At 70.6% G+C, this 55921-nt stretch carries 49 protein-coding genes and 2 pseudogenes (1 of these 51 cut by a window edge); 17 read left to right on the forward strand and 34 right to left on the reverse strand.

Annotation, left to right across the window (positions count from 1 at the left end; all coding sequences use genetic code 11):
* The 7 genes from I8J32_RS03835 to oleC form a co-directional block, all read right to left on the reverse strand.
* Nucleotides 1-206, reverse strand: the 5' end (the start) of a protein-coding gene (locus I8J32_RS03835; RefSeq protein WP_200615018.1) for a pseudouridine synthase. Its footprint begins 499 nt before the window's first position; the window shows 206 of its 705 coding nt (coding positions 1-206); the start codon lies at nt 204-206; its stop codon lies beyond the left edge, outside the window.
* A 91-nt stretch (nt 207-297) separates the two neighbouring features.
* Nucleotides 298-531: a hypothetical protein gene (locus tag I8J32_RS03840; RefSeq protein WP_207526763.1), complete on the reverse strand. Its 234-nt coding sequence runs from the start codon at nt 529-531 to the stop codon at nt 298-300.
* A gap of 12 nt (nt 532-543) precedes the next feature.
* Nucleotides 544-2211: a ubiquinone biosynthesis regulatory protein kinase UbiB gene (gene ubiB / locus I8J32_RS03845; RefSeq protein WP_200615016.1), complete on the reverse strand. Its 1668-nt coding sequence runs from the start codon at nt 2209-2211 to the stop codon at nt 544-546.
* Nucleotides 2208-2852, reverse strand: coding sequence for a ubiquinone biosynthesis accessory factor UbiJ (locus tag I8J32_RS03850; RefSeq protein WP_200615015.1), 645 nt, complete (start codon nt 2850-2852; stop codon nt 2208-2210). Before I8J32_RS03850 ends, ubiB begins: the two co-directional genes overlap by 4 nt.
* 93 nt (nt 2853-2945) lie before the next feature.
* Nucleotides 2946-3101, reverse strand: coding sequence for a DUF1328 domain-containing protein (locus I8J32_RS03855; protein WP_200615014.1), 156 nt, complete (start codon nt 3099-3101; stop codon nt 2946-2948).
* Nucleotides 3102-3305: 204 nt separating this feature from the next.
* On the reverse strand, nt 3306-4295 hold the full coding sequence (gene oleD, locus I8J32_RS03860; protein ID WP_200615013.1) for a 2-alkyl-3-oxoalkanoate reductase: 990 nt from the start codon (nt 4293-4295) through the stop codon (nt 3306-3308).
* Between the two features lie 47 nt (nt 4296-4342).
* Nucleotides 4343-6034, reverse strand: coding sequence for an olefin beta-lactone synthetase (gene oleC, locus I8J32_RS03865; protein WP_207526764.1), 1692 nt, complete (start codon nt 6032-6034; stop codon nt 4343-4345).
* A 138-nt stretch (nt 6035-6172) separates the two neighbouring features.
* On the opposite strand from oleC, the gene I8J32_RS03870 reads away from it, so the two are divergent.
* Nucleotides 6173-6523: a YkgJ family cysteine cluster protein gene (locus I8J32_RS03870; protein ID WP_200615011.1), complete on the forward strand. Its 351-nt coding sequence runs from the start codon at nt 6173-6175 to the stop codon at nt 6521-6523.
* Between the two features lie 70 nt (nt 6524-6593).
* Here the strand turns inward: I8J32_RS03870 and I8J32_RS03875 are convergent, their stop codons facing one another.
* A complete protein-coding gene (locus I8J32_RS03875) occupies nt 6594-7511 on the reverse strand; it encodes an alpha/beta fold hydrolase (protein ID WP_200615009.1) in 918 nt (305 codons plus the stop codon).
* A gap of 268 nt (nt 7512-7779) precedes the next feature.
* On the opposite strand from I8J32_RS03875, the gene I8J32_RS03880 reads away from it, so the two are divergent.
* Nucleotides 7780-8565 (forward strand): DUF3050 domain-containing protein, encoded by a 786-nt coding sequence (locus tag I8J32_RS03880; protein WP_200615008.1) that lies wholly within the window; start codon nt 7780-7782, stop codon nt 8563-8565.
* Nucleotides 8566-8711: 146 nt separating this feature from the next.
* Here I8J32_RS03880 and I8J32_RS03885 read toward each other — a convergent pair whose 3' ends face one another.
* From I8J32_RS03885 to I8J32_RS03895, 3 genes and pseudogenes are all read right to left on the reverse strand, one after another.
* Nucleotides 8712-9734 carry a 3-oxoacyl-ACP synthase III gene (locus I8J32_RS03885; RefSeq protein WP_200615006.1) on the reverse strand — a complete coding sequence of 341 codons (1023 nt, stop codon included), beginning with the start codon at nt 9732-9734 and terminating at the stop codon, nt 8712-8714.
* 154 nt (nt 9735-9888) lie between these two features.
* Nucleotides 9889-10209 carry a DUF4156 domain-containing protein gene (locus I8J32_RS03890; protein WP_200615005.1) on the reverse strand — a complete coding sequence of 107 codons (321 nt, stop codon included), beginning with the start codon at nt 10207-10209 and terminating at the stop codon, nt 9889-9891.
* A gap of 274 nt (nt 10210-10483) precedes the next feature.
* A pseudogene (locus tag I8J32_RS03895) lies at nt 10484-13353 on the reverse strand (M16 family metallopeptidase).
* A gap of 255 nt (nt 13354-13608) precedes the next feature.
* Between I8J32_RS03895 and I8J32_RS03900 the strand changes: the two are divergent.
* A complete protein-coding gene (locus I8J32_RS03900; protein ID WP_200615002.1) occupies nt 13609-14304 on the forward strand; it encodes an SDR family oxidoreductase in 696 nt (231 codons plus the stop codon).
* Nucleotides 14305-14379: 75 nt separating this feature from the next.
* On the opposite strand, the gene I8J32_RS03905 is transcribed toward I8J32_RS03900, so the two are convergent.
* Entirely contained in the window at nt 14380-14883 is a 504-nt protein-coding gene (locus tag I8J32_RS03905) for a tRNA (cytidine(34)-2'-O)-methyltransferase (protein ID WP_407060986.1), read from the reverse strand.
* Nucleotides 14884-15003: 120 nt separating this feature from the next.
* Here I8J32_RS03905 and I8J32_RS03910 point away from each other — a divergent pair, with 120 nt between their 5' ends.
* Nucleotides 15004-15852: a helix-turn-helix domain-containing protein gene (locus I8J32_RS03910; protein ID WP_207526765.1), complete on the forward strand. Its 849-nt coding sequence runs from the start codon at nt 15004-15006 to the stop codon at nt 15850-15852.
* A 138-nt stretch (nt 15853-15990) separates the two neighbouring features.
* On the forward strand, nt 15991-16350 hold the full coding sequence (locus I8J32_RS03915; RefSeq protein WP_200614996.1) for a VOC family protein: 360 nt from the start codon (nt 15991-15993) through the stop codon (nt 16348-16350).
* Between the two features lie 150 nt (nt 16351-16500).
* Here the strand turns inward: I8J32_RS03915 and I8J32_RS03920 are convergent, their stop codons facing one another.
* From I8J32_RS03920 to I8J32_RS03930, 3 genes are all read right to left on the reverse strand, one after another.
* Nucleotides 16501-17064 (reverse strand): SRPBCC family protein, encoded by a 564-nt coding sequence (locus I8J32_RS03920; protein ID WP_207526766.1) that lies wholly within the window; start codon nt 17062-17064, stop codon nt 16501-16503.
* Nucleotides 17061-17411: an ArsR/SmtB family transcription factor gene (locus I8J32_RS03925; RefSeq protein WP_200614992.1), complete on the reverse strand. Its 351-nt coding sequence runs from the start codon at nt 17409-17411 to the stop codon at nt 17061-17063. Before I8J32_RS03925 ends, I8J32_RS03920 begins: the two co-directional genes overlap by 4 nt.
* 223 nt (nt 17412-17634) lie before the next feature.
* Nucleotides 17635-18273: a DUF4142 domain-containing protein gene (locus I8J32_RS03930; protein WP_200614990.1), complete on the reverse strand. Its 639-nt coding sequence runs from the start codon at nt 18271-18273 to the stop codon at nt 17635-17637.
* A 163-nt stretch (nt 18274-18436) separates the two neighbouring features.
* Between I8J32_RS03930 and I8J32_RS03935 the strand changes: the two genes are divergently transcribed.
* From I8J32_RS03935 to I8J32_RS03955, 5 genes are all read left to right on the forward strand, one after another.
* Entirely contained in the window at nt 18437-20593 is a 2157-nt protein-coding gene (locus tag I8J32_RS03935; protein ID WP_200614988.1) for a TonB-dependent receptor family protein, read from the forward strand.
* Nucleotides 20594-20716: 123 nt separating this feature from the next.
* Complete coding sequence (locus I8J32_RS03940; protein ID WP_200614987.1) at nt 20717-22042, forward strand: PQQ-dependent sugar dehydrogenase; 1326 nt, start codon at nt 20717-20719, stop codon at nt 22040-22042.
* 84 nt (nt 22043-22126) lie between these two features.
* Entirely contained in the window at nt 22127-23761 is a 1635-nt protein-coding gene (gene pruA / locus I8J32_RS03945; RefSeq protein WP_200614985.1) for an L-glutamate gamma-semialdehyde dehydrogenase, read from the forward strand.
* 257 nt (nt 23762-24018) lie between these two features.
* A complete protein-coding gene (locus I8J32_RS03950) occupies nt 24019-24606 on the forward strand; it encodes an outer membrane beta-barrel protein (RefSeq protein ID WP_200614983.1) in 588 nt (195 codons plus the stop codon).
* A 218-nt stretch (nt 24607-24824) separates the two neighbouring features.
* Nucleotides 24825-25691, forward strand: a complete 867-nt coding sequence (locus I8J32_RS03955; RefSeq protein WP_200614981.1) for a right-handed parallel beta-helix repeat-containing protein — start codon at nt 24825-24827, stop codon at nt 25689-25691.
* Between the two features lie 261 nt (nt 25692-25952).
* Here the strand turns inward: I8J32_RS03955 and I8J32_RS03960 are convergent, their stop codons facing one another.
* The 5 genes from I8J32_RS03960 to I8J32_RS03980 all read right to left on the reverse strand — a co-directional run bounded on the left by I8J32_RS03960 (nt 25953) and on the right by I8J32_RS03980 (nt 29209).
* Nucleotides 25953-26978, reverse strand: coding sequence for an NAD(P)H-dependent glycerol-3-phosphate dehydrogenase (locus I8J32_RS03960; protein ID WP_200615131.1), 1026 nt, complete (start codon nt 26976-26978; stop codon nt 25953-25955).
* A gap of 30 nt (nt 26979-27008) precedes the next feature.
* The gene (secB, locus tag I8J32_RS03965) at nt 27009-27527 is read right to left on the reverse strand and encodes a protein-export chaperone SecB (RefSeq protein WP_200614979.1); all 519 of its coding nucleotides are present in this window, start codon (nt 27525-27527) and stop codon (nt 27009-27011) included.
* A 158-nt stretch (nt 27528-27685) separates the two neighbouring features.
* Nucleotides 27686-28081 carry a rhodanese-like domain-containing protein gene (locus I8J32_RS03970; protein WP_407061007.1) on the reverse strand — a complete coding sequence of 132 codons (396 nt, stop codon included), beginning with the start codon at nt 28079-28081 and terminating at the stop codon, nt 27686-27688.
* 128 nt (nt 28082-28209) lie between these two features.
* Nucleotides 28210-28626, reverse strand: coding sequence for a hypothetical protein (locus tag I8J32_RS03975; protein WP_200614977.1), 417 nt, complete (start codon nt 28624-28626; stop codon nt 28210-28212).
* A gap of 124 nt (nt 28627-28750) precedes the next feature.
* Nucleotides 28751-29209 (reverse strand): YiiD C-terminal domain-containing protein, encoded by a 459-nt coding sequence (locus tag I8J32_RS03980; RefSeq protein ID WP_200614975.1) that lies wholly within the window; start codon nt 29207-29209, stop codon nt 28751-28753.
* A 33-nt stretch (nt 29210-29242) separates the two neighbouring features.
* Between I8J32_RS03980 and I8J32_RS18030 the strand changes: the two are divergent.
* The 3 genes and pseudogenes from I8J32_RS18030 (at nt 29243) to I8J32_RS03995 (ending at nt 32585) form a co-directional block, all read left to right on the forward strand.
* Nucleotides 29243-30039, forward strand: a pseudogene (locus tag I8J32_RS18030) (uroporphyrinogen-III synthase).
* A 219-nt stretch (nt 30040-30258) separates the two neighbouring features.
* The gene (locus I8J32_RS03990; protein ID WP_245156406.1) at nt 30259-31242 is read left to right on the forward strand and encodes a uroporphyrinogen-III C-methyltransferase; all 984 of its coding nucleotides are present in this window, start codon (nt 30259-30261) and stop codon (nt 31240-31242) included.
* Nucleotides 31243-31334: 92 nt separating this feature from the next.
* Nucleotides 31335-32585 (forward strand): heme biosynthesis HemY N-terminal domain-containing protein, encoded by a 1251-nt coding sequence (locus I8J32_RS03995; RefSeq protein WP_200614971.1) that lies wholly within the window; start codon nt 31335-31337, stop codon nt 32583-32585.
* A 69-nt stretch (nt 32586-32654) separates the two neighbouring features.
* On the opposite strand, the gene I8J32_RS04000 is transcribed toward I8J32_RS03995, so the two are convergent.
* Nucleotides 32655-33701: a DUF4349 domain-containing protein gene (locus I8J32_RS04000; protein WP_200614969.1), complete on the reverse strand. Its 1047-nt coding sequence runs from the start codon at nt 33699-33701 to the stop codon at nt 32655-32657.
* Between the two features lie 419 nt (nt 33702-34120).
* Entirely contained in the window at nt 34121-35398 is a 1278-nt protein-coding gene (locus I8J32_RS04005; RefSeq protein ID WP_200614968.1) for an acetyl-CoA C-acetyltransferase, read from the reverse strand.
* Nucleotides 35399-35540: 142 nt separating this feature from the next.
* Between I8J32_RS04005 and I8J32_RS04010 the strand changes: the two genes are divergently transcribed.
* A complete protein-coding gene (locus tag I8J32_RS04010) occupies nt 35541-36485 on the forward strand; it encodes a hypothetical protein (RefSeq protein WP_200614966.1) in 945 nt (314 codons plus the stop codon).
* Between the two features lie 26 nt (nt 36486-36511).
* Here I8J32_RS04010 and I8J32_RS04015 read toward each other — a convergent pair whose 3' ends face one another.
* The 3 genes from I8J32_RS04015 to I8J32_RS04025 form a co-directional block, all read right to left on the reverse strand.
* Nucleotides 36512-37039 carry a superoxide dismutase family protein gene (locus I8J32_RS04015; RefSeq protein WP_207526874.1) on the reverse strand — a complete coding sequence of 176 codons (528 nt, stop codon included), beginning with the start codon at nt 37037-37039 and terminating at the stop codon, nt 36512-36514.
* A 227-nt stretch (nt 37040-37266) separates the two neighbouring features.
* The gene (gene ntrC, locus I8J32_RS04020) at nt 37267-38703 is read right to left on the reverse strand and encodes a nitrogen regulation protein NR(I) (protein WP_207526767.1); all 1437 of its coding nucleotides are present in this window, start codon (nt 38701-38703) and stop codon (nt 37267-37269) included.
* On the reverse strand, nt 38693-39757 hold the full coding sequence (locus I8J32_RS04025) for a two-component system sensor histidine kinase NtrB (protein WP_200614963.1): 1065 nt from the start codon (nt 39755-39757) through the stop codon (nt 38693-38695). Before I8J32_RS04025 ends, ntrC begins: the two co-directional genes overlap by 11 nt.
* A gap of 278 nt (nt 39758-40035) precedes the next feature.
* On the opposite strand from I8J32_RS04025, the gene I8J32_RS04030 reads away from it, so the two are divergent.
* Nucleotides 40036-41718, forward strand: a complete 1683-nt coding sequence (locus tag I8J32_RS04030) for a serine hydrolase domain-containing protein (RefSeq protein ID WP_200614962.1) — start codon at nt 40036-40038, stop codon at nt 41716-41718.
* Between the two features lie 99 nt (nt 41719-41817).
* On the opposite strand, the gene I8J32_RS04035 is transcribed toward I8J32_RS04030, so the two are convergent.
* From I8J32_RS04035 to I8J32_RS04060, 6 genes are all read right to left on the reverse strand, one after another.
* Nucleotides 41818-42774 carry a right-handed parallel beta-helix repeat-containing protein gene (locus I8J32_RS04035; RefSeq protein ID WP_207526768.1) on the reverse strand — a complete coding sequence of 319 codons (957 nt, stop codon included), beginning with the start codon at nt 42772-42774 and terminating at the stop codon, nt 41818-41820.
* Nucleotides 42762-43676 (reverse strand): right-handed parallel beta-helix repeat-containing protein, encoded by a 915-nt coding sequence (locus tag I8J32_RS04040; RefSeq protein ID WP_207526769.1) that lies wholly within the window; start codon nt 43674-43676, stop codon nt 42762-42764. The genes I8J32_RS04035 and I8J32_RS04040 overlap by 13 nt, the downstream gene beginning before the upstream one ends.
* Nucleotides 43673-44530 carry a right-handed parallel beta-helix repeat-containing protein gene (locus I8J32_RS04045; protein ID WP_207526770.1) on the reverse strand — a complete coding sequence of 286 codons (858 nt, stop codon included), beginning with the start codon at nt 44528-44530 and terminating at the stop codon, nt 43673-43675. The genes I8J32_RS04040 and I8J32_RS04045 overlap by 4 nt, the downstream gene beginning before the upstream one ends.
* Before the next feature lie 73 nt (nt 44531-44603).
* On the reverse strand, nt 44604-45452 hold the full coding sequence (locus tag I8J32_RS04050) for a right-handed parallel beta-helix repeat-containing protein (RefSeq protein ID WP_200614957.1): 849 nt from the start codon (nt 45450-45452) through the stop codon (nt 44604-44606).
* Nucleotides 45453-45736: 284 nt separating this feature from the next.
* Entirely contained in the window at nt 45737-46486 is a 750-nt protein-coding gene (locus tag I8J32_RS04055; RefSeq protein ID WP_200614956.1) for an FKBP-type peptidyl-prolyl cis-trans isomerase, read from the reverse strand.
* A gap of 38 nt (nt 46487-46524) precedes the next feature.
* Nucleotides 46525-48207 carry a multicopper oxidase family protein gene (locus I8J32_RS04060; RefSeq protein WP_200614955.1) on the reverse strand — a complete coding sequence of 561 codons (1683 nt, stop codon included), beginning with the start codon at nt 48205-48207 and terminating at the stop codon, nt 46525-46527.
* A 213-nt stretch (nt 48208-48420) separates the two neighbouring features.
* Between I8J32_RS04060 and I8J32_RS17925 the strand changes: the two genes are divergently transcribed.
* Both I8J32_RS17925 and I8J32_RS04070 read left to right on the forward strand, forming a co-directional pair.
* The gene (locus tag I8J32_RS17925; protein WP_200614954.1) at nt 48421-50841 is read left to right on the forward strand and encodes a PKD domain-containing protein; all 2421 of its coding nucleotides are present in this window, start codon (nt 48421-48423) and stop codon (nt 50839-50841) included.
* Between the two features lie 247 nt (nt 50842-51088).
* A complete protein-coding gene (locus I8J32_RS04070; protein WP_200614953.1) occupies nt 51089-52681 on the forward strand; it encodes a proprotein convertase P-domain-containing protein in 1593 nt (530 codons plus the stop codon).
* 73 nt (nt 52682-52754) lie between these two features.
* Here I8J32_RS04070 and I8J32_RS04075 read toward each other — a convergent pair whose 3' ends face one another.
* The 3 genes from I8J32_RS04075 to I8J32_RS04085 all read right to left on the reverse strand — a co-directional run bounded on the left by I8J32_RS04075 (nt 52755) and on the right by I8J32_RS04085 (nt 55572).
* The gene (locus I8J32_RS04075; RefSeq protein WP_407060987.1) at nt 52755-54302 is read right to left on the reverse strand and encodes an ammonium transporter; all 1548 of its coding nucleotides are present in this window, start codon (nt 54300-54302) and stop codon (nt 52755-52757) included.
* A 124-nt stretch (nt 54303-54426) separates the two neighbouring features.
* Nucleotides 54427-54765, reverse strand: coding sequence for a P-II family nitrogen regulator (locus I8J32_RS04080; RefSeq protein WP_200614952.1), 339 nt, complete (start codon nt 54763-54765; stop codon nt 54427-54429).
* 15 nt (nt 54766-54780) lie between these two features.
* On the reverse strand, nt 54781-55572 hold the full coding sequence (locus tag I8J32_RS04085) for a TorF family putative porin (RefSeq protein WP_200614951.1): 792 nt from the start codon (nt 55570-55572) through the stop codon (nt 54781-54783).
* Nucleotides 55573-55921: the final 349 nt, after the last annotated feature.

The raw sequence follows: 55921 nt of genomic DNA on the forward strand, positions 1-55921 counted from the left end.
AGCAGCAGGCAGCCACTGGTGGCGCGATCGAGCCGGTGCACGAGGAAGATCGGCCGGCCCAGCTGCGCGCGCAGGCGGTCGGCGAGGAAGTCGGTCTCGCCACGCGCCAGCTTGCTGTCGTGCGCCATGAGGCCCGCGGGCTTGTTGACCACCGCGAGCGTGTCGTCGGCGAACAGCAGCGGCAATGGTGCGGAGTCGTCGTGCATCGGCAATCGTGCATCTGCAATCGCGTGCGGCGGCACGGGTCGAGGCACGGATTATCGCATCGCACCGCGCGCCGGATGCCCGATGCGAACGCTAGAAGTCGAGCAGATCGCCGTACGTCGCGGCCTGGTGCCAGCCGCCGTCGTCCTCGCTCACCACCACGGCCGTGGCGATGCGCTCGCGCGCCCACAGGCCCTGCGCGCCTTCCTGTGCCGCGGCCAGCGCACGGGCGCGGTCCTCGTGGCGCTGCGGCTCGATCCCGCGCTGCGAGCAGGCCACCTCCCAGTGGTCGCCGACCTGCATGGCATAGAAGGTCACCCGGCGCATTCTTCCTCCGTGTCAGCGGCGCGGCCACGCCGCGCGTAAAGCCCACAGTCCCCCCAGCGCGGCGATCCAGGCCGACGCGGGCACACCCAGCCAGCGCGGTCCGCCGGCTTCCATCGCGAACAAAACGGCCGCCACCACCAGCAGACCGGTGCCCAGGATCGCGGCGATCGTGCCGCGCTGCGCGCTGCGGATGGCCGCGGTGATTTCTCGCACGTCCGGCGAATGCATCTGCAGCGACTGCTTGCCCTCCACCTGCTGCTGCAGCCAGGCGTGCAGCAACCGCGGCATCTGCGGGGCGTGCGTCACCAGCTCCGGCAGCCGCTTGCGGAACTCGCCAGCCAGGCGCTTGGGGCTGTAGCGCTCGACCAGGATGGTCGACAGCACCGGCTGCGCCACGGCCCAGATATCCAGGCGGGGATCGAGCAGGCGTCCCACGCCCTCGATGTTGAGCAGCGTCTTCTGCAGCAGGATCAGTTGCGGCTGCAGCGTCAGCTCGTAGCGCTGGGCGGTGCGGAACAGCTTGACCAGCACCTCCGCCAGCGAGATTTCCGACAGCGGGCGGGTGAAATACGGCTCGCACACCGCGCGCGCGGCTGCTTCGAGTTCATCGATGCGCGTGTGCCCGGGCATCCAGCCGGCCTGCACGTGCAGTTCGGCGATGCGGCGGTAGTCGCGGTTGAAGATCGCCATGAAGTTCTCGGCGAGGTAGTACTGATCCTCGTCCGACAGCTGGCCCATGATGCCGAAGTCCAGCGCGATGAACCGCGGGTTGGTCTTGCGGTCGGCATCCACCCAGATGTTGCCGGCGTGCGCGTCGGCATGGAAGAAATTGTCGCGGAACACCTGCGTGTAGAACACGCGCACGCCCTTGGCGGCCAGCGCGTGGCGATCGATGCCGGCCGCGTCCAGCGCGGCGACATCGTCGGACGGAATGCCCCGCACCCGCTCCAGGGTCAGCACGCGCTGGGCGGTGTGCGACCAGATCACCTCGGGCACGTACAGGTCGTCGCTACCCAGCCAGAAACGGCGCAGGACGCTGGCGTTGCCGCCCTCGCGCTGCAGGTCGAGTTCGGCGGCCAGGGTGTTCTGGATCTCGGCGACGATCTCGCGCGGGCGGATCTTGTCGGCGGCCGGGTGGGTCCGCTCGACCACGCTGGCCATGGCATTGAGCAGTGCGATGTCGGCGTCGATCTGCTGCTCGATGCGCGGCCGCAGCACCTTGACCACCACCTCGCGCGGCGTGGCGCCGCCCACGGAAGGCAGCGTGGCCGCATGCACCTGCGCGATCGAGGCCGATGCCAGCGGCGTGGTGTCGAACGAGGCGAACGCTTCGGCCACGGGGCGGCCCAGCGCGAGTTCCACGATCGCGCGCGCGTCCTGTCCATCGAAGGGCGCCACGCGGTCCTGCAGCTGGGACAGTTCCTCGGCCACGTCGGCCGGCACCAGGTCGCGGCGCGTGGAGAGGATCTGGCCGAACTTGACGAAGATCGGGCCCAGCTCCTGCAACGCCAGGCGCAGGCGCGCGCCGCGCGACAGCGAGGCCACGTGCGCCGAAGCGCGCGGCACGAACGGGCGCGCCAGCTTGAGCCACCGCTGCGCAGGCGTGTCGTCGAGCAGGTCGTCCAGGCGGTAGCGCAACAGCACCCGGCCGATGCGCCAGGCGCGGAAGACCGGCGTCATGCAGCGCCCCCGATCCGGCTGCGCAGGCGGCCCACGCGCACGGCCGCGCGTTCGACGTCATCGCGCAGCGTGTCCACATCGTCGAGGAACGCGTCCAGCTCGTCGCGACCGACGACGTCGCGCGACTCCTCGGTCAGGTACTCGGCCGCGTTGCCGGCGAACTGGCCGGCCGCACCGCGCGCGTGACGCAGCGCCGAGGCGACGCCGTTGGCGATCTGCACGCCCAGCACGTCGCCGAATACCGCGGCGAACGGCTGTTCCCAGTCGGGATCGAAACGTTCGGCCAGGCGCTGCAGCCGACGGGCGAGGTCGGCGTCGCCCTCGATGCGCAGTTTGCCCACGGGCGGCGCGTCGTCATTGCGGAAGAAGGGCAGCTGTGCGATCAGGCCGCCCAGTGTGCTGCGCACCGACAGGTCCGCCGCCGGGTCCTGCACCGGACCCACCTGCAGGCGGTCGCCGGCCACTGCAATCTGCAGGGCAAGCGGAGGCGCGGCCAGGTGAAGCGCGACCCGCCGGCCATCCAGTGCCTTGAGGCCATCGCGTGTGTCCGGGTCCAGTGCCAGCGCGCGATTGAGCGCGGCTTCCAGCGCGCGGCCGGCCAGCGGCTTGAGCGAATCCAGGGGCGAGGCTCGTTCGGTCATGCGGGCATTGTAGCCCCGTGCGACGCGGCCTCCGCGCCGTACGGGCGATGCACGCCGGTCGTGGGGTCATGCCCGCCGAGCCATGCCCCCGCGTCACGCCTTCTTGCGAAGCAGCGAGATCACCGCCAGGACAAGGAACACGACAAACAGGATCCAGGCGATGTTGCTGGCTGCGCCTGCGATGCCACTGAAGCCCAGCACGGCCGCGATGATGGCGATGATGAAGAAGATGACGGCGTAGTTGAGCATCTGAGAGCTCCGGCACACGCCCGGATTGGACGCGTCTCGATGCTGACCGGGCGCGGGTCGCGGCGCGGTGACGGCCGCTTGTGCGGGATGGGCAGCCTTCAGCGGCGTGAGTCTTTCGTCAATGGAGCCGCGCCGCGCCACTGAAATGTCGGCCTGCCTGCCGCGCCGCCGCGCGCGAGGGCGCCAGGCGACCGTGCTTCCAGATTAGCCCCGGGACGCAGCCAACCGTGCCAGTCCCTCGTCGATGCTGACCCGCGGCACATAGCCGAAGTCGCTTCGCGCGGGGCCCATGTCGTACCAGTGCGTCGTGCTCAGCTGCTCGGCCAGGAAGCGCGTCATCGGTGGCTCGCCCCGGAGCGGCAACAGATGCCAGAGGCCTTCGCAGACCGTGCCCAGTGCGTAGGCCACCGGGAAGGGCACGCTACCCGAGACCTGCGGGGCCCCCACGGCCTGCAGCAGCGCGTTGACGATTTCGCGCACGCTGCGAGGTTCACCGTTGCTGATGAAATACGCGCGGCCGGCGCAGGTCGCGCCCACGTCGAGGTGGTCCAGCGCGTCCAGGTGTGCCTGCGCCGCGTTGTCGATGTAGGTGGTGTCGATCCGGTTGAGCCCGTCTCCGACGAAACGCAGGCGGCCCGCGCGCGCGCGCTCGGCCAGGCGCGGCACCAGCTGGTTGTCGCCGACGCCCCAGATCAGGCGCGGGCGCAGGGCGACGGTGGCCAGCCCGGCGTCATTGGCGCCGAGTACCGCCTTTTCGGCGATGAGCTTGGTCGCGGCGTACGGGGCCTTGAGGTGTTCGCCGTAGGGCACCGTGTCCGCCGTGCCGCCTTCCACGGGGTGCGTGGCGCGATGGGTGACGCTGGGCGTGGAGGTGTACACCAGGCGCCTCACGCCCTGCGCGCGGCAGGCCTCGACGACGTGCTGCGTACCCATCACGTTGGCCTGGTGATAGCTCTCGTAGCTGCCCCAGGCCCCGGCCTTGGCGGCGTTGTGCAGCACGGCGTCGCAGCCGTGGGCGGCGGCGATCACGGCATCGCGCTGCGCCAGGTCGCCCTGCATCTGGGTCACCCCGATCGCATCGAGCGCCGGATAGTGGCCGCGGTTGAAGCTCACGACCTCGTGCCCGCGCGCGCGCAAGCCGCGGCACAGGGCCTGCCCGAGAAAGCCGCCGCCACCGGTGACCAGGATCTTCATGGAGTTCGCAACCTGCTTGGATGGAAGGACATGATCGCCATGGCGTGCTATCGCCGCTGGCGCGCCGCCCACACCGCGAGCTTCTCGCGCCCGATCTTGGCGTTGTGGCGGATGTCGACGGGAAAGGACGGATGCTGCAGGAAGCAGTCGATGGCCGCCGTGTGTACGTGACCCTGGCCCTGCGCGCGAAGCGCTTCGCGGATGCGCGGCCAGTCGCGCGCCGGCACGCCCTCGCGCAGCTCCACGCACAGCACCGGCGTCTGCGCGCCGGCCTCGCCGATGCCTACCAGCGCCGTGCGGCGCACCTCGGGATGGGTGTTGAACACGGGCTCGACCTGTTCGGTGTACAGCGGGCCGGACGCCGTCTGCACGCGGTGCGACTTGCGGCCGCAGAACCACAGCCGGCCCTGCGCGTCGAAGTAACCGACGTCGCCCATGCGGTGCACGATGCGCACCTCGCCGTCGGCCAGCGTCTCGCGGATCTTGGCCAGGCGCGTCTGCGCTTCGCGGTTGAAATACGTGTCGGTGGCGGTGGGCCCGGCGACCGTGATCTCGCCGACCTCGCCCCCGCCCAGTTCGCGCACGTGTCGCCAGTCCTCGATCGGCGCATCCGTGATCGCGATGATGCGCACCTGGTTGGGCGGTACGGCGCGGCCCACGCACGTGCCTGCGCCGTCCTGGGTGGCCGGGCGCGTGTCCTGCAACTCGCGCCCTTCGATCACCGCCACCGGCAGGCATTCGGTGGCCCCGTACGGCGTCCAGAACTGCGCGTCCGGCGGCAGCAGTTCGCGCATCCTGGTAACCACGTCCGCCGGCACCGGCGCGCCAGCGGAGGTGACCCGGCGCAGCGTGGGCAGGGGCTGGCCGAAGCGCGCCAGCACGCCCATCAGCGCGGGCGAGCCGAACAGCTGGTCGACACCGAAGCGGGCGATGGCGTCATGCAGGCGGCGCGGATCGGCGCTGGCGGGCCGCGTCGGGTCCATGTCGGGGATGATCGAGCTCAGGCCCAGCGCGGGATCGAACAACGCGAAGGGCGGAAAGGTCGGCAGGTCCACGCCGCCGGGCGACACGCCGAACGCAGCGCCCAGCAGCTCGATCTGTGCGACGAAATGCCGGTGCCGGTACACGACGCCCTTGGGCACGCCCGTGGATCCGCTGGTGAACAGGATCGCGGCGACGTCGTCGGGCTGCGTCGCGGTCAACTGCGGGCCGGCGCCGGCACCATCGCGCTCGACTTCATCCAGCGTCGCATCAGCCAGCCAGCGACGCGCTCCGGTGGTGACGCGCAGCCGCGCGGATTTCGCCCAGCCCAGAAGCACGCGGGCGGCATGCGCCAGCGGGATGCCGATGAAGGCCTGTGCCTGCGCCTCGTCCAGGCATTGCTTCAGTGCGCGCCTGTCGATGCCGGGGTCGACCAGCACCGGCACCGCGCCGGCCTTGAACAGCGCGAACATCAGCAGGAAGAAGTCGGGCGTGGGTCGCACCATCAGCACCGTGCGCGTGCCGCGGACGATGCCGCGGCGCGCCAGGCCGGCGGCAATGGCGTCGCTGCGCGCGTCGAGCTGCGCGTAGGTCAGCTGCACGTCGTAGCGGGCCATGCCGTCGGGCCCGCGCGTGCCCGGGCAGCGCATGGCGATGCGGTCCGGCGACTGCGCGGCCAGTCGCGGCAAGGCCGCGGCGATATTGCACGCGGAAGCGGCGGGGCCGGTCGGGGGGAGTGGGACGGCGTCGGGCGTCATGCGCACATTGTCGCCTGCGCGGGGCGGGAAACGGCGGACCGCGCGCGTGGCGGCGGCCGCATCGCCCGTTCAATCATCGCGCGCGGCGCTCGGGCAGAATGCGCGGCCGTCCCCGCCGATCGTCCCGCGTTCCCGGCCATGCCCCATCCCTGCCTGACCTGCGGCGCGTGCTGCGCCAGCTTCCGCGTGAGCATGCACTGGTCGGAGACCGACCCCACGCTGGGCGGCGTGACCCCGGCCGCTCTGACCGAACGCATCGATCCGCATCAGGTCGCCATGCTCGGAACCTGGGCACGCGCGCCGCGCTGCATCGCACTGGAAGCGCAGGTCGGCGTGCGGAGCCGCTGCACCATCCACGAGCGCCGCCCCAGTCCCTGCCGGCAGGTACATGCGTCCTGGGAACACGGTGCGGCGGACATCTCCTGCGACCGGGCGCGCGCGCGCCACGGACTGCCCCTGCTCACGCCCGCGGACTGGCCGGCGCGCTGATGCGCGGCGCATGCCGCGGCGTGCAGTGGCGCCCGGCGTGCGCGCCGAACGGGCGAGGCGCAATCGGTGGCTAGCGCGCCTGCACCGGCGTCGAGTCCAGGAACGCACGGATGGCCGGTACGAGCACGTCCGCCTTGTCCTCCAGCACGTAGTGATTGGCGTCCTCGAAGGCATGCACCTGGGCCTGCGGCAGGGCCTGGCGGAAACCGTCGAGGAAGTGCCGGTCGAAGACGAAGTCGCGCAGGCCCCAGCCGATGAAGGCCGGCCGATCGGCGAATTCCGGCAGGCGCCGGCCCGCAGCCTCGAGCAGCGGCCACGCCTCGTCGCCCGGGCCCAGCGGGATGTCCTGCATGAAGCGCACCGTGCTGATTCGGTTCGCCCAGGTGTCGTAGGGCGCGACATAGGCGCGGCGCACCGCGGGCGGCATCGGTCGTTCGACGCCGATGTGGGACGCGCCGGCCGAGAACGCGTTGAACGCGCGGATCACCAGCTCACCGACCTTCCAGTCGCGGCCGAACGCGATCCGCCACGGCATCGGCTTGGCCGCCGGCAGCGGGAACGCCGCGGTGTTGGTGATCACCAGCCTGCGCACCTGGGACGCGTGCGACAGCGCCCAGCCGAAGCCGATCATGCCGCCCCAGTCGTGCACCGCCAGGGTCAGCGGGCCGGTGATGCCCAGGTTCGCGAGCAACTTGTCGACGTCGTCGACGCGCGATTGCAGGGTGTAGGCGTAGCGGGCGTCGTCGGGCTTGTCGGACAGGCCCATGCCGACGTGGTCCGGCACGATGCAGCGGTACCGGTCGCGCAGGCCCAGCACGAGCTTGCGCCAGTAATAGCTCCATGACGGATTGCCATGGAGCATCAGCACGACGGGGGCGTCTTCGCGCGGACCCGGACCGGTGTACTCGTCCAGGTACGACATGGCGATGCCCGGACGGACTTCGAAGCGTTGCGGGGTGAAGGGGTAGTCGGGAAACGACGTGGCCATGCGGGACTCGGTTCGGGGCCGGCACGCGAGCGCCCGGCGAAGAGCGCGACATTATGCGGCCGCCGCGTGCCGGATCGGACCCGGTCCGTCCACGTCCGCCGTTCCAGCCCGGCGCGGGGCCCCGCGTACGGAGGATCCGTGACGCAGGCCTGTTCACGTTGCGGGAAAAGACTGCCACTCTGCGGCCGGACGCGGACGCGTCCTCGACACGGCCGTCCGGACCAGCAAGGAGCGGGCGGTCGCCTTATGCCTTCCAAGGAGAACGGTCATGGCAGCAGTGATGGACCTGCACAACGACGATCTGGCCACCCTCGCCGATCTGCGTACCCAGCTCGAACAGCACCCGGTGTTCGACAGCCTTACCCACATCCACGAACTGCGCCGTTTCATGCGCGCGCACGTGTTCGCGGTGTGGGACTTCATGAGCCTGCTCAAACGGCTCCAGCGCGACCTGACCTGTGTCCAGGTGCCCTGGCTGCCGCCGCGCGACCGCATCGCGGCGCATCTCATCAACGAGATCGTGCTGGGCGAGGAAAGCGACATCGGCCCCGACGGCGAGCCGGCCAGCCACCTGGACCTGTACCTGTCGGCCATGCGCGAGATCGGCGCCGACACGGCGCAGTTCGAGCAGTTCCTGGCGCTGGTCGGCGAAGGCATGGAAGCCCTCGACGCCCTGCACACGGTCGGTGCGCCCGGCTACGTCCGCGCGTTCGTCGGCCACACGCTGCAGGTCGCGCGGCAGGACAGCACGCTGGCGGTCATGACCAATTTCTTCCACGGCCGCGAGAACGTCATCCCGCAGATGTTCACCGCGCTGCTGGCGCGCTGGCGCATCGACGAGAAGAAGGCGCCGATGTTCGTGTTCTACCTGCGGCGGCACATCGAACTGGACGGCGAATCCCACGGCCCGATGGCCCAGCAGATCATCGAACGCGCGATCGCAGGCGATCCGGACCGCCGCGCGCACGTGATCCGTGCGGCGGTCGAAAGCGTGAGGGCGCGGATCGCGTTGTGGGATGGCCTGCAGGTGGCGCTGGAGGAAGGGGTCGCCTGACTCCGCGGCCCGGCCGCCACCAAAGAAAACGGCGGGATGCCTTCGCATCCCGCCGCCGTGTTGTTCGCCGGTCTTCCGGCCGTGCCGTTCGCATTTCCGGAGACTCATGCAGGCACCGCAGCGCGGTGCCTGCCATCTCCCAGGACTTACCAGACGACTTCGGCCATCGAGCAGTTCAGGCCCGAACCGATCCCCAGCAGCGCGACGCGGCTGCCCTTCTTCAGGCGGCCCATTTCGCGCAGCTTGCTCAGCACGATCGGCACCGAGGCCGGGCCGATGTTGCCGTGCTCGCCGAAGATGGTCATGACCTTCTTCGGATCGATGCCGAAGGTCTTGAGGAAGGCCTGGGTGTGGGCCTTGCTGACCTGGTGGATGACGAACTCGTCGAGCTCCTCGACCACCCAGCCCAGCGCCTGGCGCGCGGCGGCGAAGGTCTTCTGGCCCAGCTTCACGCCTTCGATCATCAGCATGCGGCCATCGGCGACCATGCGGTCGTGGGCGACGTCGCCGCGGCACAGGTGATTCCACTCGGTGGCCGAGCGGGTGACGCTGCCGCGGTAACGCGGCGCGCCCGGCACCAGTTCGGCGCGGGCCAGCACCATCGCGGCCGCACCGGAGCCCAGCGTGAGCGTGGCCATCTCGTCGCGGAACTGCTCGGCGGTGACGCTGTCCAGGCTCAGCCTTTCCATCGTCTTCTCGTAGGCGAGGTTCGCCGTTTCGCCGTCGACCACGAGTGCGTAGTCGATCTCGCCGCGTTCGATCATGCGGCCGGCGATATCCATGCCGTTGAGGAACGCCAGGCACGCGTTGGCGATGTCGAAGTTCTGGCAGTTCTCACCCAGGCGCAGGTTGCCCGACACGATCGAAGCGGTGGACGGCTCCAGGTAATCGCGGCTGACCGAGGTGTTGACCAGCAGGCCGATGCGGTCGGCATCGATGCCGGCATCGGCCAGCGCCTTGACGCCGGCCAGCGTGGCCGCGTCCGACGGCAGCATGTCGCCATCCCACAGGCGGCGCTCGTTGACACCCGCCACGTCCTGCAGGACGTTGGTCTTGATGCCCAGCCGGTCCATCGTGGGCTTGAGTCGGGCGTTGATCTCGTCGGAGGTCAGTCGACGCGGTGCATCGATGTGAGCCAGTCCGGCGATGGCGACGTGTTGGAACAGCATGGCGGCAGCAACCGTGGCGGAAAACGCGTCAGATTAACGCGTTCTTGACATGGTTGCATGCGCCGCCGGTCGCAAGCGCCCGCGATCGGGGGATTCAGCCGCGGTGGGCAAACCCCACCGGCTCAGGTTCGCCGCGGCCCGCCCGATGGCCCATTCAGCGCCCACACCGGTAGGCGGCGAAGCGCTGGGCGCCGTCGCGCGGCTCCTCCAGCGGCTGCAGCGTGTCGGCGCCCAGGCCCGGGCCCTCGTTGCGGGCCAGCGTTTCCAGCTCCTCCCTCACGCGCAGCGGATTGCGTTCGTAGAAGCCCAGCTTGCCGGTGACCGAGACCTCGATCTCGCTGCGCAGCTCGCAGCCGGCCGGCGCCGCGCCCATCGGGATGATCCGGACCGCGGACGCGCCCGGGGCCATGTGCACCCAAGTACAGCCGGTGGCGGCCAGGGTGGCGGCGAGCAGAACGGGGGCGAGAAGGCGCATTCAGGGAACTCCGATGAGGTGCTTCATTGTTGTCCGGCGCGGTGAACCGGGCGGGAATGCGGTCGGACCCGGGCGGGGCATTGAATACGATTTCAGCGCCAGGACGGAGCGGGAGCGGCCGGATGTCCGGGGGCGGGGATGGCTTTCGACCCGGGCCAGTCGCGCCGCGCGGGCGCCTGGCAGGGCACAGAACGACAAGGGCCGGCTCCTGCGAGCCGGCCCCGGGTTGATTGCCGTGGTACTGCCGGGCCGGCAAGCCGGCCCGGGGTCCTGCTTACTTCGCGACCGGCTTGCCGTCGGCGTCGACCACCTGGACCTCGCCCAGGTTCAGGCCGCGCACGCCCTGCTCGATCTTCGCCAGGTCGCCCACCACCACCCAAGTCATCGCGTTCGGATCCAGTACGCGGGCCGCGGCCTGCGCCGAGGCCGGGGTCATGGCCTCGTTGCGGGCCTTGTACTGGAGGATGTAGTCCTCCGGACGGCCGTAGCGCAGGTTGCTGGCCACTTGGCCGAGCAGGGAGCTGGCCGTCTCGTAACCACCGGGCAGGCTCAGCGTGTTGCTGGCGCGGATCTTGGCCACCTCGGCGTCGGAGATCGGACGCTCGCCGCCGATGAAGGCGTTGATCTCACGCTTGAGTTCGGCGATGGACTCGATGGTCTTGTCGCTCTGCACCGCCGCCGAAGCCATCCACGGGCGCTGGCCCTTGGCGTTGCCGGCGCCGCTGTAGGAACCATAGGCCCAGTGCTTGTCCTCGCGCAGGTTCATGTTCAGGCGCGAGGAGAACTCACCGCCCAGCACGCCGTTGGCGAAGTCGAAGTCGATCGTGCCGGCATCGCCGGTCGGCGGGATGAGCTCGCCGACGTAGATGTTCGACTGGATCGCGCCAGGCTGGTTGACCAGGAACACGCGCGGCGCCGAAGGACGCGCCGCGGTGGTGACCGCAGGCAGCTTCGGGGCGTTGGGTGCGCTCTTCCAGTCGCCAAAACGCGCTTCCAGCTGCGGCACGATTTCCTTCAGCGTCGTGTCACCGGCGATGACGATGCGCGCCTGTTCCGGCTGCAGCCAGTTGGCATGGAAGCCGACCAGATCCTCGCGGGTGAGCGACTTGATCGAGTCGGTCGTGCCGCTGCCGGTGAAGGGAATGGCGTACGCGTGGCCGGTGCCGTACAGCAGCGGCGGCATCACGCGCATCGCGGCGGTCTGCGGACGGGCCTTTTCCTGCTCGATGCCCGCCAGCCACTGGGCGCGCACGCGTTCGACCTCGTTCGCGTCGAAGGTCGGGCGGCGGGCGACGTCGGCGAACAGGTCCAGCGACGGGGCCAGCTTGTCCTTCAACGCCGACAGCGACAGCGAGACGCTGTCCAGGCCGGCGCCGGCACCCACTTCGGCGCCGAGGGCTTCCTTGCGCGCGGCCAGTTCCAGCGCGCTGTACTTGCCGGCGCCTTCGTCGAGCATCGCGGTGGTGAAGCTCGCCGTGCCCAGCTTCTTGCCGATGTCGGCGCTGTAGCCGCCGGGGAACTCGAGGTTCATCTGCACGACCGGCACTTCATGGCGCTCGACCAGGAACACCTGCATGCCGTTGGACAGGGTGGCCTTCTGGATCTTCGGCCACTTCAGGTCAGGGAAGCTGTCGGTCTTGGGCAGGCCCGCGCTGCGGTCCACGTCGGTCTTGACCGTCTTGAACTTCGGGTCCACCGGCGGAATCGCGGCCGGCGTGGTGGCCGGCGCGGCACTGGCGGCTTCGGGCAGCGCCGAGGCCGGCGTCTCGCTGGGCTGCACGAGGATGGTGTGCGAGCCGGTGCCCAGCCACTTGCGGCCGGCGGCCTGCACGTCGGCGACCGTCGCGTTCATGAGGACGTCGAGGTCGTCGCGATAGCAGTCCGGCTTGCCGGCGAAGACGGCGCATTCGGCCAGCACGTCGGACTTGCCGCCGAATCCGCCGATCCTTTCGATGCCACGGACGAAGTCGGCGCGGATGGCGGTGCGGGCCTGGTCCAGTTCGGCCGCGGTCGGGCCGTCCTTGAGCAGGCGCTGCAGTTCCTCGTCGATGATGGCTTCGACCTTGGCCGGGTCGACGTCCTTCTTGACGTCGGCGGTGACGAAGAAGGTGCCCGACAGTTCGCTGCCCCACTGCGACGTGCCGGTGTTGTCCACCAGCTTGTCCTTGTGCACCAGGCGGGTATCCAGGCGCGAGGAGGCGCTGCCGCCCAGCACCTGGCTCAGCAGGGTGAGCAGCGCGGCGTCACGGGTACCGTATTCGGCCACCGGCCAGGCAGGCGCGGTAGATGCGCACCTGCGGCACGCGGTCCGGGATCGTCTCGCGCGTGTCCTTGTCGCGGCTGGGAATGCTGGCCGGCATGTCCTTCAGGGTGGCGCTGGCGGGGATGTCGCCGAAGAAGCGGGTGACCTTTTCCTTCGCGGTCTTCGCGTCGATGTCGCCGGCGAGCACCAGCACCGCGTTGTTCGGGCCGTACCAGCTCTTGAACCAGGTCTTCACGTCGCCCAGCGTGGCGGCATTGAGGTCGGCCATCGAGCCGATCGTCTGCCAGCTGTACGGATGACCGGCGGGGTACAGGGCCTCGAACATCCGCGCGGTGATGCGGCGGCCGTAGGGCTGGTTCTCGCCCTGGCGCTTCTCGTTCTGGACCACGCCGCGCTGCTCATCGAGGGTGGCCTGGTCGATCGCGCCGAGCAGGTGGCCCATGCGGTCGGACTCCATCCACAACGCCATGTCGAGCGCGGTGGTGGGGACGTTCTGGAAGTAGTTGGTGCGGTCCCTGGTTGGTGGTGCCGTTCTGGTCGGTGGTGCCAACCAGTTCGAAGGGCTCGAAGAACTCGCCGGGATGGTTTTCCGAACCGTTGAACATCAGGTGTTCGAACAGGTGGGCGAAGCCCGTGCGACCGGGCTGCTCGTTCTTGCTGCCCACGTGGTACCAGAGGTTCACCGCGACGATCGGCGCCTTGCGATCGGTGTGCACGATCACGCGCAGCCCGTTGGGGAGGGTGAACTCCTCGTACGGGATGGCGACCTCGGCGGCGGGCTTCTGGGCGTAGGCCTCGTTCGGCGCGAAGACGGCACCACCCAGGGCGGTGGCGAGGGCGACGGCGAGAACGGCGGCGCGGGGCCGGGCGAGCAGGGACATGCGGAACTCCTGGTGGTTCACGGGCTGAAGGCGGTCGGCCCAGACCGCCCGGAAAGACCCTCATCGTACTGGCGCACCCCATGGCGGGGCATAGGTCACAAGTCCCGGACGCGGGTCGGAAAGGCACCCGGGCAAGCCGAGGCCGCCTGCCAGGGGCCATCGGGCTGCGTCCGTGCGACGCCTCTGCCCTCCCCTCACTCCGCGCTAGCGGCTGTCGCCGCACTGTTTCCTACCGCCCGCCCTCCAGGTGCGCCCATGCCCACACGTTCCGTCGTCACCGGCGCCAACCGCGGCCTCGGCCTGGAATTCGTCCACCAGCTGCTGGGGCGCGGCGACCACGTCATCGCCGCCTGCCGCCATCCGGGCAAGGCCACGGACCTCAACCGGCTCGCCGGCGAACACCCCGGTCGCCTGCATGTGCTGCCGCTGGACGTGGCCGACGAACGTTCCCGCACGGCCTTCGCCCATGAGCTGCCGCTGGTGGTGGACGGCATCGACCTGCTGGTCAACAACGCCGGCGTGCTGCATTCGGGCGAACGCTGGGGGCATGTGAGCGCCGCCATCCTGGAGGACAGCCTGCGCGTCAACGCGATGGGACCGTTCCTGCTCACCCAGGCCCTGGATGCGCAGCTGGCCGATGGCGCGACTGTCGCCACGGTGTCATCGATGATGTCCTCGCTCGGCGACGATCCCTCGTTCAACGCACCCAGCTACCGGATCAGCAAGACCGCACTGAACATGGCCACCAAGATGCTGGCCAGCGCGCTCGCCCCGCGCGGCATCACGGTGGTGGCCTTGTGCCCGGGTTGGGTGCAGACCGAAATGGGCGGCGAAGGCGCGCAGATCACACCGGCGCAGTCGGTGTCCGGCCTGCTGCGGACGCTGGGCCGCCTGAAGCCCGCGGACACCGGAAAGTTCCTGGATTGGCAGGGCAAACCGGGGCGCTGGTGATCGCAGGAGCAACGGGGGGCCGGATCGACGCGGCAGCGGCAGCGACGCGCGGGCCCCCACCCGCTCCACGCCACCTCAGGCGCCGCCTTCGAACCCGCACTGGCGCCACGCCTCAAACACCACGACCGCGACGGTGTTGGACAGGTTGAGGCTGCGGTTGTCCGGCCGCATCGGCAGGCGCAGGCGTTGCGGCGCGGGCACCTCATCGAGCACGTCCTGCGGCAGGCCCCGGGTCTCCGGGCCGAACAGGAAGGCATCGCCGGCGCGGTAGTGCGGCGCATCGAAGCGCGTGGTGCCGCGCGTGCTCAGCGCGAACAGGCGGGGCGGCGCCTGCTGCGCGGCGGCGATCGCCGCCAGGGCGGCCGGCAGGTCGTCGTGCACCTGCAGCGTGGCGTACTCGTGGTAGTCCAGGCCGGCGCGCCGCAACTGGCTGTCCTCCAGCGTGAACCCCAGCGGCCGCACCAGGTGCAGCGTCGCACCGGTGTTGGCGCACAGGCGGATCACGTTGCCGGTGTTGGGGGGAATCTCGGGCTGGAAAAGGATGACGTGGAACATGCGGTCGGATCCGGGGAATGGCATAGGGTGCGCGCAGCCACCGCTTGTGGGAACCGGCGCCGCGTCACGGCCGAGCCGCAGGCACCGGAAGCCACCACCGTTGCACTGGTCGGGGCCCGCCGCGGGACCTACGCTTGGCCGATGATGACCGTCACGCCCCTGCGGCACGGCGACCTCAGCGTCATCGACTACCGGTGCCGGGCGGGACCGGATTCGCCGACCCGGGTCGAACAACACGAAGCCACCTCGCTGGCCTACGTGCGCCGGGGCAGCTTCGGCTACCGCGCGCGCGGGAAGTCCTGCGAACTGGTGGCCGGTTCACTGCTGGTGGGACACGCGGACGACGAGTTCGTCTGCACCCACGAACATCACCAGGGCGGCGACGAGTGCCTGGCGTTCAAGCTGCAGCCCGCGTTGCTGGCCGGATTCCGCGCCACACCCGCCGCCTGGCGGGCCGGTGGCGTGCCTCCGGTGCCCGCCCTCGTCGTGCTGGGCGAACTGGCCCAGGCCGCCGCCGAGGGCCGCAGCGATTTCGGGGTGGACGAAGCGGGACTGCTGCTGGTGGGTCGCTATCTGTCGGTCGCCGCCGGCGCGCGGCCCGATCATCTGCAGGCCAGCGCGCGCGACCGCCGGCGCGCGGTGGAGGCCGCGTTGTGGCTCGACGCGCAGGCGCACGAGGAGATCGACCTTGCCGCCGCGGCCACGCAGGCCGGCTTGAGCCCCTGGCACTTCCTGCGCCTGTTCGCACGCGTCGTCGGCGTGACCCCGCACCAGTACCTGCTGCGTGCGCGCCTGCGGCGGGCCGCGCGGCTGCTGGCCCAGGGCGGGCAGAGCGTGACCGACGTGGCCCTCGCCTCGGGATTCGCCGACCTGTCCAACTTCGTGCGCAGCTTTGGCCGCGCGGCCGGCGTATCGCCCGGCGGGTTCGCACGCGGCCTTCGCAGCAGCCACGCCGACGCGTTGCTGGGAGCGGAACGCGCGCGCCGGCATTGAACGGCGCGATTGGGGGATCCACGCATGCGTTCGCCGCACCATGCCCCGCCGTGAATCGTCCGTCGGCACCGCAATTTTCTCCAAGCGCGCAGGCGCGCGGGCGCGCAGCATGGCCTCTCTTTCCAACGGAGCACAGCCATGTACGACCACATCGGATTGAAGGTGCGCGACCTCGACGCCAGCGTCCGCTTCTACGAGGCCGCGCTGGGCGCGCTGGGCCATGTGCTGGACTCGCGCGACGACAGCGGCGCGGGCCTGGGCCCGGCCGGAGCGCCGGCGCTGTGGCTCTACCTGGATGGACAGGCGCGCGGCACCGGCCACGTTGCATTCACCGCGCCCGATCGCGCCGCGGTCGATGCGTTCCATGCCGCCGGGCTGGCGAAGGGAGGCCGCGACCATGGCGCCCCGGGACTGCGGGTGGACTACGCCCCCACGTACTACGCGGCGTTCCTGATCGACCCCGACGGCAACAACGTCGAAGCGGTCACGATGAGCTGAGGCCGGGGACACGCCGGGCTGCAAAGCGCAATCGGATGCACCGGCTCAGGCCGGTGCATGTCGGGCCCGCTGGTTCACGCCAGGCCGTGACGCGGGGAGGGCACGACACCCTTCCCCACGTGCTCATGGCCGACCGGCGGACGCGACGGATCAGCCGGGAATGCGCGCGCCGTACTCGGCTTCCAGCGCGGTATGGCGGTTCCAGAACGCCGGCGGCGCGCGGCCCTCCAGGCGGGCGTGCAGGATGTCCAGGTGGATGTGCCAGCCGGCGGAGATGCTCAGGGTCTGTTCGCGCGAGGACAAGCGCGTGTGCGTGACCACGAGCCGCACGCGATCGCCCTCGGGGGTCAGTTCGAACAGCACATGCGAATCGCGATCGCCGAACGTGTAGCCCAGGCAATGCGGGGGATCGAAGTGGGTCATCCGGTTTTCCATCCGGAACCCGTCGCGCATCTGCGCGTACTTCGGCGGCGGCCGGTCGTCGGGGGTGGTGAGGTCGGCATGGTGGAACACGAGGTCCGCCCGTCCGCCCACGCGCGGCTCGAATTCGCCGCCGGCGAACCAGGTGGCGCGCAGGTCGGGCTGCACCAGGTAATCCCAGACGCGCTGGACTGGACCGGGTAGCAGGCGCTCGATGCGGACGGTATCGGGCGCGGTCAGCACGCCGTAATCGTCGGCGTGGGCATCGGCGGTGGCGCGGGGGGCAAGGCTCATGGCGTGGGTCTCCGGGGGGCGGGGGAAGCGGCGTCCTCCGCCTCGAGGGCGGACTGCAGGGCGTCGAGGCGGTCGTTCCAGAAGCGGGTGTAGTGCGCGATCCATTCCGCCCCCGCGTGCAGGCCCCGTGCTTCGAGGCGGCAGGTGTGGGTGCGGCCCTGGATGTCGCGGGACAGCAGGCCGGCGCGTTCGAGCACCTGGATGTGCTTGGACGCCGCGGCCAGCGACATCGAGTAGGGGGCGGCCAGTTCGCCCACGGTGCGGGGCTGCTCGGCGAGGGCCTGCAGCATTGCGCGCCGCGTGGGATCGGCGAGGGCGCGAAAGACGGAATCGAGATCATCAACCATGCGGTTGAATTTAGTCCCGGGCGCGACCTATGTCAACCATCAGGTTGAATTAATTCGAGATGGCAAAGCCCGTCGGCGGCTCCGGACCTTGCTGTGCGCGGGTCGGGCCGCGCCCGGCGGCTCCGGAGGCCTGACGGCGAGCCGCGCTGATTTCGGGTGCAGCGCGCAAGAACAGGCCCGGGCGAGCGGTCGCCCGGGCCTGACGCAGGCCTTGCCTGCGGGATTACTTGCCCGCCTGGAGCTTCTTCGCCGCGTCCAGATGCTTGGCCACCGCCGCGCGCGTCGCGGTGAAGTGGGCCTTGACCGCGTCGTCCGCGGCAGCGGGCATCAGCGTGCCGTCGATCAGGGCCAGCACGTCGGTGTGGCCTTTCACCATGGCTTCGACGTAGGCCTTCTCGTACTCGGCGCCGCTGAGCGCTCCAAGCGCGGCCATCTCGGCGTCGGCCTGCGTGCGCATTTCCATCGCCTGCGTGCCTTCGGTCGCCGTGCCCAGCGCGCGGGTGTCGGCGAGGTTCTTGCCGTGGTCGGTCTTCATCATGTTGGCGAACGCAAGCACGTCACCGGTGACCTTCTTGGCGATCGCCTGCTCGGCGGCGGCCACCTCGTGTTCGTTGGCGGCTATCAGCAGACCCAGCGCATCGGCCTGAGCGGTCGCTCCGGGTGCCGGAGCCGACGTCGGCGGCGTGTCCGTGGTATCGGGTGCCGGCGGTGCGTTGACGTCAGGCGCGGGCGCGGCCGGTGCGACGACCTCGTCGGAAGGCGTGGGAGCGGTGTCGTCTTCCTGGGCACGACGATCGCCGCAGGCACCCAGCAGCAGGGCGGGCAGGACGAGCGCCAGGTAATGGCGGGTCGGACGCAACATGGGGCTTCTCCTCGGGCGCCGGAACGTCGGCACCCTTTGTGCGCAGCAGCCTAGGACGTGAACGGTCAATGCAAGGTGGTGGCGGCCGTGGCGCGGCATCGCGATCTGTTCACCTGCTCCGCGCAACGCTGAATGCGCGCGAGCGGCGCGGACGAGGAAGGCCATGCGCTCCAGGAGCCCACCCCCGGCGATCGGCGCCCTGCTGGCGAGTTCCTTGTTCGCCGGCGCGTCCGCCCAGGCGGGTCCGGTTGCACCGTCCGCTCCCGGTCCGGGCGACATCGTGACGCTCGACCGCGTGCAGGTCAGCGCGACGCGCACGCCACAGGCCACGCTCGACACACCGGCCGCGGTCAGCGTGGTGCGGCCGGCCGACCGCCCTGGCACGCTCGGGGTGAACCTTTCCGAACAGCTGCCGGCCGTGCCCGGCGTACTCGCGCGCAGCCGGCAGAACCATGCGCAGGACGAACAGATCTCGATCCGCGGGTTCGGCACGCGCGCGAGTTTCGGCATCCGTGGCGCGCGGCTCTACGTCGACGGCGTGCCGGCCACGATGCCCGACGGGCAGGGCCAAGTCTCGCACTTTCCACTGGCGCAGGCCGAGCGCATCGAAGTGCTGCGCGGCCCGTTCTCGGCGCTGTACGGCAACGTGGCTGGCGGCGTCGTGCAGCTGTTCACCACGGCGGGCCAGGCGCCGGGAGCGGTCGGGGCGCGGCTGGCGGCCGGCAGTTTCGGCAGCTACCGGCTCGACGTGGACGCGGGCGACGCGGTCGGCGCGTCCGACTACACGCTGGCCCTGGGCCACTTCAGCACCGACGGATATCGCGACCACAGCGCGGCGCGCCGGTCGTCGTTCAACACGCGCATGGGGCTGCAGCGCGACGCGACCCGGCTCACGCTGCTGGCCAATGCGCTGCACGCGCCCGATGCGCAGGATCCTCTCGGGCTCGACCGCGCGCAGTTCGACGCGGATCCGCGCCAGGCCACGGCCGGCGCGCATGCCTTCGACACCCGCAAGTCGGTCGCGCAGCACCAGGTGGGAGCGGTGTTCGAACAGGACCTGACGTCCGCCGCACAGCTGCGCGTGCTCGGCTACGCCGGCCGGCGCGAGATCACCCAATACCTAGCCATCCCGGTGGCGACGCAGCGCAACCCGCTCAGCGGCGGCGGCGTGATCGACCTGGATTCGCCCTTCGGCGGCGTGGACCTGCGGGTGACCGACACGACCACGCTGGGTGGACGGCCCCTGGAATGGACGGCGGGTATCGCCTATGACCGCCAGCACCAGCACCGACGCGGATACGAGAACTTCGTCGGTGATGAGCTAGGCGTGCGCGGTGCATTGCGTCTGCAGCAGGACGACCGGGTCGACGCCTTCGACCAGTACGCGCAGGCGACCTGGATCCCGGCGCCCGCGTGGACCCTGATGGCCGGGTTGCGCCGCAGCCGCGTGCGCTTCCGATCGCACGACGCCTACATCACCACCGACAACCCCGACGACAGCGGCGCGCTGGAATTCGACGCCGTCTCGCCCGTCGCGGGCCTGGGCTGGCGCGTCAGGCCGCGCACCCTGGTATTCGCGGCCTGGGGACGCGGCTTCGAGACGCCGACCTTCAACGAACTGGGTTACCGCGCCGATGGCGGCAGCGGCTTGAATCTGGCGCTGCGCGCCGCGCGTTCGCGCCATGCCGAAGCCGGCGTGCGACATGCCTCGGGCCGCAAGCGCGCGGAGCTGGTGGTGTTCCGCGCCGATACCCGCGACGAACTCACGGTCAACACCAGCAGTGGCGGCCGCACCACGTTCCAGAACGTTCCGCGGGCCCGTCGCCGCGGAGTGGAAGCGAGCACGGATTGGCCGCTGTCGGCGCAGTGGGATGCCCAGCTTGCCGTGACCTGGCTCGATGCCCGCTTCGGAGCGGATTTCCTGACCTGCGCGGGCACGCCCTGCGCCTCGGCGACGGTACCGGTCGCCGCCGGTACGCGCATTCCCGGCGTCCCGCGCACCAGCGCGTTCGCCGCCCTGCGCTGGCAAGCCGCGCAAGGCTGGCATGCGCGGCTCGAAGCGCAACACGTCGCCGCGGCAAGCGTGAACAACCTCGACGACGAACGTGCCGCCGGCTACACCGTGATCAACCTGATGGCTGGTTACCGCTGGCGTCGGGGCGCCGATGAGGCCGACGCGTTCCTCACCGTGGGCAATGTGGGCGATCGCGACTACGCCGGTTCGGTGATCGTCAACGAAGGCAACCGGCGCTACTACGAACCCGCCCCCGGGCGAAATTTCACGGTGGGAATTTCATGGCGTTGGGGCGGCTCCCACTGAGCCCTACGCACCGTTCACGGCGCCGTGCGCGGCTCACGTCGACTTGATGACGCCCGGTCCATTGTCTCGACGCGGGCGGGGCCTGCACGACGGTTCCGCATCCTCCTTGGAGACACATCCGTCATGGCTACCCGACCCCCCACATTCCGCCTGACTCTGCTCGCCCTTGCGCTGCTCACCGGATGCAGCGGATGTGGCGAGACGGCGCAGCTTGTCGCGCGTCAGGACACCGGCCCCGATCCCGTTCTGGCCGAACCGGCCACGTCCCTGATCCCGACGGTGAAGGTCGCCACCGCGATCGGCTGGCCGGCGGGGGTCACGCCGACGGCCGCGGCGGGCTTCAAGGTCAACGCATTCGCCACCGGCCTGGTGCATCCGCGCTGGGTCTACGTGCTGCCCAATGGCGACGTGCTGGTCGCCGAGACCAACCGCCCCGCCACGCCGGATCCGCCGGCCAATCCGCTGCGCGGTGCGGCGATGAAGTCGGCGTTCGAGAAGGCCGGTGCCGCCGTGCCCAGTCCCAACCGCATCACCCTGCTGCGCGACGGCGACGGCGATGGCGTGGCCGAGACCAAGGCCGTGTTCCTGCAGGACCTGGTCTCGCCGTTCGGCATGGCGCTGGTGGGCGACCGCTTCTACGTGGCCAATGCCGATGCGATCGTGCACGTGCCCTACCGCTCGGGCGAGACGAGCATTACCGCCATCCCGGTCAAGCTGGCCGATCTGCCCGGCGCGCCGCGCAACCACCACTGGACGAAGTCGCTGGTGGCCAATGCCGATGGCTCGAAGCTGTATGTCGGCGTGGGATCCAACAGCAACATCGGCGAGAACGGCATGGACGTCGAGGTCGGCCGCGCCGCGATCCACGAGATCGACACGGCCACCGGCGCGGGTCGCGTCTATGCCAGCGGGCTGCGCAATCCGGTCGGCCTGGACTGGCAGGGCGGCACGCTGTGGACCGTGGTGAACGAACGTGACGAACTGGGCAGCGACCTGGTGCCGGACTACCTGACCTCGGTGCGTCCCGGTGCGTTCTATGGCTGGCCCTACAGCTATTACGGCGCCCACATGGATACCCGTGTCGAGCCGCAGGATCCGCAGAAGGTGGCCGCGGCGATCAAGCCCGACTACGCGCTCGGCTCGCACGTGGCACCCCTGGGCCTGGCCTTCTACGACGGCACGCTGCTGCCGGCGCGCTATCGCGGCGGCGCCTTCATCGGCCTGCATGGTTCGTGGAACCGCGATCCGCCCAACGGCTATCGCGTGGTGTTCGTGCCTTTCGCGGGCGGGCGTCCGCAGGGTGCGATCGAAGACGTGCTGGTCGACTTCCTCGACGGGCAGGGCAACGCGCGAGGCCGTCCGGTCGGCGTGGCGGTGGACGCGCGCGGCGCGGTCCTGGTCGCCGACGACGTCGGCAACACCATCTGGCGGGTGACCCCGGCGAAGTAGTGCGCGCGGCGGTGCATGGCGCAATGCGTCAGAGCCCGGGAAGTGGCCGTGCCTACAATGCGGCCACACCACCGGAGCCGGCCCATGTCCCTTGCTCTCTCGCGCGTTCCCGTTCCCGTCAACGAACCGGTGCGCGGCTACGCGCCCGGCACCGCCGAACGTGCCAGCCTGAAGCGCGCACTGGCGGACCTGTCGGCCAACCGAGTCGAGATGCCGCTGGTGATCGACGGCCGGGACGTGCACACCGGCCGCATGGGCCAGGCGGTGATGCCCCACCGCCATGCGCACGTGCTGGGCACGTTCCACCAGGGCGGCGCGGCGGAAGTCGACGCCGCCATCGAAGCCGCGTTGCGGGCGCGACGCGACTGGGCCGCCCTGCCCTGGGAAGCACGCGCCGCGGTGTTCCTCAAGGCCGCCGACCTGCTGCAGGGTCCGTATCGTGACGTGCTCAACGCGGCCACGATGCTCGGCCAGAGCAAGACCTGCCACCAGGCCGAGATCGACAGCGCCTGCGAGCTGATCGATTTCTTCCGTTTCAACGTCGCCTTCTACGAACAGCTGCTGCGCGAGCAGCCACAGAGCTCGCCGGGCATGTGGAACCGGATGGAGCACCGCCCGCTGGAGGGATTCGTCTTCGCGGTGTCGCCGTTCAATTTCACTTCGATCGCAGGCAACCTGCCCACCGCCCCCGCGCTGTGCGGCAACACGGTGGTGTGGAAGCCGGCAAGCACGGCGGTCTACAGCGCCCACTTCCTGATGAAGCTGTTCAAGGAGGCCGGCCTGCCCGACGGCGTGATCAATCTGGTGACCGGCAGTGGCGCGGACGTGGGCGACCCCGTGCTGGCCCACCGGCAGCTGGCCGGCGTCCATTTCACCGGTTCGACGCCCGTATTCCACCGGATGTGGCGTACCGTCGGCGCCAACATCGACCGTTACGCGGGCTACCCGCGCCTGGTGGGCGAGACGGGCGGCAAGGATTTCATCGTCGCGCACGCCAGTGCCGATCCCGTGGCGCTGGCCACGGCCATGATCCGCGGCGCCTTCGAGTACCAGGGCCAGAAATGCTCGGCGGCCAGCCGCGCCTACGTGCCCGACACGCTGTGGCCGCAGGTGCGCGACGCGCTCGTGGCGCAGGTCGATGGCATCGCGATGGGCGATGTCGGCGAGTTCTCCAACTTCATGGGCGCGGTGATCGACGCGGCGAGCTTCGAGAAGCAGCGCTCCGCGATCGAGGAGGCACGCTCCTCGCCCGATGCCAGCATCCTGGTCGGCGGCGCGTGCGATGACAGCGAAGGCTGGTTCGTCAGGCCTACCGTGATCGTCACCACCAACCCGGCCTACCGCACGATGTGCGAGGAGCTGTTCGGCCCCGTGCTCACGGTGCATGTGTACCAGGCGCCCCACTGGGTCGAGACGCTGGACGTGGTCGATCGCACCAGTCCGTACGCGCTGACCGGCGCCATCTTCGCCCAGGACCGCTACGCCATCGAGCAAGGCCTGGATCGCCTTCGAAACGCGGCGGGCAACTTCTACATCAACGACAAACCCACCGGCGCCGTGGTGGGGCAGCAGCCCTTCGGCGGCGCGCGCGCCTCGGGCACCAACGACAAGGCCGGCTCGCTGCTCAACCTGCTGCGCTGGATCAGTCCGCGCAGCATCAAGGAAACCTTCGTGCCGCCGCGGCAGTACGCATATCCATTCATGGGCGAGGACCGGTAGGCGGCGGCATCGGCGCGCACTGGGAACGCCTGCGGCAGCCCCTTGTGCCGGTCTGCGCGGGTCGCGGCGAGGTACCGACCTTTAGGCGACCTTCCGGCCTGCGGACCGCCGCATGGCCGGCGAAGTTCCTGTACTGAAAAGTTCACAATTCAGGTGGGATTCGGTGCGGGCTCGGATACTGGACTCTCCCGACCGCACGGTTTTCCTGTTCAGCAACTTGTGCGAGTCGGCCCCACAACAAAAGAGGCCTAGACCTTATGAAGCGCACCCTGCTTGCCCTGACCCTCCTCGCCGCCCTTCCCTTCGCCGCCTCGGCCGCCGAGGGCGTGTCCTACAACTACGTCGAAGGCGGTTACATCGGCACGAACGGCGACAACGCCGACGCCGATGGCTGGACTGTCGGCGGATCGGCCGCCATCGCGGAGAACTTCCACCTGTTCGGCAGCTACGACGCCCAGGAAGGCGACGATTTCACCTTCGGCGGCGTCGGCTTTGATGGCCCCGAAGTGGACCACTGGCGCGCCGGCGTGGGCTACAACCACCAGATCACGCCCAAGGTCGACCTGCTGACGCGGGTGGCCTACGAGAAGTACGACGTCGACTTCGACGGCTTCGATTCCTCCGAGGACGGCTACAGCGTCGAAGCCGGCGTCCGCGGCGCGATGACCCCGAACCTGGAAGGCTACGCGCTGGCCGGCTACGAGGACGCCGAGAACTACGACGGCGACTTCTACGGCCGCGTGGGCGCCCAGGTGAAGTTCAACCAGACCTGGGGCATCACCGGCGACGTGAAGTTCGCCGACGGCGATACGCAGTACTTCGTCGGTCCCCGCATCAGCTTCTGATCCACCCGGAATCCACGACGAAATCTCTCTCTCCCCTGACGTCGTGATTCAAGCCCGGCCCCGGCCGGGCTTTTTTTTGCCCCCCGCCCCGGCAGCGCCGACGGCGCCCGGCCCCCGAGCCGCCGGCTGGGTGGTGCACCCGGACTGCCGCGCCCCGCGACGCGCGGCGCGGTACGCTGCCATCTCGCGGTCCATCGTCCACACCCCGGGGAAACCACATGTTCCGAGCTGTCCTGCTGGCGGCCATCGCGCTCGCCGTCCTCCCGCACGCAGCCCGCGCGGCCGAAAGCTACGACAACTGCGCCGGCACCGTGACTTCGCTGCCCGCCAGCATCGGCGCTTCGGGCGTGTGGTGCATGAAGTCCGACCTGTCCACGGCGATGACCAGCGGCGTCGCCGTCACGATCACCGCCAACAACGTGACCCTGGACTGCAATCATTTCCGCCTTGGCGGCCTGGCCGCGGGCCTGACCACCATGGCGGTCGGGATCCAGGCGAGCGGCCGTTCCAACGTCACGCTGCGCCACTGCAACGTGCGCGGCTTCCTCTATGGCGCGCAGCTCAACGGCGGCAGCGGCAACCTGATCGAGGACAACCGCTTCGACAACAGCACCTACGTCGGAATTTCCGTCTCCGGCGACAGCTTCACCATCCGGCGCAACATGGTGATGCAGACCGGCCTGACCCCGCACTACGACTACGTGCGGGGCATCCTGAGTTCGGGGTCGGCCGGCGTGATCGAGCAGAACCTCGTCAGCGGCGTGGCCCCCAACACACAGGTGTATTCCTTCGGGGCCGGCACCGGCATCGACGTCGGCTCGAGCTACACGGTGGTCCGCCAGAACGACGTCACCGGCGTCTATTCGGGCACCGACTCCGGCGTCATCGGCATCGCCGGTTCCGGCGCGAAGGGCAAGCTGCTGGGCAATACCGTCAGCGCGCTCAACTCGCCGTCGGGAACCCGGCGTGGACTGAACTGCACCGGCGCGCCGTCCACGGTCGCGGTGGGCAACGTCATCAGCGACGCGAGCAGCTCCAACGCGATCTACGCCTGCCTCGACGGCGGCCATAACGTCGAACACTGATGAGGCGCGCACTGCGCGCATCGCATGGCGTTGTCCGCATCCTCGCGGTGCCTGCGTTGGCTTGAACAGGAGCAGGCATCGCAAGGGGAAAGGGCCATGTCGCGTCTTCGCAGCGTCCTGGCTTTGATGCTGTTGGCATTCGCCGCCGTCGCCGCCGGCCGCGCGCACGCGCAGGCGCCGGTCGCGGGAGCGGCGCTGCACGAGCAGTTCTGAGCATTGCGTGTGCGGTCTGCGGGCGCGCGCGAGCGCGCTCCGGAACGGCTAGTTGCCGAACAATCCCTGCGGGTATTCGGGCTTCTGCTCGCGCGCCAGCAACTGGCGCAGTGCGTCGGTCGGGGTGATCTCGCCGTGCAGTACGCGCTGCACGCCGCTGGAAATCGGCAGTTCGATGCCGTGGCGCTGCGCTTGCCGCATGACCTCGTCGGCGGTCTGCACCGACTCCACGACCTGCCCGATCTCGCGCACGGCATCCTGGATCGATTGCCCACGGCCCAGGGCCAGGCCCAGGCGACGGTTGCGGGAAAGATCGCCGGTGCAGGTGAGCACCAGGTCGCCCAGGCCCGCCAGGCCCATCAGTGTTTCGGCCTTGCCGCCGATGGCCTGGTTGAGGCGGAGCATTTCATTGAGCCCGCGCGTAATCAGGCCGGCGCGGGCGTTCAGGCCCAGCTGCATGCCGTCGGCGACGCCGGTGGCCACGGCGAGCACGTTCTTCATCGCGCCGCCGAGTTCGGCGCCGAGCATGTCGTTGCCGGTGTAGGCGCGGAACGCCGGACCGTGCAGGACGTCGGCGACGGCCTGGGCAAATTCGTCGCGGTCCGAATGCACCGTCAGCGCGGTCGGCAGGCCGACGGCCACTTCCTTGGCGAAGGACGGACCGGTGACGACCGCCAGCGGCACGTCGCTGCCGAGGATCTCCTCGGCGACCTCGTGCAGGAAGCGGCCACTGCCCGGTTCGAAGCCCTTCGTCGCCCAGGCCACGCCCGCATCCGGGCGCCGGTGCGGCGCCACGGCCTGCAGGGTTTCGCCGAAGGCATGCGAGGGAACCACCACCAGCACGAGGTCCGCCTGCGAAACGCAGGCGGCCAGGTCCGTGGTGGCTTCCAGGCTGTCCGGCAAGGCGATGCCGGGCAGGTAGCGCGCGTTCTCATGGCGCGAGGCAATGGCCTCGATGGCCTGCGCATCGCGCCCCCAGAGCACCGCGCGGGCGCCGTGACGGGCGATGAGCGCGGCCAGGGCGGTGCCCCAGGAACCGGCACCGATGACCGCGACGGTCAGTGACTCAGGTATCTGCACGCAGGACCCGGGGCGGCGCGCCGGTCAGGCGTTGCCGGCCGTTTCCGAGTCGGCCAGGCTGGTGCCGGCGGTGGCCTGCTGCGCGGCGCGCTGGCGCAGGCCTTCGGCGTACAGGGCCTCGAAGTTGATCGGCTGCAGGAAGAACGGCGGGAAACCGCCGGCCTGGATCAGTTCGCTGATCAGCTGGCGCGCGTAGGGGTACAGCACGTTCGGGCAATGCACGCCCAGCATGCCGTCCAGCGTCGCGGCGTCGAAACCGACCAGGCCGAACACGCCGGCCTGCTTCACTTCGGCCACGTACATGGCCTTGTCGCCGACGTTGCAGGTCAGCGTGATGCCGAGCACGACCTCGAAGGCACTGTCGTTCAGCCGCTGCACGCCCTGCTGCAGGTTCATCTGCAGCTGCGGCTGGGTGGCTTCGTTGAACACGCCGGGGGCACCGGGCACTTCGAAGGAGACGTCCTTGGCGTAGATCTTCTCGACCGTGAACACCGGACCGGTGGCTTCGGCGGGCGCTACGCCGTTGGTGATTTCGTCGGACATCTCAAGGCTCCACAGCAGGTTGCACAAAAAGGGCGGGGATTATGGCACGGCGACTTCGCCGGCCCCGGAGGTACCGCGCGGCCCCGGACGGAGCCGGAGGCGGCGCAGTCTCCCTAGCTTGGGGCGGCGCGGGCGCTTGCAAGGCCCGCGCGTCGCGGTCAGGCGCGGCCCTTGACCAGCGGCAGGTCGGCCTGCTGCCACGCGGCGATGCCGCCGTCGAGCCAGAACACCTGGGTGAAGCCGGCCTTCTTCAGCCGCTTGGCGGCGTCGGCGGACGACTGGCCCATGCGGCAGACCACCACCACCGGCAAGGCCTTGGCCGGGGCCAGGAGCTTGCTGTCGGGGTCGAACTGGCTCATCTGGACCGACTTGCTGCCGGCGATATGGCCCTTTTCGAAGTCATTGGTGGCCGACAGGTCGACGACCAGCGCATTCTCGCGGTTGATCAGGGCGGTGAGTTCGGCCGGCCTGAGCGAGCGGTAGCCGCGGAACAGGCGGGCGATCTCGGTATAGATGATCGCCACGGTGAGGCCGACGAAGGCCAGCGAAAGCATGGGGTTGCGCTCGGCGAACGCGAGAAGGGCTGGGAAGTCCACGGGAATGCGCAGTGCGCCGGGGCAAGGGGGCCCGGATTGTCGCCCAGCGGGGGGCAGGGTGCAAAAGCACCCGCCCCGTGCCGCGTTTACTGGCCCTGCCAGAGGTCCGGCAGCGGGCTGGTCAGCCACCAGGTCTTGGTGGCCTCGTCCCAGCGCCAGTTCTCGACATAGCGCACCCGGCGCTCGGCCATGGTGTGGCGGTTGATTACGCCGATCTCGATGTCGCGCACGGCGGCGCCTTCCTCCACGCGCGAGCCGATCTCGTTGTAGGCCGAGATCTGGACCTGCTTGTAGCGCTCCAGTTCCATCTCGCTGAGCTTGTTCTTCTCGCGCAGCTCCGGATCGATCAGGGTCATCGCGCCCTCGAAGTCGTTCCAGCGCACCGCGCCGGACCAGGCGTACTGCACCTTGCGCAGCTTGTCGCTCTTGGAGCCCTGGGGCGCGGCACAGCCGGCCACCACGAACAGGCACAACAGCACACCCAGGAGCTTGATCAGGCGCATGCGGGCTTCTTCACAGGACGGGAAGCGGCATCCTATCGCCTTGCCGGGGCAAATCCGATGTCCTGCGTCGCGTTCGCGCAACTCCGGCGTGGTCGCGGCCGGGCCGGGAAGCGTGCGGCGGGCTTCAGGCCTTGGCGATGGCCACGTAGCGGGCGGTGAAATCCGCGGCGACGCCGCCTTCGGGCAGCGCGGCCCGCGCCACCAGGCCCAGGCGGGCGCGGCCGCGCGTGCGCAGGGTCTGCACGAATTCCTCGACGCTGGCATCGGCTGCGGGCTCGGCGGCGACGTCCAGGTCGGCGAACAGCGGCGCCAGATAGCGCACCTGGCTGTCGGCCACATAGATGTCGGCCGCCAGGCCGGCGCGCTCGACCAGCAGCGAGACCACACCCCAGGAGGCGAGCGTCATCATCGAGGCCAGGCTGCCGCCGAACGCGCAGCCCTTGTCGTTCACGTGGACCGGCAGGGGGGCGTGGAGCTGGAGACGGTGGCCGTCGTAGCCGGTGATGCTCAGTTGCATCGCCGCCACCGGCGGCATGGCCTGGTAGTGGCTGTCGAGGCGCTGGAGATCGGCGGTATGGGGCATGCGTTCGAACCGGGTCCTACGTAAGCTGCGCGCATGGGGCTGCGCCAGGCATCGCAATGGTATGTGATCTCGCTGCGGCCGCGCGGCGAGCACGCGCCGATGCGACGCGCTGCCGCGCGCCATGGGGCCGCGGTCATCGCGCTCTCGCCGTGGTCGCTGGTGCTGCGCGACGACGCCGACACGCGCCATGCGCTGCGCCAGGCGCTGGCGGGCCCCGCGCGTGGTGTTCACCAGTCCCGCGGCCGTGCGCGCGGCAGGTGAACTGAGCGCGCGCGATGGGGCGAGGTTCGTGCCCGCCGTGCACGCGACGCCGCCGCTATGGTTCGGCGTGGGCGCCGGCACGGCCGCCGCGCTGCGTCGCGCCGGCGCCGTGTTCGCGCAGGCCCCGGCGCGCATGGACAGCGAAGGGATGCTGGCGCTGCCGGGACTGCAGGACGTCGACGGCCAGGACGTCGGCCTGGTGACCGCGCCGGGGGGACGCGATGCGATCGGTCCGGCGCTGGCGGCCCGCGGCGCGCGCGTGCGGCGGGCCGAGGTCTATGCGCGGTCGCCGCTGACACCCTCGCCCCGCGCATTGGCCCGCCTGCACGCCGCCCGCGCGCCGCGCGTGCTCGCAGTCAGCAGTGCCGGGGCGCTGGACCAGGTGATGGCCAGTGTGCCGCCCGACGGAAGCCGATCTGCTGCGCGCGCTGCCGCTGGTGGCGGCCAGCGAGCGGGTGGCCGGCCGGGCCCGGGCGCTGGGGTTCGGCCGCGTGGCCGTGGCGCAGGGCCCGCAGCCGGCGGCGCTGGTCGACGCGGCGCTCGCATACGCTTCCGGTAGCATGCGCTGACGGCCGCCGGACCGCACACCGTGCGGTGGTCGTGCCCGGAACCGGTCCACGCTGCGAGGTGCGCGCCCGCACGCAGGCGGCGCCACGCCAACGCGGACGTTTCCAGCCGATCCATTCCGCCGTGGGCCGCTGCATCGGGTCCGCCGGCGAGCGCAACTTCCTCGGGACCGCCGTTGCGGGCCCGCCACTTCGAGCCCGCCCAACGCGAGTGACTGCGCAGTGCCTTCGCCTACCGACACCGATACCGACGTATCCGCCCTGCCGCCGCCGGCCGAGCCCCGGCGCGGTGGCACGTGGCTGGTGGTGCTGGTGGTGCTCGCCGCCGCCGCCGGGTGGCTGGGTTGGCGGCAGTGGCAGTCGCAGGAGCATTCGCGGGCCGAGCAGGCCGACGTGCAGATCGACGCGCTGATGCAACGCGTCGACACGGTGCGCAGCGAGCAGCGCTCGCACAGCCGGCGCCTGCAGCAGGCCGACTCGCTCAACCGCGTGCTGCGCGACGAACTTAATGGCATCGGCCAACGCGCCGCGCTGCTGGAAGAGAGCGTGGCCAAGCTGGCCGATTCCAATCGCCACGGCGCCCAGGCCCTGCGCCTGGATGAAGCGGAAATGCTGCTGACCCTGGGCGCGCAACGCCTGGACGTGGCCGGCGACCTCGACGGCGCGCGGCGCGCCTACGCGCTCGCTGAAGGGGTCCTCGCCGGCATTGACGATCCTGCCTTCCTCAGCCTGCGGCAGACCCTGCAGCAGGAACGCGCTGGCCTGGACGCCCTGGGCGCCGACCCGCGCGTACGCGCGATCGCGCGGCTGGAAGTCTTCGCGCGCCAGGTCACCGCACCGGCCGGGGGCACCCGCGCGGCCACGCCGGCGCAGGGCTCGTGGTGGGAGCGCGCATTCGGGAACCTGGTGCGCGTGCAACCCACCGACCGCGCCGTCGCGGTGCAGCCAGCCGACCGCGCCGCGGCGCTGGCCGGCCTGCAGCTGGAGATCTCGCTGGCACGGGCGGCGGCCGAACGCCGTGACCGTGACGGCTACCGCGGCGCGTTGTCGCGAGCGGACGCCTGGCTGCAGCGGCTGACGCCGGGATCGGCCGAACTGGCCCGCCAGCGCGCCGCCCTGCGGCAGATCGCCGCCCTGCCGCTCACGGTGTCGCTGCCCACGCTGGGCAGCACCCTCGTCCAACTGCGCCAGCTGCGCACGCGCTGACGCATGGGCCGGCCCATGCGCGTCGTGCACAGGCACGGCTTCATCATCGATCTCCGGATGCCCCCACACCCCCCGCTGCGATGGAGGCCGGCATGAATCTGTTCCGCAACCTGCTGTTCTGGATCGCCCTCGCCCTGCTGGGCGCGCTGGTCGCACAACTGCTGGCCAACGACCGCGGCTACGTCCTGGTCCGCTACGGCGGCAACGACTACGAGATGACGCTCGTGGGGGCGGTGTTGATCACCCTGGGCGTCGCGCTGGGTCTGTGGCTGCTGTGGAAGGTGCTGAGCCTGCCCTTCGTCGCGATGCGCCGGCACCGCAAGCGCCAGGCGCGCGCGCACCTGACCCAGGGCCTGCTGGATCTGGAGCATGGCCATTGGACCCGCGCGGAGAAATCGCTGGCGCTGGCCGCGCAACAGGAAGACGTCGCCGCCCTCGCGTCGCTGGCCGCCACGCGCGCGGCCTGGCAGCGCGGCGAACCCGACGCCGCGCGCGCGCATGCCGAACGCCTCGCCGCGCGCCACCCCGCCACCCGCGCCATCGCATTGGCCGAGCTGGCGCTGGCCGAAGCCCATCCCGATGCCGCGCTGGCGGCGCTCGATGCGCCCGAAGCACAGCCCCTGCCGCCGCGCGGACTGGCACTGCGCGCGCAGACACTGGTCGCGCTGGGCCGCGCCGGCGAGGCGTATGGGCTGCTGGGCGCGCTGCGACAGCAACAGGCCCTGCCACCCGCGCGGCTGCAGGAGTTCGAGGCGCAATGGGCCCAGGCGGGCCTGCTGGAAGCCGCCGACGCCAACGTGCTGGCCGATCGTTGGGAAGCGCTGCCCAAACCACTGCGCAGCGACCCGGCGGCGGTCGCGGCCTACGCGCGCCGCGCCGCGGCACTGCGCTGGGACGACGCCGCGGCACGCAGCGTCGAGCACGCCTTGGACACGCAGTGGGACGAGTCGCTGGCCGCGCTCTACGGCAGCCTGCCGATCGGCGCGGTGGACGCACGCCGCGAACACGCGACGCGCTGGCTGCAGGCCCATCCCACCAGCTCCGCACTGTCATTCACCCTGGCGCGACTGGCCCAGCAGCAGAACCAGTGGCCGCAGGCGGAAGCCCATCTGCATCGCGCGATCGCGCAGGGCGCCGGGGCGCCGGCGTGGGAGGAACTGGGCCATGGCTACGCGCAGCTGGGTGACGAGATGCGCGCGCGGCTGAGCTACGCCAACGCCTTGCGCGCCGCGCGCGGGGAACCGGTGGAAGCCCTGCCCGGCCGCGACCTGCGCCAGCGCATCGCCGACGAAGCGGCGATCGAGGAGCGCGACGAACACGGCATGCCGCGCCTGCGCGGTTGAGGCTGCCGGATCGGTTTTGAATTGAATCGACCCCGTGCCGGGCTCATTGCCCGGCACGGGGTTGGATGATCACGCTGCCGGTGGGCGACGCTTCCACCAGCGGCGCGTCAGCACACCGGCCGCGGCCAGCACCAGCCACAGCGGCCACACGCCGGCCATCGCCACCAGCAGGTCGAGCAGGCCGTACCAGCCGGTGCTGACCGAATGCCACAGGCGCGAGAAGAACGACGGGCCATCGCGCAGCAGGATGGCGTCGACATCCACCCGTTCGGTCCGGCGCACCTGCGGCAGCTGGTACACAGACAGCTCCACCGTGGCGAAGGCGACGCGATCTTCGAAGCTGCGCTGCTGGATCAGCGCTTCGTCGCGCTGCATCTGGGCCTGGCTGCGCGCACCGATCGCCTCGGTGCGGTCGCGCAGGCGGCCCTCGGACTGGGCCACCTGGCCCAGCGACTGCTGGGCGGTGTGCTCGCGCGCATAGGCCAGCTGCTGGCGCAGCAGTTCGAACTGTGCGTCCTGCGCGGCGAAGTTGCGGCTGTCCAGGAACTCCACCTGGCTGGCGAGCGCACGCAGGAAGTCCTGGGCGCGTGCACTGGGCACGCGCACCTGCAGGTCGCCGCGCACGGTGTAGGTCGCCAGCTCGATCACCTTGCCGTCGCCACTGGGGCGGGTGCGCACGTCCTCGATGTCGGTGCGGATGTCGTTGCGCACGACGAAGCCGCCATGGCGGGCAACCAGGTCCTCGATCGCCAGCGCCGACCCGTAGACCTCGCGCACCCGGAACTGCGCGCTGGCGGTGCGGATGAACCTGCGCTCGCCGTCGTCCTGCGTGGTCGCGGCCGACTGCAGCTGGGTACCCGGATCAGGGGGCGGCGCCGGTTCGCCGGGGCTCACGGCCGCGCCGGCGTCGGATGCCACGGCCATGTCCGCGCGGGGCGCCGTGGGCGCGGCGGGCGGCGCCATGCCGCGTTGCGGTGAAGGTGCTGATTCTTCGGCGCGCTCGGCGGCGACGTCGGCGGATGCGGCCTGTTCGGGGGTGCCCTGCTTCGAACAGGCCGCCAGGGCCAGCAGGAACAGCAGCAGCAGCGGGGCGTATGACCGGTGTGTCGTGCGCATCGTGGATTTCTCGCGGGTGAGGGAAGCCCCTGCGGGGCGGGTGCGCGATTGCTAACGCGCGCGGCTGGCATTCGGGGTCGGATCCAGCGCGTGCGGTGTGGCGGTCCGGTCAGGCGGCAGGCGGCGCGCCCGCATGCGGCGAGCGGTCGGCGTCGTTGCCGCTGAGGCCCCAGTGCCGCGCGGACGACCTGTCGGCGCGCAGTGAGCCGCTGCCCAGGGCGTGGACGCAGCGACGTCAACGCATCCAGCTTCTGACGCACCGGCGTCGGGCTTGCAGACAGCAGGCACCGCGGGCATCGGCGGCGCGGCGAGGGTCACCGCAGCGCGCCCGTCGGCAGCACAGGCGCCTCTGTCGGGGCACGATGCGCAGAGGGTCCGCGCGCGCCCGATCAACGGCGAAGCCCCCTATTCGCCCGCGCTCAGCGCTCCAGGATCGCCACCACGCCCATGCCGCCGGCGGTGCAGATCGAGATCAGCGCGCGCCCGCCGCCGCGCTCCTTGAGCTGCTTGGCCGCCGTGGCAACGATGCGTGCGCCGGTGGCGGCAAAGGGATGGCCGGCCGCGAGAGAGGATCCGACCGGATTGATCCTGGCCGGGTCGATTCGGCCCAGCGGCGCGTCCAGGCCGAGGCGGTTGCGGCAGTAATCCTGATTTTCCCACGCACGCAGCGTGCACAACACCTGCGCGGCGAAAGCTTCGTGGATCTCGTAGATGTCGAAGTCCTGCAGCGTCAGCCCGTTACGGCGCAGCATCTCCGGCACCGCCACGGTGGGCGCCATCAGCAGGCCTTCGCCGTGGACGAAGTCGACCGCCGCCACATGCGCATCGCGCAGGTAGCAGAGCACTTCGTGGTTGTGGCGGGCCGCCCATTCATCCGAGGCCAGCAGGCAGGCGGCGGCGCCGTCGGTCAGCGGCGTGGAATTGGCCGCGGTGAGCGTGCCACGGCCCGAGGTCTTGTCGAAAGCAGGCTTGAGCGAGGCCAGCTTGGCCAGCGTGGAATCGGCGCGCAGGATGTTGTCGCGCGCGACGCCGCGGAAACTCACCACCAGGTCGTCGAAGAAGCCGCGCTCGTAGGCGGCGGCCAGCTTCTGGTGCGAGGACAGCGCCCACTCGTCCTGCGAGTCGCGGGCGATGTTCCACTCCTTGGCCATGTCCTCGCAGTGCTCGCCCATCGACTTGCCGGTACGCGGCTCGGCGACACCGGGGAAGTCGGGCTTGAGCTCGCGCAGGTGGAAACCCTTGAAGGCGCGCAGCTTGTCCTGCGTGGTCTTGCCCATCGCCGCGCTCAGCAGGCGCCGGCGCAGGCTGCGGCCGTAGACGATCGGCACATCCGACGTGGTGTCCGAACCGCCCCCGATGCCGGCCTCGATCTGGCCGGTCGCGATCTTGCCGGCGACGTGGACGATGGTATCCAGCGAGGTGCCGCAGGCGCGCTGCATGGTGATGCCCGGCGTCAGCGGCGACAGGCCCGACGATAGCGCGGCCTCGCGGCCCAGGTTCCAGTCGCTGCTGTGCTTGATCACGGCGCCCATCGCGACTTCGCCCAGTTGCGCGCCGTGCAGCCCGAATTTCTCGACCAGCGCGCCCAGGGTGCGCACCGACATGCCCAGGTTGCCCACGTCCGCGTATGCGGTGTTCTGGCGGCAGAAAGGAATTCGGACGCCGCCGAGCACGGCAACGGGTCTCACTGGACGCATCGAGGCAACCTTTGGCTGGGGGGCGGGCCGCGTGGCGGCACCGCCGGTCATTGGCATCACGTCCGCCATACTGGCCCGGACGGTGATAATGGGAGTGTAACGTTCCCTCCCTGCCCGACCAACCAACGAGCCCGCCCCGCGCATGACTGGAACCGCCTCCATCCCCGATGCCGCCGCCACGCCGCACGGCGTGAACGTGCTCGGTGCGCTGGCGCTGGAGCTGCGCGGCGACTCGCCCGTGGCCCGCGCCTGCCTGGACCAGGCCGGGGCCGGCGCACTGGCTGACTTGATCGCGCGCGATCTGGCGCGGCTGGCGCCGCAGGCCGCGACCCTGCAGCTGGTGACGGCAGGCGCGCATTACGACCCGGTCGAGATGCTGCGGCCCGGTTGGGCGCTGCATCGCGAACTCGATGAACTGGCCGCGCGCGCACCGCGCCCCTCGTCCAGCGCCGGCGACGACTGGGCGGGCGGCAGTGTGGTGGCCTTCGGCGCCCACGACGGGCAGATGCCCGGCGCGCTCGCGCCCTCGGCGGATTTTTTCGGCGGTCCGCTGCGCGTGGTGCCGTTCGTGCTCGGCGGCGATGGACGGGTGATCGCGCAGGTCGGCGACTGCTTCGAGCGGGAACTGATCGAGCGTGGCATGGCCGGCGCCGACACCGCGCTGGCCGCGCAGGAAAGTTTCGGGCTGCAGGTCGAGCACGCCCGCTATCTCACCGCGCACGACCTCGCCGCGATGACGGCGCTGCAGTACGAACACGCCGGCCTGGGCGCGCTGTGGCCGGTCCTGGAGACCGCGCTGCTGGAGCCCGACGCCGAAGCCTGGCTGGATGCGCCCCCCGAGCCGCTGGTGCATTACGTCGAAGGCGAGGCGCGCATCGCCATGTTCGAACCCAATGCCTGGCGGACGCGCTATGCGGCCGAGGCCGACTGCAGCGACCCGCAGGTCCGCGAGCGTCTGTTGCGGCTGCACGAGCAGTTCCAGGCGCGACAGCGCCAGGTCGCGGCCGTGCTGGCCGCGCACGCGGTGCCGGTCACCTTCGTCCACTGCGACGAGGCCACGCAGGTCGATCCGCGCGCGGCGCTGTAGGCCGCGGCAACCGCGGCCGCACGGGGTCAGGGCGCGCTGATGACGCCGCAGGCCACGCGCGCACCGGCGTTGCCGGCCGGCTGGCTGCGGTAGTCGTCGGCCATCGCATGCACGACCACGGCCCGGCCGACGATGTCCTCGGCGCCGCCGCCGAGCGTCACGCCCAGGGCCTGCACGTCCACCTTCGCCACGCCACGCGCGTCGGCCACCAGGTTGTCCATGTCGCCGCCATGATGCGGACCGCTGCCCGCGCGGCCGTGCGGCTGCCCCTGCGGATTGAAATGGCCGCCGGCACTGGTCGCATCGACCGCGCTGCAGTCGCCCTTCTCGTGGATGTGGATGGCGTGCGTGCCGCCGCGCTGCAGTCCGCCCAGCTCGCCGGTGATGCGAACGCCGCCGGGTACCGCCCTGAGCGTGAGACGGCCGCTGACCAGACTGGCCGACGCGGGTGCCATCGCGACGTGTGCCTGCGCGAGGGTGGACACGGACGACGCCGGCGGCGGCGCCTTCGACGCGGGCGCGCTGGCACACGCGACCAGCAGGGCCGACATCATGGCCAACGCCACAGCACGGCCCGTGGGACGGGCCCAGCGCGCAGCGGCATGGCGCGCCGATCGCGCGTCCACCGTGCCTGCGCGGGGCGCGGGGAAGCCGCCGGCGAGTCCGCGTCGGTGATCCGGGTTCGACGTCATCGAAGTGCTCCTGGTTGCGTGGTCCGCGCGCGGCAGGATGGCCGCGTTGGTTCGGTGCCGGGTGTGATCGCCGCGGCGCGAGGCAAGGTTCAGCGGCGGGCGGGCCCCAGTTTCCGGCCGATGGTGTTGCGCCCCAGCCCGAGCAGGGCCGCCGCCTCGCCACGGTGGCCGCCGGTGTGCTCGAGCGCGGCCTGCAGGAGTGCCTGGTCGACCCGCTCGCGAACCTGCGCGTGCAGGTCGGGCACGCCCGCGGCCAACTGCGCCCGCGTCCACTGCGCCAGCAGGCCGTCCCAGCCGGTCGGGGAGGTCGCCTGGCGCGAGTCCACCATGGCCGGCGACAAGGCGGCGTCGACGTCCGCCGCACCCAGCGTGTCGGCCGGGGCCAGGGCGGCCAGGCGCCAGCACAGGTTTTCCAGTTCGCGCACGTTGCCGGGCCAGTCGTGCGCCAGCAGACGCTCGATGGCGCCCTTGCCAAGGCGCTTGGGTGCGGCCCCGAAACGCCGCGCGGCCGCCGCCAGGAAGCCCTGCGCCAGGCGCGGGACGTCGGCGCGGCGCTCGCGCAGCGGCGGCAGGCGCAACCGCACCACATCGAGGCGGTGCAGCAGGTCGGCGCGGAAGCGGCCCTGGGCGACCTGCTGCTCCAGCTCCTGGTGCGTGGCCGCGATCACCCGCACGTCGACCCGGATCAGTTCGCGCCCGCCGACGCGGAAGAACTCGCCCTCGGCCAGCACGCGCAGCAGGCGCGTCTGCAGGGGCAGCGGCATGTCGCCGATCTCGTCCAGGAACAGCGTGCCGCCGTTGGCCTGCTCGAACCGGCCCAGGTGGCGGCGCGTGGCGCCGGTGAAGGCGCCGGCCTCGTGGCCGAACAGTTCGCTCTCCAGCAGTTCGGCAGGGATCGCGGCCGTGTTCAGCGCGACGAAGGGCCGCGACGCACGCGGTGATTCCCGGTGCAGGGCGCGCGCCACCAGTTCCTTGCCGGTGCCGGTCTCGCCGGTGACCAGCACCGACAGCGGCGCCTGCGCCAGCCGTCCGATCGCCCGGAACAACTCGCGCATGGCCGGCGTGTCGCCGATCAGTTGCGGGGCGTCGCCGCTGCCGACGTCATCGGCGCCCGCCGCAGGCTCGACGCCCGGCGCACCGTTGCCCGCCGCGGCCTGTGGCAGTGCCCGCGCCGCCAGCGCCACGGCGTCGTTGAGGTCGAAGGGCTTGGACAGGAATTCGTGCGCACCGCCGCGGAACGCGCCAGCGGTGCTGGCCACGTCGGTGTACGCGCTCATCACGATCACCGGCAGCGAAGGGTGGGACGCCTTGAGCTTCTCCAGCAGCGCCAGGCCGTCCTCGCCCGGCATGCGCACGTCGGTGAACAGCAGGTCCGGTGGCGTGCGGCTGCGCAGCGCGGCGCGCGCATCGGCGGCATTCTCGAACGCCTCCACCGCGTAGCCGGCCTCGCGCAGGGCGGTGGCCAGCACGAACCGGACACTGCGGTCGTCGTCGACGATCCAGATGCGCGCGGCGTCACTGGGCATGTTCGGTTTCCTCCAGCGGCATCGGCAGCAACAGCGTGAACACGGTGTGGCCCGGACGCGAGCGGTACACCAGGGAGCCGCGATGCTCGCGCGCCACCTGCTGCGCCAGTGCCAGGCCCAGGCCCGTGCCTTCGGCGCGGCCGGTCACCAGCGGCAGGAAGACGCGTTCGGCCAGCTCTTCGGGCACGCCGCGCCCGTCATCGACGATCTCCAGCCGCAGCGCGAGCGGGTGCGCTTCGTCGCCGATGCGCACGCCATGTTCGGCCCGCGTACGCAGGCTCACCTGGGTGGCGCCGGCCTCGATGGCGTTGCGCACCAGGTTCCAGACCGACTGGGTGAGCCGGTCGGCATCGCCGACCAGCTCGGGCAGGCTGGGGTCGTAATCGCGCGTGAGTTTCACCGCCCAGCCGGCATCGGACTCGGCCAGGCGCAGCACGCGCTCGAGCACGGCGTGGATGTTGAGCGCCTCGTGCGGCCGCGCCGGCGTCGGCGACAGCAGGCGGTCGAGCAGATCGGCCAGGCGCGCGACCTCGGCCTCGATCAGCGCCAGCAGCTCGCGCGAATCGTTGTCCTCATCGCCGTGCGCGCCCAGGCGGCGCGCCAGCAGCTGCGCCGCGCCCTTCAGGCCGGCCAGCGGGTTGCGCAGTTCGTGGGCCAGGCCCTTGAGGGCGGCGGACAAGGCCGACGGCAACGCCACCGCCGGATCCTCGCCCGGGAATTCCTCGACCGGATGCGCCTCGAACAGCCAGCCCGCCGCCTGGCGCGACAGGCTCACGTCGGCGAAGCGGGGCTCGTCCTGGCCCGGGAAGGCCAGCGCGAGGCGGCGCAGGCGCAGGCTGTCGCGGGCGGGTTCGGCGTCGAGTTCGCGCAGCGCGCGGGCGAGCAGGTCGCCATCGACCTCCAGCGCCGCCAGCGGCACCCCCGGCAGACGCCGGGCGCTGACGCCCAGCCACCGGGCCAGCGCGGTATTGGACCCGGCCAGGGCCCCGGTCTCGTCGGTCCAGCCGATCGGAGTGGTCAGCGAATCTAATCCGGGGGCGGCATCGGCGGGCATTGCACCATCGTAGTGCAAAGGGGCGGGGCAGGCCCCAGGCGTGCGTCCATCGCCCCTCTGGCTGTCCCGTTCAGCGGCTCGTTCGACGAAATCACGTCCTCCGACGAAAACCCGTTGACGACATACTAGTTGGTTCGTACTAATGCCTTCGTACATTCGCAGACCCGGATCTGGTACCCAGACGCGAGCCCGGCCGCGTCTGCGGAAGCAGCGCGATCCGGCTCCCCGGCTGCGCGCGCACATCCCGCCCTCTCCGACCAACACCCACGGATGCCCACATGAAACGACTCGCCCCGCTGCTGCTCCTGCTGCCCTGCCTGTACACCCCTGCCCGGGCACAAGCCGAGGCGATGCTCCCGTCCGCGGCCGAGGTCGCGCGCCAGGCCGACGAACTGCTCGACCAGGCCTATCCCGCCCGCGGCCCGGGCGGCGCCGTCCTGGTCGCCCGGGGCGACACCGTGCTGTATCGCGCGGCCCGCGGCGAAGCGGACATCGACCGGCACGTCCCGCTCGAGCCCGACGCGCTGTTCCGCATCGGGTCGGTCAGCAAGCAGTTCGCCGCCGCCGGCCTGCTCACGCTGGTCGAAGCCGGCAAGGTCAGCCTCGACGATCCGCTGTCGAAATACGTCGCCGATTTCCCGGGTGGCGAAGGCATCACCGTCGAACAGCTGCTCAACCACACGTCGGGCGTGAAGAGCTACACGGCCATTCCCGGCTACATGGACGGCCCGATCCGCAAGGACCTCAGCACCGCGCAGATGGTCGACGTGTTCCGGCGGCAGCCGCCGGATTTCGCCCCCGGCACGCAGTGGGCCTACAGCAATTCCGGCTATGTGCTGGTGGGCGCGGTGATCGAAGCCGCCAGTGGCCAGCCGTGGCACGCCTATCTGCAGCGCGTCCTGTTCGAGCCGCTGGGCATGCGCGACACGGGCTACGGGCATGACCCGGAATTCGCCGCGCGCCAGGTCAAGGGTTACACCTTCGACGGCGACAAGGCGGTGCCGATGCGGCCGCTGAGCATGACCCAGCCGCACGCCGCCGGGGGGCTGGTCTCCAACGTGGACGACCTGCTGAAATGGAATCGCGCGCTGCACGAGGGCCGCGTGCTCAAGAACGATTCCTACGTGCGCATGATCACGCCGGTCGGCGCGGCCGCCGCCAAGGGCATCGAGTACGGCTTCGGCATCTCGCGCGACCGCGTGCGCAACCAGGACCAGCTGCAGCACGGCGGCGGCATCTTCGGTTTCATCTCGCAGCTGGCCTATGTGCCCGGCCCGGACATCACCGTGGCCGTGCTGGAGAACGATGACAACGATGTCAGCGACGGCGCCAGCGTCCTGGCCCGCAAGCTCGCCGCGATCGCACTGGGCCAGCCGTACCCGGAACTGCGGCCGATCGCGGTGGCTGCGGCACAACTGCGCGCCGCAGAAGGCGTGTACCGCTTTGAAGGCGACATCACCCGCGTGCTGCGCATGGTGGATGGACGCCTGACCGCGCAACGCAGCGGCGGCAAGCGCGCGGACCTGGTCCCGATCGCTGCGGACGACTTCCTGTATGCCGACGGCTTCAACCGCCTGCAGTTGCTGCGTGATGCGGCCGGCGCCATCAGCGGCATCCGCTTCTTCGCCAATGGCGAAGGCGACGGCGTGGTCGGCTCGCGGACGGACGACGCGCTGCCGGCCGAGCCGGTGGCCGTGCAACTGCCGCGCGCAGCGCTGGAGCGCCTGGTCGGCGCCTATTCCGGCGGCGGCATGATCATGAAGGTCTTCGTCGACGGCGAATCGCTGCAGGCGCAGCTGCCGGACCAGCCGCCGGTGCACCTGGAGGCGAGGTCAACGACGGTGTTCCAGGTCCGGGAAACGCCCGAAGCGATCGTGGAGTTCGGTCCCGGCGATGCGCCGCCACAGGCGCTGGTGCTGCGGCAGAACGGGCGGGAGCTGGAGTTCAAGCGCACGCCGTAGGCGCGCGGCATGTGTGGAGCGGGGAAGACGGCGGCGGCTGCAGACAACCGACCGGCGCGGCCAGCGGAGCCGCCGCCGCCCGCCACCCCACATCAGGCCCTACTCGCACCACGGCCAGTTGAAGCACGGCGGCTCCGGCCGCGGACTGCCGCTTTCGATGCGGTTGCCACCGCCGTCCTGGCAGTCGGCGAACTCGGTGGAACCGAAGCCGACCGCGGTATTGCCGCGGCAGACGCTGCTGGACACGCCGCTGCCGACGATCGATCGCGCGGGAAGCCAGTCGTAGCCGGTGGATGCCGGGTTCGGGCTGGCGCCGGTGAACACGTTGTCGCGCGCGGCGCCCCCGCTGAGCAGCTTGATGCCGATGCGGTCGGTGCCCACGTCGCCCATGTGGACGTGGTTGCCGTCGGCGGTGCCGTTGGTCAGGATGCCGCGGGCCTGGTGGACGCTGCCCGTGGAGCGGTCGACGACGCGGGTAATGGTGTTGTCGACGATCGAGGGCGCGGCCAGCGCGGTGGCCGGCGCGGTCGCGTAGATCCCGTAGGCGTAGGCGCTGGGCCCGCCGGTGTCGGTGATCGCGTTGTCGCGGATCTGCACGCCGTCGCCGTCGGTGAGCACGCCGATGTAGCGGCTGCGGTCGATGGTGTTGTCCTCGACGAGGTGCCCGTCGCCGGACAGCTTGACGCCGAAATTGAAGCCCTGCAGCCGGCACTGGCGGATCGTGGCGGACTTGCGCCCACCCCCGGCGTACACGCCGACGGCCGCGGTCGTGCGCCAGTCGGCGCCCAGGTTGCTGATCCGGAAGTGGTTGCAGTCGACCGTGACGTGGTCGGCCGCGATGGTGATGGCCGCGCCGCTGGTCTGGCTGGTGTAGCGGGTGCCGCGCAGGCACCAGGTACCGGCCGCGCTGATGGTCGCCGGCAGGCTGTCGATGTAGCCGGTGCAGTTGGCGTAGTCCTCGGCCGCGTAGGCGCTGGAACCCAGCGGGCCCGCGGCCAGCAGGGCGGCGGCGGCCAGGCGCAGCGCGTACGGCCGGAGTCGGGTCACGGGGTCCATGGCTGCACCGTATTGTCGTTCAGATAGCAAAGCGGCACGTAGTACTCGTCAAAGGGGTGCGGTCCCTCGAACCGTTGCAGGACATTGCCGCGGCAGGCCACGGGCAGGTACCACAAGTGTGGGACCGTCCAGTCGCCGGTGATCCACTCGCCCGGAATGTAGATGCCGATGTCGCCGACGACCCTGGCCGACAGACTGTTGTCGATCACCGCGGCGGCGCCGGCGACGATGCCGAAGCCGACGGTCGCGCTTTCGACCCGGTTGCGGCGGACCATGCCGTCTTCGATCGCGATGCCGGCGTGGGAGCCGAACTGCTGCATCAGGCCCAGCACCTGGTTGTCCTCGATCCGGGCGCGGTAACCCTTGATTCCGTACACGTAGGTCCTGATCGTGCCCACGCCGGTGTCGAGCACGCGGTTGCGGCGCACGCGCGCCACGCCGCCATCGGCCCGGCCGTACGCGTCGATGCCGACCTGCGTGCTCATCTCCACGCTGTTGTCTTCGACCAGGCTGCCGCCGCCGACCGCGATGCCGGTGGCGAAGCCCTCGACACGACAGCCACGCACGGTCGCGCCGCGCTGCAAGCCGCGGATGCCCGTGGCCTGAGTGGCCGCGCCCGCGCCGAGCCCGCTGACGCGGAAGCCGTTGCAGTCGATGGTGACGTTTTCCACCCCGACGGTGATGGCATTGCCCGACACCTGGCTGGTGTAGAGGTGCTTGCGCAGGCACCAGGTGCCCTCGCCGGAAATCGTCGCCGGCAGCGTATCGATGAAGCCTCGGCAGTTGTCGTAGCTCCCGGCGGCCATCGCATGGCCCGGCACGAGGAGGACAGCCGTCAGCAGGCCGAGCAGCAGGGTTCGGTATGCCACGGTCAGTTCGCTGGGCATGTCGGACATGGTCATGGCGCCACCTGTGGCGGCGCCTGCTTCACGTGGCTCAGATTCTCACCGCCGGCCTGGCAGCCGCTGATGAGGGCCGCGGGTGCCTGGTCGCCATGGAAGCCGACCACGCTGTTGTCGCTGCAGACCGTGCGCGCGCTGCCGCCGCCGACGATCGCCGTGTCGGGCACGTAATCGTGGTTGCCGTCATTGCCCGCTCCGCCGCCGCCGGTCAGCACGTTGCCGCGCGCGACGCCGCCGGCCTGCAGCAGGATGCCGATCCGGCCGGGGCCCACCCCGCTGATATTGACCAGGTTGTCCTGCACCAGGCCGTTGCTCATGATGCCGCGCACCTGCACGCCACCCGGGACGCGCGGGACGACCCCGGACACCAGGTTGTCCACGATGGTGGGCGCGGCCGTCGCCGAAGTGGGCGCCAGGGCATAGATGCCGTAGGCGAAGCCGGTCGGGCCACCGGTGTCGCTGACGGCGTTGCCGCGGATCACGGTCGCGTCGCCCTCGGTCTGCACGCCGATGAACCCGCTGCGGTCGACCGTGTTGTCCTCGACCAGGTGCCCGTCGCCCACCAGCTTGATGCCGAAATAGAATCCCTGGATGCGGCAGCGCCGCACCGTCACGCCCTGCCGGGTACCGGTGGCGCTGACGCCCGTCGTCGCGCCACCGCCACTGAGGCGGAAATCGTTGCAGTCCAGGGTGACGTTGTCCGCGGCGATGGTGATTGCCGCGCCGTTGCTCTGGCTGGTGTGGCGGTTCGCGCGCAGGCACCAGTTGCCGGAGGCCCCGATGGTGGCCGGCAGGGTGTCGATGTAGCCGGTGCAGCTGGCGTAGTCCTGCGCGGCCCGGGCCGCGGGAGCCATGCCGATCGCACCGGCGAGCCCCAGCAGGAGCAGGAACGCGTGCCGCGCGCCGCGCGGGAGGGTTCGAAGGTATTCAAGGTGACTGCACCGTGTTGTCGGAGCCCACGCACGATTCGTAACCGTTGCCGACGCCACGCGCGACGTTGCCCCGGCACACCGAAGGCCACTGGTAGAGATCGTATTGGCCGCCGCCGAAATCCAGGTACCCGGACGCTGCCTGGATCGCATGGGAGGTGTGGTGCGGCAGGCCGGACACGGTGTTGTCGACGTTGGCCGCCGACATCGTGGCGATCGCCGCCAGGCGTCCGACGCCCGACACATGGTTGCGGCGGACCCAGCCGCTGTTGAGGCGGATGCCGACGGCCTCGCCCGTGGCAGGGCCGACGCCCGCGATCACGTTGTCCTCCACGCGCGCGAAAACCGCTGCCAGCGCGGTCGCCGGGCTGAAGGCGCGGCCGGTGTCAGTGATCCGGTTGCGGCGGACCCAGGCGAAGGCCCGGGGCTCGCCGTACACGTTCAAGCCCTCGGCGGTATTCGTCTCGAACCGGTTGTCCTCCACTCGCTGCCCACCGCCAGCCAGCCTGGCGCCGATCCGGAATCCCTGCACCCGGCAGTGGCGAAGGGTGGTCGCCCGCTTGCTGGCGTAGATGCCCGTCGCCTGCGTGGCGGCGCCCGCACCCAGGCCGCTGATGCGGAAGTCGTTGCAGTCGATGGTCACGTTCTCGGCCGCGACCGTGATCGCGTAGCCCGATGCCTGGCTGGTGTACAGATGATTGCGCAGGCACCACGTGCCTTCGCTGGAGATCGTGGCCGGCAGCGACTCGATGAAGCCGGTGCAGTTGGCATAGCTCTCCGCGGCGCGCGCGTCGGCGGGCGCCAGCGCAACGAAGGAAAGCAGCAGCAAGGGAAGTAGTCGGATCATGGAAGCGGCCTTGGGCGCATGCGGCGCGCGATGCGCGTGCGCGACTCTAGCACCGCCGCCGCGGCGGAGCCGACTCGCGCGAGCCGCGGCGCCGGCTTCGGCAAAGTCCGGCCCCGCAGGCACTGCCGCTGAACTGTTCGGCTTCGACGCGCTGTCCCGGGTCTTGTGAAGACGCCGCTGACCAGAGGCTCCTGCCGCGGCGACAAGCACGTTGAGGTTGCCGGTGCTCTCACGCCCGCGCATCACGAGCGCCCGAGCGGCCACGGCCGCGTGGGCAGCACGGGTCACCGGCCGGGCTGTTCCGGTGCCGCGGGCCCCTGCGCGACCTCGAGCAGTTCGATCTCGAACACCAGCGTGCTCTGCGGCTCGATGGCGCCCGGCACGCCGGCTTCGGCGTAAGCCAGTTTGGACGGAATCCACACCCGATGGCGACTGCCCACGGCCATCAGGGTGATGGCCTCGCGCAGGCCGGGCATGACCTGGCCGAGGGGGAATTCCGCGGCATGATCCACCTTCCAGGTGTTCTCGAATTCGCGGCCGTCGAGCAGCGTACCGGCGTAGTTCACGCGCACCGTGTCGCCGGCCTTCGGATGTGCGCCGGTGCCCGGCTTGAGCACCAGGTACTGCAGGCCTGAGGAGGTGCGCCGCACGCCGGGCTTGCCGGCGTTCTTCTCCAGGAACGCATCGCCCGCGCGCAGGTTGTCGGCGGCCAGTGCGCGCTGACGCGCCTCGCGCTGCTCGCGCAGGTGCGTGCTGAACTGCGTGCGCGTGTGTTCGAGCGCCTGCGCATCGAGCAGCGAGGGGCGCCCGGCCAGGCGGTCGCGGACCGCCTGTTCGACGATGGCCAGGTCGACCTCGTCGCGGATCGGTTCCAGGTTCCGGGCCAAGTCCAGGCCCACCATGTAGCTGGCGCGCGCGCGGTCGGAATCCAGGCGCTCCACACGGGGCGCGGAAGCGGTGTCCGGCCCCTTGCCTGCCGGCTGGCAGCCAGCCAGTGAGGCGGCGAGCACCGCGCTGACAATGAAACGACGCATGACAACTCCTGCAGGGCACACCGCGGTGAGCGGGTCGGTCAGTCGGTGACGGCGAACGTGAGCATCATGCCCATGTCCTCGTGTTCGAGATTGTGGCAATGGAGCATGTATTGCTGGTTGCCATCGAAGGGCTGGTCGAAGTCGATCGCGATGCGGACCGTCTCGCCCGGCCAGACCAGCACGGTGTCGTTGCAGCCCAGGTCCTGTGGCCCCAGGCCGCCCTCGGCAACCTGGCGGCTGCGCACGTCCTGCGGACTGATGCGCCGCTCGACCACGCGGAACTGCACGCCATGGACATGGATCGGGTGCGGCATGCTGGTCATCGCGTTGCGCAGCTCCCACACCTCCCGCGTGCCGCGCTTGACGGTGAACGCCGGCGCATGACCGTCGCGGTGGAAGTTGTGGCCGTTGATGAACCAGGCGCCCTGGCTGTCCATGTGCAGCCGGAACGGGCGCACGGGCCAGCCGCGCGTGTCCGGCGGCGCGGGCAGCGACGACAGCGAGGCAGGAATGGCCGCGGCCCGGCGGCTGCCGCTGGCACCTGCCGCGCCGCGCCCGCCGTTGCCGCGGACGTCGTCGCCGCAGCCGGCAACGCAGAACTGCATCAGGTCCAAGCCTGCGCCCATGGGCTCGGCGGCGGGATGGTCGCCCATCGGGTCGGGCGCGAAGGCGCCGGATTCGTCCTCGTTCTCCATCGGCACATAGTCCAGGCTGCGCAGCACCACGCGCGCGCCCGGCGGCAGCCGGCTGAAGTCGACCAGCACGTCGGCGCGCTGCGCAGGCGCGAGGAACAGGTCCTCCATCGGCCAGGGCTGGGCGAGCAGGCCACCGTCGGTGCCGATCAGGTGGAATTCCAGCGCCTGCTCCTCGTGGAGGAAGGCCGGCCGCAGGACGCGCGCGTTGCAGACGTTGGCCAGCCGCAGGCGGTACAGGCCGGGCACGACTTCCAGGAAGGGCTCGGGCGTCCAGTTCACCAGGACGCGATTGCCGATCCAGTCGTCCGCGCCGCTGCGATAGACCAGCCGGTTGGCCGTATCAACCTGCTTGTCGGCGATGAGCAGCGGCAGGTCGCGATCGCCCCACTGCAGGCCGAGCCGCTTGCGCAGCGCGAGTTCCTCGTCATCCTCCACCAGCAGCAGCCCCGCAAGTCCGGCGTGAACCTGCAGGCCGGTCCGTTGATGCGGATGCGCGTGATACCAGTACAGTCCGGCGCGGTTGGCGACGCGGATCCGGTACGCGCGCTGCATGCCCGCTTCGACCGGATGCAGGCCGCTGCCATCGTTGGCCTCGTCCACCACCAGGCCGTGCCAGTGCACCGTGGTGGCTTCCTGCAGGCGATTGTCGAGCGACACCTGCAGCGTCTGGCCGTGCGCCACGTGCAGCACCGGGTTGGCGATGGCGTGGCCTTCCCACTGCCCGGCGTAATGCCACAGGGGCGTGGGCTGGCCGGGAAACACGTTGAATCCGTCCACGCGCGACTGCAGTGCCAGCGGCCCGCGCAGGTGCACGTCCGCCATCAGGCCTTCGCGGCCGGGAATGCGCAGGGGTTGCTGGAACAGCGCATCGGGCCCGGCCGTCGACGCGCCGGGCGCCGGCGTCGGCGCGGAGTTCGGTGCGTGATGGTGCCCGCGCCGCAATGCGCGCCAGGCGAACGGCGCCGCGCCCAGCGCCGCCGCGGCAAGCGACAGACCCAGCAACTGGCGGCGTCTGGAATCAACCATCGGGAACGGCGGACCGGCACAGGCGGTGGCCTACTGTGCTTGTCCGGGGCGTGGCCTGGCAACACGCGGCCGCGCAGCGTGATCGGCGTCCACAGGGTCCGGCGGTGTCGCGGTATTGTCATGCCCGCGGCGCCACCATGCGCCGCCCGCCCCTTGGGCCAGGGAGGCACCCATTTGTCTGGACGACTGCTACATCCCGAGGGAGGGACTGTCATGAGGATTGGCACCAAACGTCTGTCGATGCCTGGCGCGCTGACCTGCGCCAGCGTGCTGTGCGCGGGCCTGCTGTCGCTGGCGCCTGCACTGGCCGGCCAGCGGATCGCGCAGCTGCCGGAAGACGGCACGCAGACGCGCCGCATCACCGCCCGGCCCGGGCCGCTGGCCGATGCGCCCGTCACGCGCGTGTGCGAGTCCGGCGCGAAGTGGATCCGCCTCAACTTCAGCCAGTTGACCCTGCGCAGCTACGACACGCTGGTGCTCACCAGTTCCGGTGGTGACCGATTCGTGTTCGACGGCCGCCACTGGAACGACCGCAGCTTCTCCGCGCGCGCCATGCGCGGGTCCTGCGTCGACCTGCAGGCGTCCTTCGGCAGCGCCGACAGCCGCTACCGCGTGGAGAGCTTCCAGTTCGGCACGCGGGCGCTGGACGCCACGCCCGTGGTCGTCGCCGGCGCGGGCGACATCTGCGACAGCTCGCCCGCCGACTGCGGCAAGACTTCCGACCTGATCGTCGCGATCAACCCGACCGCGGTTTTCACCGCCGGCGACAACGCCTACAGCAGCGGCACCCTGACCGAATACAACACGCTGTATGCGCCGCGCTGGGGCCGCTTCAAGGCGCTCACCAGTCCCTCGCCCGGCAACCATGACTACCTCACCAGCAACGCGGCCGGCTATTTCGACTACTTCAACGGCGCCGGCAACCAGACCGGTCCGGCCGGCGACCGCAGCAAGGGGTACTACAGCTACGACGTCGGCGACTGGCACTTCGTCGCGCTCAACACGATGTCCGGTGGCACCGTGGCCAGCACGCAGCTGACCTGGCTGCAGGACGACCTGGCCGCCACCACCAAGCCCTGCATCGCCGCCTATTTCCACCATCCGCTGGTCAGCCGCGGCAATTACACCGGCTACAGCCAGGTCAAGCCGATCATGGACCGCCTGTACGCGGCCAGGGCCGACCTGGTGCTGGTCGGCCACGACCACAACTACCAGCGCTACGGGAAGATGGACGGCAGCCAGGCCGCGAAGGCCGACGGCATGCGGCAGATCCTGATCGGCACCGGTGGCCGCGACTTCTATTCGCTCAGCGGCACCCATGCCCTGCTCGAGGCCAGCCAGGACCACACCTGGGGCGTGCTGAAACTGAGCCTGACCGCCACCGGCTACACCGGCGATTTCGTCCCCGTGGCCGGCAAGACCTGGACCGACACCTTCAGCGGCACCTGCAACGCCAAGGCCGGCAGCAACACGCCGCCGGTGGCGAACTTCAGCTTCAGCACCAACGGGCTGTCGGCCAGCTTCACCGACGGTTCCACCGATGCCAACGGCACGATCGCCTCGCGCGCCTGGAGCTTCGGTGACGGCGGCACCAGCACCGCGACCAACCCGTCGCACACGTATGCCGCGGCCGGCACCTACAACGTGGGACTCACCGTCACCGACAACCAGGGCGCCACCCACAGCGTGACGCGGCCGGTGACGGTCACCGCGACCGGCAACACGCCGCCCGTGGCGGACTTCAGCTTCGTCGCGACGCAACTCACGGTCGCCTTCACAGATGCCTCGACCGACAGCGACGGCAGCATCGCTTCGCGCGCATGGTCCTTCGGCGACGGCGGCACCAGCACTGCGACCAGTCCCGGCCACACCTACGCGGCCGCGGGCACCTACACCGTCGCCCTCGCCGTCACCGACAACGCCGGGGCGACGCACACCGCGAGCCGGACCGTCGCGGTGACCGCGCCGCCCGGCAACGTGCTCGCCAACGGCGTGCCGGTGACGGGATTGTCGGCCGCCAAGGACGCCTCGCTGAACTACACGATGACCGTGCCAGCGGGCGCCACCGCGCTGAAGTTCGAGACCAGCGGCGGCACCGGCGACGCCGACCTGTACGTGAAGGCAGGCAGCGCACCCACCGACGCGTCCTACGACTGCAGGCCCTACAAGAGCGGCAATGCGGAAACCTGCACCTTCGCCACGGTGCAGCCCGGGACGTATTACGTGCGGCTGAAGGCCTACAGCGCGTTCACCGGCGTGAGCCTCACCGGCAGCTACGCCGCGCCCGGGAGCACGCAGACCTACGCCAATACGACCGATTTCGCGATCGCCGACAACGCCACGGTCGACAGTCCGGTCACCGTCGCAGGCCGCAGCGGCAATGCGCCGGCCAACGCTTCGGTGACGGTGGCGATCGTGCATCCCTACATCGGCGACCTGAAGGTCGACCTGGTGGCGCCGGACGGCTCGCTGTACAACATCCACAACCGCACGGGCGGCAGCGCGGACAACATCAACCGCACGTTGACCCTCAACCTGTCCAGCGAAGCGCTCAACGGCACCTGGTCGCTGCGGGTCAACGACAACGCCAATGGCGACACCGGGCGGATCGACAGCTGGAGCATCACCTTCTGACCGGCGCCGGCCTTGCATGAACGAAGATCAGCCCGGACGACGCCGGGCTGATTTTTTATGGGCCAGGCACCGGATCTGACTGTGGGTGCGCGGCCGCATCGCGTCGGTCTCTACACGCGACCCTCACAAGCCTGAGCGGTTTTGCACGCAGCGGGCGCCCCGGCGTCCTGCCGCAGCCCCCGCCTTCGTTGCTCCCAACAGGCCACGACGTTTCGCGGGAAACGGGTCGGCCCGGGGGTCACGGTTGATGAGGATCGCCAGCACACGTGCGTGGATCAAGGGCGCACTGATCTGCGCAGCGTTGCTGGCGCTGCCCTGCGTCGCCCAATCGCGCCAACGCATCGTGCAACTGGCCGAGGATGGCGTGCAGACCCGGCGGATCGCCGCGCGCCCCGGTCCGCTGGCCGACGCGCCGGTGACGCGCGTGTGCGAGAGCGGCGCGCGGTGGCTGCGCCTGGACTTCTCCGAATTGACGCTGCGCAGCTACGACACGCTGGTGCTGAGCAGCTCGGGCGGCGACCGCTTCGTGTTCCAGGGCGCGCAGTGGAACCAGCGCAGCTTCACCACCCGCGCCTTCCGCGGCAGCTGCATCGACATCCGACCGTCTTTCGGCAGTCCGCAGAGCCGCTACCGCGTCGGCAGCTACCAGTTCGGCGTCCAGGACCTGGAGGACACGCCGGTCGTCGTGGCCGGCGCCGGCGATATCTGCGATCCCACGCCGGCAGACTGCGGCGACACGGCCGACCTGATCGTCGACATCAACCCCACCGCCGTGTTCACCGCCGGCGACAACGCCTATCACAGCGGCACGCTCACGCAGTACAACACGCTGTACGACCCCAACTGGGGCCGCTTCAAGGCGCTCACCAATCCCACGCCGGGCAACCACGACTATTTCACCACCGGCGCGTCGGGATACTTCGACTACTTCAACGGGCCCGGCAACGCGAGCGGCCCGGCGGGCGACCGCAGCAAGGGGTACTACAGCTACGACGTGGGCGAATGGCATTTCGTCGCGCTCAACACCATGTCCGGCGGCGCGGTTGCCAGCGCCCAGCTGACCTGGCTGGAAGCCGACCTCGCCGCCACCAGCAAGCCCTGCGTCGCGGCCTACTTCCATCATCCGCTGGTCAGCCGCGGCGTGTACCACGGCTACGCCCAAGTGAAACCGATCTTCGACCGGCTGTACGCGGCCAAGGCCGACCTGGTGATGGTCGGGCACGACCACAATTACCAGCGCTACGCCCGGATGGATGGCAACCAGGCCCCGAAGGCGGACGGGCTGCGCCAGATCGTCGTCGGCACCGGCGGCCGCAACCTCTACGGGCTCAGCGGCACGCATCCGCTCATGGACGCAAGCCAGTCGCACACCTGGGGCGTGCTGCGGCTGTCGCTGACCGCGAACGGCTACACCGGCACCTTCCTGCCGGTGCCCGGCGACAGCTGGACGGACACCTTCAGCGGCTTGTGCAACGCCAAGGGCACCGGCTACGTGCCGCCGACGACCTACGGCAATGCAACCGATTTCGCGATCGCCGACAACGCCACCATTGAAAGTCCGATCGTGGTCACCGGCCGCAGCGGCAACGCGCCGGCGTACACGAAGGTGTCGGTGGCGATCGAGCACACCTTCATCGGCGACCTGAAGGTCGAACTGGTGGCGCCCGACAACACGCCCTACGTGATCCACAACCGCACCGGCGCCAGTGCCGACAATCTCAACCTCACGCTCACGCTCGACGTCTCGCGGGAAGTCATTGCCGGCACCTGGAAGCTGCGCGTGAACGACAACAGCGCCGGCGACACGGGCCGCATCGACAGCTGGAGCATCACGTTCTGAGTTGGGGGACGCGGAAGCGGCAGCCCGGGCCTTCCGGGCTGCCGCATTCGTGGGCGGTCAACGCGCCGGCGCGTCAATGCTCGTACGCCGCCTCGCCGTGGGAGGCGATGTCCAGGCCCTCGCGTTCGGCCTCCTCGGTGACGCGCAGGCCGACGGTGTATTTCACGATCGCGAAGCTGGCCAGCGAGACCGTACCCGACAGCGCGACGGTGACCAGCACGCCCTGCAACTGGATCCACAGCTGCGCGGGAATCGAGTACCCGGGCAGCGCCGTCTGCGTGACGTAGTCCCACACGCCTGATCCGCCCAGCGCGGGCGCGGCGAACACGCCGGTGAGCAGCGCGCCGACGATGCCGCCCAGGCCGTGCACGCCGAAGACGTCGAGCGCGTCGTCCGCGCCGAGCCGCCGCTTGAGCCCGCCCACGCCCCACACGCAGACCACGCCGGCGATGGCGCCGATGGCCAGCGCGCCGCACAGGCCGACGAAGCCCGCCGCGGGCGTGATGGCCACCAGGCCGGCCACCGCCCCCGACGCCGCGCCGAGCATCGAGGGCTTGCCTTTGCCCAGCCATTCCACCGCCGTCCAGCCCAGCACCGCCGCCGCGGTGGCCAGGAAAGTGTTGACGAAGGCCTGCGCCGCCACCGCATTGGCTTCCAGCGCCGAGCCGGCGTTGAAGCCGAACCAGCCGACCCACAGGATGCTCGCGCCGACCATGGTCTGGGTCAGGTTGTGCGGCTTGATCGCCTCGCGGCCGTAGCCCACGCGCCGTCCGACCACGTAGGCGCCGACCAGGCCGGCGACCGCGGCATTGATGTGCACCACCGTGCCGCCGGCGAAGTCCAGCGCGCCGCGGGCGAACAGGAAGCCCGATTGCGCGAGCACGCCCTCCACCGCGGCGGGATCGGTGAACGCGTCCGGGCCCGGGAAGAACCAGACCATGTGCGCCATCGGCGTGTAGGCGAAGGTGAACCACAGCACCGTGAACAGCAGCACGCCGGCGAACTTCACCCGCTCGGCGAACGCGCCGACGATCAACGCGCAGGTGATGCACGCGAACGCGCCCTGGAACACGAAGAACACCAGCTCCGGGATCACCACCCCCTTGCTGAAGGTCGCCGCGAGCGAAGCCGCGGTGAGGCCGCCGGCGAAAAGGCGATCGGTGCCGCCGATGAACGCGTTGCCCGCCGTGAAGGCCAGCGAATAGCCGTACAGCGCCCACAGCACGGCGACGAGCGAGAACACCAGCAGGCACTGCATCAGCACCGACAGCACGTTCTTGGCGCGCACCAGGCCGCCGTAGAACAGGGCCAACCCGGGCAGGGTCATGAAGATCACCAGGGCCGAGCAGAGCAGCAGCCAGGCGGTGTCACCCTTGTCGGGGGTGGGGGCGATGGTGGCGGCTTCCTGCGCGAATACGGTGGCAGGAAGCAGCAGCGCAGCTGCCAGCGACGCGATGCATCCAGTGACACCGATAGTGGCGTGGGCACCCTCCGTTTTCCTGGTCCCGTCACTCCCGCGAACGCGGGAGTCCAGTGGCGTGGCTTCTGTCTTCGTGGCAACCGCAAAGTCGCTGGGTTCCCGCGTTCGCGGGAACGACGGGGATGGGGTTGCGCGCTTCATGGAGACATTTGCGCGCGTGCCTTGGGCGCCGATCGGGTCTGGTTGAACGGAGGCGGCGACTGCCTGGCGCCCGCGCTTGCGGGTTTCGATCGTGTGGGTGGTCATGTCGAATCTCGCAGTGAAGTCAAAGAGCGTCATCGTCGAGTTCTCCCGTGCGGATGCGCACCGTGCGCTCGAGCGCCTGGACGAAGATCTTTCCGTCACCGACCTTGCCGGTGCGCGCGGCCTGGGCGACCGCGTCCAGCGCGGCCTCCAGGCCCGCTTCGGTGACGGCGCACTCGATCTTCAGCTTGGGCAGGAAGTCGACGACGTATTCGGCGCCGCGGTAGAGCTCGGTGTGGCCCTTCTGGCGTCCGAAGCCCTTGACCTCGGATACGGTGATGCCCGACACGCCCGCATCGGTGAGCGCTTCGCGCACCTCGTCGAGCTTGAACGGGCGGATGATCGCGGTGATCAGTTTCATGCGTGCTCCCGTTGTTCAGAAGGACTTGGCGAGGGTCAACGACAGCGTCCCGTCGGCGAGTTGGCGACCCTGCGGATTGGTGTAAAGCGCGCGGTCGGCGTCGGAGTCGTTCCACGCAGCGGCGACGGAGACGCCGTTGTCGAATGCGCGGGTGAGGCCCAGGCGCCATTCGGCGTAGTCGTAGGCGCCGTTGTGGCGGATCCACTGGTGGCCGCCATGCGCGGCCAGCGTCCAGCCCGGGTGGAACGTCCAGCCGGCGTTGATTTCCAGGTAGCCGCTGCCGTCGGAGTCCGGATAGCCGAACAGGTCGGTGACGGCGTACGCATACTTCGCGCCCACGCTGGTGTTGCCGGTGGGCGTGAAGTTCAGCGCCGCATAGAGCTCGCCGGTGTCGGCGCTGTTGAAGCCGTCGGGGAAATCGCCCGGGTAGAAGTAGCCGATCGCGCCCACGTCCAGGCCCGCGTGTTCGCCCAGCTTGTGCCGATAGCCGGCGTAGACGTCCAGCTCCAGGCTGCTGCTGATGGGCGCCTGCGGGGTGGACAGGTCCGACAGCCAGCTGATGTTGCTGCCCCAGGCGCCGGCATAGAAGCCGGCGTCGGCGCTGTATTCCACTCCGGCCTGCAGCGCGGGATTTGTGGCGGTCTGCGATACGCCGCGGAACAGGTAATCGCTGGTGAGCGCGACCGAGCCGCCGGTGCCGGCGCGTGCCGGCGGCGACGCGCATGCGAGCGCCAACCCCAGCGCGGTGATCGTGGTGGCGGTGGCGGACAGGGTGGTGGCAGGTGCGGCGGTACGACGATGCGTCATGACACAAGGCCCTCGACAAGTGGCCCTCCCCGGTCAGGTGCTTCGTGCTGCGGAGCTGCGTGTGGCGTCGTGCAGTGGCGTGATGCGCGCGACGGACAACCAGCGCCACGCGTCATGCGTGGACGGTCGGCACCGAGGGTGCGCGCCGGGGTTCTGGTGGCTGTGCTGTCGCGATGGACGTCTGGACGCGCCGCGGGGAACTGGCCGCGGGTGGACGTGGTGCGCGCTCGCAGGGCGGGCCGCGAGGCGGAGGTGACGCGCCTGCGTCGATGCAGGGCTGGAGCGCGATCGGCTGCGGGGAATGGCCGCAGCGGGACCGGTGTTCGCCGTGCAGGGAGGGCCGCGCGGC

It is taken from the genome of Lysobacter solisilvae, assembly GCF_016613535.2.
GTDB classification, from domain to species: Bacteria; Pseudomonadota; Gammaproteobacteria; order Xanthomonadales; family Xanthomonadaceae; genus Agrilutibacter; species Agrilutibacter solisilvae.

Bases quoted from the DNA above. Each gene is read 5' to 3' on its own strand.
- secB (WP_200614979.1), bottom strand. From the start codon at position 27,527: ATGTCCGACGAAATCACCAACGGCGTAGCGCCCGCCGAAGCCACCGGT.
- I8J32_RS03875 (WP_200615009.1), bottom strand. From the start codon at position 7,511: ATGGCCACGTCGTTTCCCGACTACCCCTTCACCCCGCAACGCTTCGAA.
- I8J32_RS04070 (WP_200614953.1), top strand. From the start codon at position 51,089: ATGAGGATCGCCAGCACACGTGCGTGGATCAAGGGCGCACTGATCTGC.
- I8J32_RS04025 (WP_200614963.1), bottom strand. From the start codon at position 39,757: ATGCCCGCCGATGCCGCCCCCGGATTAGATTCGCTGACCACTCCGATC.
- I8J32_RS03970 (WP_407061007.1), bottom strand. From the start codon at position 28,081: ATGCTTTCGCTGGCCTTCGTCGGCCTCACCGTGGCGATCATCTATACC.
- I8J32_RS04085 (WP_200614951.1), bottom strand. From the start codon at position 55,572: ATGACGCATCGTCGTACCGCCGCACCTGCCACCACCCTGTCCGCCACC.
- I8J32_RS03935 (WP_200614988.1), top strand. From the start codon at position 18,437: ATGCGCTCCAGGAGCCCACCCCCGGCGATCGGCGCCCTGCTGGCGAGT.
- I8J32_RS03940 (WP_200614987.1), top strand. From the start codon at position 20,717: ATGGCTACCCGACCCCCCACATTCCGCCTGACTCTGCTCGCCCTTGCG.
- I8J32_RS03975 (WP_200614977.1), bottom strand. From the start codon at position 28,626: ATGCGCCTGATCAAGCTCCTGGGTGTGCTGTTGTGCCTGTTCGTGGTG.
- I8J32_RS04035 (WP_207526768.1), bottom strand. From the start codon at position 42,774: ATGGACCCCGTGACCCGACTCCGGCCGTACGCGCTGCGCCTGGCCGCC.
- I8J32_RS04030 (WP_200614962.1), top strand. From the start codon at position 40,036: ATGAAACGACTCGCCCCGCTGCTGCTCCTGCTGCCCTGCCTGTACACC.
- I8J32_RS03915 (WP_200614996.1), top strand. From the start codon at position 15,991: ATGTACGACCACATCGGATTGAAGGTGCGCGACCTCGACGCCAGCGTC.
- I8J32_RS17925 (WP_200614954.1), top strand. From the start codon at position 48,421: ATGAGGATTGGCACCAAACGTCTGTCGATGCCTGGCGCGCTGACCTGC.
- I8J32_RS03905 (WP_407060986.1), bottom strand. From the start codon at position 14,883: ATGCCATTCCCCGGATCCGACCGCATGTTCCACGTCATCCTTTTCCAG.
- I8J32_RS04015 (WP_207526874.1), bottom strand. From the start codon at position 37,039: ATGATGTCGGCCCTGCTGGTCGCGTGTGCCAGCGCGCCCGCGTCGAAG.
- I8J32_RS03890 (WP_200615005.1), bottom strand. From the start codon at position 10,209: ATGCGCCTTCTCGCCCCCGTTCTGCTCGCCGCCACCCTGGCCGCCACC.
- I8J32_RS03910 (WP_207526765.1), top strand. From the start codon at position 15,004: ATGACCGTCACGCCCCTGCGGCACGGCGACCTCAGCGTCATCGACTAC.
- ubiB (WP_200615016.1), bottom strand. From the start codon at position 2,211: ATGACGCCGGTCTTCCGCGCCTGGCGCATCGGCCGGGTGCTGTTGCGC.
- I8J32_RS03930 (WP_200614990.1), bottom strand. From the start codon at position 18,273: ATGTTGCGTCCGACCCGCCATTACCTGGCGCTCGTCCTGCCCGCCCTG.
- oleD (WP_200615013.1), bottom strand. From the start codon at position 4,295: ATGAAGATCCTGGTCACCGGTGGCGGCGGCTTTCTCGGGCAGGCCCTG.
- oleC (WP_207526764.1), bottom strand. From the start codon at position 6,034: ATGACGCCCGACGCCGTCCCACTCCCCCCGACCGGCCCCGCCGCTTCC.
- I8J32_RS03870 (WP_200615011.1), top strand. From the start codon at position 6,173: ATGCCCCATCCCTGCCTGACCTGCGGCGCGTGCTGCGCCAGCTTCCGC.
- I8J32_RS03840 (WP_207526763.1), bottom strand. From the start codon at position 531: ATGCGCCGGGTGACCTTCTATGCCATGCAGGTCGGCGACCACTGGGAG.
- I8J32_RS04075 (WP_407060987.1), bottom strand. From the start codon at position 54,302: ATGAAGCGCGCAACCCCATCCCCGTCGTTCCCGCGAACGCGGGAACCC.
- pruA (WP_200614985.1), top strand. From the start codon at position 22,127: ATGTCCCTTGCTCTCTCGCGCGTTCCCGTTCCCGTCAACGAACCGGTG.
- I8J32_RS04060 (WP_200614955.1), bottom strand. From the start codon at position 48,207: ATGGTTGATTCCAGACGCCGCCAGTTGCTGGGTCTGTCGCTTGCCGCG.
- I8J32_RS04050 (WP_200614957.1), bottom strand. From the start codon at position 45,452: ATGATCCGACTACTTCCCTTGCTGCTGCTTTCCTTCGTTGCGCTGGCG.
- I8J32_RS03900 (WP_200615002.1), top strand. From the start codon at position 13,609: ATGCCCACACGTTCCGTCGTCACCGGCGCCAACCGCGGCCTCGGCCTG.
- I8J32_RS03995 (WP_200614971.1), top strand. From the start codon at position 31,335: ATGAATCTGTTCCGCAACCTGCTGTTCTGGATCGCCCTCGCCCTGCTG.
- I8J32_RS03955 (WP_200614981.1), top strand. From the start codon at position 24,825: ATGTTCCGAGCTGTCCTGCTGGCGGCCATCGCGCTCGCCGTCCTCCCG.
- I8J32_RS04045 (WP_207526770.1), bottom strand. From the start codon at position 44,530: ATGGCTCCCGCGGCCCGGGCCGCGCAGGACTACGCCAGCTGCACCGGC.
- I8J32_RS04040 (WP_207526769.1), bottom strand. From the start codon at position 43,676: ATGACCATGTCCGACATGCCCAGCGAACTGACCGTGGCATACCGAACC.
- I8J32_RS03950 (WP_200614983.1), top strand. From the start codon at position 24,019: ATGAAGCGCACCCTGCTTGCCCTGACCCTCCTCGCCGCCCTTCCCTTC.
- I8J32_RS03920 (WP_207526766.1), bottom strand. From the start codon at position 17,064: ATGAGCCTTGCCCCCCGCGCCACCGCCGATGCCCACGCCGACGATTAC.
- ntrC (WP_207526767.1), bottom strand. From the start codon at position 38,703: ATGCCCAGTGACGCCGCGCGCATCTGGATCGTCGACGACGACCGCAGT.
- I8J32_RS04055 (WP_200614956.1), bottom strand. From the start codon at position 46,486: ATGCGTCGTTTCATTGTCAGCGCGGTGCTCGCCGCCTCACTGGCTGGC.
- I8J32_RS04010 (WP_200614966.1), top strand. From the start codon at position 35,541: ATGACTGGAACCGCCTCCATCCCCGATGCCGCCGCCACGCCGCACGGC.
- I8J32_RS03980 (WP_200614975.1), bottom strand. From the start codon at position 29,209: ATGCCCCATACCGCCGATCTCCAGCGCCTCGACAGCCACTACCAGGCC.
- I8J32_RS03855 (WP_200615014.1), bottom strand. From the start codon at position 3,101: ATGCTCAACTACGCCGTCATCTTCTTCATCATCGCCATCATCGCGGCC.
- I8J32_RS04005 (WP_200614968.1), bottom strand. From the start codon at position 35,398: ATGCGTCCAGTGAGACCCGTTGCCGTGCTCGGCGGCGTCCGAATTCCT.
- I8J32_RS04000 (WP_200614969.1), bottom strand. From the start codon at position 33,701: ATGCGCACGACACACCGGTCATACGCCCCGCTGCTGCTGCTGTTCCTG.
- I8J32_RS03880 (WP_200615008.1), top strand. From the start codon at position 7,780: ATGGCAGCAGTGATGGACCTGCACAACGACGATCTGGCCACCCTCGCC.
- I8J32_RS03925 (WP_200614992.1), bottom strand. From the start codon at position 17,411: ATGGTTGATGATCTCGATTCCGTCTTTCGCGCCCTCGCCGATCCCACG.
- I8J32_RS03885 (WP_200615006.1), bottom strand. From the start codon at position 9,734: ATGCTGTTCCAACACGTCGCCATCGCCGGACTGGCTCACATCGATGCA.
- I8J32_RS03850 (WP_200615015.1), bottom strand. From the start codon at position 2,852: ATGACCGAACGAGCCTCGCCCCTGGATTCGCTCAAGCCGCTGGCCGGC.
- I8J32_RS04080 (WP_200614952.1), bottom strand. From the start codon at position 54,765: ATGAAACTGATCACCGCGATCATCCGCCCGTTCAAGCTCGACGAGGTG.